Origin of the sequence: Microbacterium sp. Mcb102 (genome assembly GCF_024519805.1) — a bacterium.
GTDB lineage: Bacteria > Actinomycetota > Actinomycetes > Actinomycetales > Microbacteriaceae > Microbacterium.
Genome location: NZ_JALJRG010000009.1, coordinates 1 through 57178 on the forward strand (window position 1 = coordinate 1; position 57178 = coordinate 57178).

Genomic DNA, 57178 nt, shown 5'->3' on the forward strand with positions numbered 1-57178 from the left:
CGTCAGCGCGGGCGGCGGGGGCTGTCGGGGTTCATCAGCGAGTGGCGGCGGCCGTAGGCGAAGTAGACGACGAGTCCGATCACCAGCCAGACGCCGAAGCGCAGCCAGGTCTCCCAGTGCAGCTGCGAGATGAGGAACAGCGAGAAGGCGACGCCGACGATCGGCACCACCGGCATGAACGGCAGCCGGAACGTGCGCGGGGCATCCGGCTTCGTGTACCGGAACACGACGACGGCGATGCACACGACGACGAACGCCGCCAGGATGCCGATGTTCGTCAGGTCGGCCACGGCGCGGATGGGGAAGATGCCGGCGAAGAACGCGGAGCCGATGCCCGCGATCCACGTCACCCGCTGCGGCACACCGCGGCCGTCGACCTTCGAGAACCAGCCGGGGAGCAGGCCGTCGCGGCTCATCGAGAACCAGACGCGGGTGGCGCCGAGCAGGAACGTGAGCATGACCGTGAGGATCGACAGCACCGCGAACACGGAGATGATCGAGGCGATGACGGGCAGCCCGACGCTCGAGAACGCCGAGGCGAAGCCGGCCTTCGGGTCGATGTCCTGGTAGTTCTGCATCCCGGTGAGCACCAACGTCGCGGCGACGTAGAGCAGCATCGCGATGATGAGCGACAGGATGATCGCCTTCGGCATGTGCTTGCGCCCGTCCTTCGCCTCCTCTGCGGCGGTGCTCATCGCGTCGTAGCCGAACACTGCGAAGAACACCGTCGCGGCCCCGGTGAAGACCGGGCCGAAGCCGGACGGCATGAACGGGGTGTAGTTGTCGGTGTTGATGTAGAAGATGCCCAGGCCCACGATGAACAGGATCAGCAGGATCTTGATCCCGACCGCCACCAGCTCGAACCGGCCGAAGGTCTTGGTGCCGCGGCTGAGGAGGAAAGTCACGAGCAGGCAGATCAGGATCGCCGGGATGTTGACGACGCCGCCGGGCTGGTCGAACGTCTCGGTGACCGCGGTCGGCAGGTGGACGCCGAAGCCGGAGAGGAACGCATCGAGGTAGCCGGAGATCCCGATCGCGACGACGGCCACGATGGCCACGTACTCCAGGAGCAGATCCCAGCCGATGAACCATCCGGTGATCTCCCCGAGCGCGACGTAGCCGTAGCTGTACGCCGATCCGGCCCGGGGGATCATTCCCGCGAATTCTGCGTACGAGAGAGCGGCGGCAGCAGACGCCAGCCCGGCGATGAGGAACGAGATGACGACCGCGGGGCCGACGCCGGGGTTCGTGGCGTCGCCGTGCGCGACGAGACCGGCGAGCGAGAAGATCCCGACGCCGACGATGCCGCCGACGCCGATCGCGGTGAGCTGCCACAACCCGAGGGATTTGAAGAGACCACTGCTCTCCGCCTCTTCGTTCAGGTCGCCGACCGGCTTGCGCCGCCAGACGGAATACGCCGGATTCTTCGGATTCGTGCGGGGCATCCTTGCCTCCCTGAATGGCCGCCCGGGTGCGGGCGGCGAGCGATGGCTGAGCTTTTGACCGGTAACACGTTACGCCCGCCTTGTCCCCTCCTCAATCAGACTTCTGGCCAGGATCCGGCGCCCGGCGTGCGCCCACCTCTCGGCGCCCCTTTCCGCCACCGCCACCGCCACCGCCACCGCTGCCGCTGCCGCTGCCGCCGCCGCTGCCGCTGCCGAGTGCACGGGTTGCTCGCGAGTGCACGGGGTGTTCGCGAGAGGGAGCCGTGCACTCGGCGGGAAGCCGTGCGCTCGGCGAAAGGGGGGAGAGGGAGGGGGTCAGGGGGACGGGATGCCGACGAGTTCGGCGCTGCGTTGCCAGAGGGCCTCGGCGAGATCCGGGTCGTTCACCTGCGGGTTGACCTTCGTGGTGAGGGTGCGCTCGTCGTAGTACGCGCCGGAGAGCCAGGTGTCGCCGGGGGTGCCCTCGATGAACCAGCGGAGCGTGTCGCCGCCCTTGTCGGCGCCGATGAGCAGGAGGCGTTTGAGAGGTGTGCGGTAGACCAGCCGCATGATGCTCGACGAGTCGGACGCGAAGTTCGTCTGCACGGTGCCGGGGTGGAACGCCACGGTGCTGAGTCCGTCGGCGTGGAACTTCGTGTGCAGGCTCTTCGTGAACAGCACGTTGGCGAGCTTCGCGTCGCCGTAGGCCTTGTTCGGGCTGAAGCGGCGGGCGTTGTCGAGGTCGTCGACGTCGATGTGCCCGAAAAGGCGGTGCGCGATGCTCGACGTGTTGATGACCGCGCCGTCGGATGCCAACAGCTGCGGCAGCAGCAGGTTCGTGAGCAGGAACGGCGCCAGGTGATTGACCTGCATCGTCTTCTCGAAGCCGTCGACGGTCGGGGTCTGATCCCCGAAGATGCCGCCGGCGTTGTTCGCCAGGACGTGGATGCCGTCATCGCCGACGGCATCCGTGATCTTCTGGGCGAGCGCCCGCACATCGTCGAGGTGGGCGAAGTCGGCGGTGAACCACTCCGCACCGGTCTCCTCGCCGATGGCGCGGATCTTCTCGGGAGAGCGGCCGACCAGGATGAGCCGGTGCGGTGAATCCGCGAGTCGGCGGGCGGCCGCCGCGCCGATCCCGTCGGAAGCTCCGGTGAGGACGACCGTCTTCTGAGCCACGCGCCGTGTCACTCGGCCTCGGCCGATGGCGTGATGCGCCGCACCGCGCGGGTCACATGCTCGGCGATCACGGCCTGCGCCCGGTCGGGGTCGCCGCTCGCGATGGCATCCACGATCTGCTGGTGGCTGCGCACATGCTCCTCCTGCTCGGCAGGGTCGAGTGCGGCGTTGGCGGCGTGCAGGAAGCCGGTGATGCGTCCGCGCAGCTGACCGCTCACCTCGTCGAGGAAGCGATGCTCGGCGAGGTCGGCGAGGGTCTCGTGGAACAGGCGGTCCTGGCGCAGCACCTCGTCGATGTCGCCGGGTGCCGCATCCGACATCGCCTGAATGATGGCTCCGAGGCGGGCGGCGGATTCCTCGTTCCAGCGCTCCTGCACCCGGATGGCCATGAACTGCTCGAGCACGATCCGCAGGCTCGAGATCTCCTCCAGGTCCTGCGCGCTCAGCTGCGCGACGCGGGCGCCGCGGCGGGGCTCGCGGGTGATCAGGCGCTCCTCGGCCAGGCGGGTCAGGGCCTCGCGGACCGGGATGTGACTCACGCCGAGCCGGTCGGCGAGCTTGCGCTCGACCAGGCGCTCGCCGGGGGCGAGCTCTCCGGAGTGGATGGCCGCGCGCAGCTCATCCGCGACCTGTTCGGCGATGTTCTGATCCGAGACGCTGCGCACCGTGGCTCTCCTGTCTGTGCCGGAACCCGCGAGCCGTTCTCGGCCGAGTTCCTGCATCGACCGATGCTATGGCAAATTCACCGCCGTGGCGGGATACGGGTCCGGGTGGGCGTAACGAGAACGTAATCGCATTCGCTTGATTCGCACTAGACGCGGCCGGGCGTTTGCTACATGCTATAGCGAAACCCTTCCACCCGAACGCATCACCCGACACTTGGAGGCACCCATGTCGCGTCGTCGTGTATTGCTCGGCGGAGCAGCGTTGCTCACCGCCGCGCTCCTCATCGCTGGCTGCAGCAGCACCCCCTCGACTCCTGACGGCCAGACGCAGGACGGCGGCACCTTGACCGTCGCCGCCGCTCAAGGTATCCCGCAGCTGAACCCCGCCATCCGCACCTTCGCCTGGGAGGAGGTGCTGTTCCCCCTGCTCTGGAACGGTCTGACCAAGACCGATGAGTCGGGTGAGATCGTCGGCGACCTCGCCGAGAAGTGGGAGGCGTCGCCGGACCAGAAGACCTGGACCTTCACCCTCCGGGACGGCGTCACGTTCTCGAACGGCGACGCCTTCACAGCCGAGGACGCCGTCGCATCGTTCGACTACTACCTCGACCCGGAGACCGCGACCCAGGAGAAGAACAAGATCGACATGGTCACGGACGTCACGGCGCCCGACGAGAAGACCGTCGTCATCACCCTCTCCGAGCCCATCGCGACCTTCGCGGCCGGCATCGTCTGGGTCAAGATGCTCGACGTCGATGCGCTCGCCACGATCGACAAGGAGCCGATCGGCACCGGCCCGTACATCGTCGATGCGTTCACGCCCGACGACAGCCTGACCCTCGTGCCGAACCCCGAGTACTTCGGTGAGGAGCCGGTCCTCGACGAGATCACGATCGTCAAGGCCGCAGAGTCCACGGCCGCGGTCACGGGGCTGCGCTCGGGCGACATCGACGTGCTGTGGTCCGTACCGCAGGGCGATGTGGCCGGGCTCGAAGGCGGCGGCGACATCGCGCTCGTCAAGCCTGACAACCCCAGCCAGTGGCCGTCGTGGGAAGTCGACACCCAGTCCGCGCCGTTCAACGATGTGCGCGCACGCCAGGCTCTCGCCTACGCGACCGACCGCGAAGCGATCCTCGAGGCGGCGTACTACGGGCAGGGCACGGTCTCACCCACGAACAACGCCCTCGGCGAGGTCAACCCGTGGTTCGGCGGCGACCTGACCGACTACTCGTACGACCTCGACAAGGCGAAGGAGCTGTTCGCCGAAGCGGGCATCACCGAGGGCAGCACGCTCACCTGGTGGGGTATCGCGGGGCAGTACCCGGAGTGGAACACGAGCGGTGAGATCCTGCAGGCGAGCCTGAAGGAGATCGGCATCACGCTGAAGATCGACAACAACGACATCGGCACCTGGGTGGACTCGTTCTACCCGGCGGGCAAGAGCTTCCCCGGTTACATCGTGCCGAACTTCCAGTCGACGCCGCCGGAGCCGGCCTATTCGCTGAACTTCTATCTCGAAGGCCGTTGCGAGTGCAACTGGGTCGACCCCGACTTCCAGACCGCGTTCGCGGATGCCGTGGCCGAGCCGGACGAGGCCGCCCGAGCCGAGAAGTGGGGCACGGTGCAGACGATCGTCAACGAGCAGGTCCCGCTGATCGTGCCGCTGCAGTCGACGGTCGTCACGGCGACGAGCACGAAGGTCGACGGCGTGTGGGTCGAGGGCGGCGGACAGCTGCACCTCGAGAACGCCCAGCTCAAGGGCTGACGTGGCTCTGTCCATCCTTCGGCGGGTGGCGATCAGCATCGCGATGCTGATCGCCACCTCGCTTCTCGTGTTCGTCGTCCTGCGGCTGCTGCCGGGCGACCCCGTCATCACGCGCCTCGGCTCGACCCCGGGTGTGGATGCCGAGATGCTCCAGCGCCTGCGCGAGGAGGCCGGCCTCGACGCTCCGATCATCGAGCAGTACCTGCGCTGGATCGGCGGCGTCTTCACCGGCGACTTCGGTCAGTCGTACTTCAACCAGTACTCGGTGTCGGAGCTCATCGCGCAGCGACTCCCGGCCACGCTCGAGCTCACGCTGATCGGCATCGTGCTCGCTGTCATCATCGCGACTCCAGCCGCCGTGATCGCGTCGCTGCGCCCACTCGGCGTGGTCGACCGCGCCCTCACCGCCATCTCGACCGCCGGCATGGCGTTGCCGCAGTTCCTGATCGGCATCGTGCTGATCGTGGTCTTCGCCGTGCAGCTCAAGGTCCTCCCCGCACGCGGCTACACGCCGTTCGGGGAGGACCCCGCAGACAACCTCGTGCGGATGATCCTCCCCGCCTTCACGCTCGCTTTCGCCGCTGCGCCACTGCTCATGCGGTTCCTGCGAGCGTCGATGGTCGAGGTGCTCGACGCTCCCTACATCCGCACCGCTCGCGGCAAGGGGCAGTCGGCCAGTGGTGTCGTGATCGGGCACGCGCTGCGCAATGCGCTGATCCCCGGTCTCACGATGCTCGGTCTCATCGTCGGGTACACCCTCGGTGGCGTCGTGATCGTGGAGTACGTGTTCGGCGTGCCGGGGCTCGGCTCGCTCGCGATCGACGCGGTCTTCAAGCGCGACTACGCGGTGCTGCAGTCGGTCGTGCTTCTGATCTCCGCGATGTTCATCCTCACCACGCTCATCGTCGACCTCCTCTACGGTGTGCTCGACCCGCGTCTTCGTGCTAGGAGCAGCCGTGGCTGACACCCTCACCCTCGCTCTGCGCTCGGCCCGCCCGCGTCGCCGTCTCGCGGTCGCGTCGTGGATTCCGCTCGCCCTCCTCGGCGTGATCGTGCTGGCCTGCGTGCTCGCACCGGTGATCGCGCCCTACGATCCCTCGGCGCAATCGCCCGACCGGTTCGCCGGTCCGTCAGCCGGGCACCTGTTCGGCACCGACGAGCTCGGGCGCGACCTGTTCAGCCGCGTGCTGTACGGCGGACAGCTGACGATCTTCATCGCCGGTGGTGCGACCCTGGTCGCCATGGTGCTCGGCATCGCGTGGGGGATGGCGGCCGCGTTCGCCCGCGGTGTGTGGGACGAGATCCTGATGCGTCTGGCCGACACGGTCATGGCGATCCCGCAGATCCTGTTCGCGCTCGTCTTCATCTCGGCGTTCGGCGCCGATCCGGTCAAACTGGCCGTGATCATCGGCATCCTGCTCACCCCCACCACCGCGCGCCTGGTGCGCTCCTCGGTGCTCAGTGAGCTGCAGGAGGACTACTTCACGGCCGCCGTCGCCTTCGGCTCGAAGCGCAGCCGACTGCTGTTCGCCGAGGTGCTGCCGAATGCCCGCGGGCCGATCGTGGTGCAGGCGGCCATCAACGCCGCGAACGCGATCCTCCTCGAGGCGTCGATGAGCTTCGTCGGCCTCGGCATCGCGCCGCCCGAAGCCACCTGGGGGACCCTCGTGCAGCAGGGCTACCAGAAGATGTACCAGTCGATCGGGTACGTGCTGTTCCCTGCGCTGTTCATCTTCGTCACCATCTGGCTGCTCAACGTGCTCGCCGATCAGTTCGGCGGCGATCGGAAGGGGAAGGGACGATGACCGATGCCACGCCCGTCCTGCAGGTGCAGGACCTCACCGTCTCCTACGGCGACGCCATGCCGGTCAAGGGCATCTCGTTCGCGGTGCGCCCCGGCGAGCGGATCGGGCTGGTCGGCGAGTCCGGCTCGGGAAAGTCGCTCACGGCGCTCTCGATCATGCGCCTCAACGACGGCGCGACGCTCGGCGGTAGCATCCGACTGCGCGATCGCGAGTTGCTCACTCTGAGCAAGCGCGAGATGACGAGGGTGCGCGGCGGCGAGATCGCCATGGTCTACCAGGACCCGATGTCGTCGCTCAACCCCGTGCGCACGATCGGGCACCAGCTCGTCGAGGCGATCCGGCTGCACGATCGGGTGCCGAAGGATGCGGCGCGGGCCAGGGCCGTAGAGCTGCTGACCGAGGTCGGTGTGCCGCTCCCCGAGGAGCGTCTTGCCCAGTACCCGCATGAATTCTCCGGTGGCATGCGGCAGCGCGTGATGATCGCGATGGCCATGTCGTCTCGGCCGGCCGTCCTGATCGCCGACGAACCGACCACTGCGCTCGACGTCACGACTCAGTCGCGCATCATCGACCTGCTCGACCGCTTGGCCGATGAGCACGGCACCGCTGTGGTGCTCATCACGCACGACCTCGGCGTCGCCGCCGGCTTCTGCGAGCGCATCCACGTGATGCGGCACGGGCGGGTGATCGAGGAGGCTCCGGTCGACACTCTCTACGCCGAGCCGGAGCATCCGTACACGAAGGCGCTGCTCGGAGCCGTGGTCGACCTCACGATCGATGTGCACGAGCCGATCCGTACCGCCGCCGAGGTTCTCGAACGCGGCACCGAGCCGGTCGTCGAGGCGGGCTCGATCAGCGCGGTCGACCGCGCTCGGGAGTCGGGAGACGTGCTGGTCGATGTGCAAAGCGTCTCCAAGGTGTTCACCCTCGGCTCCGGTCGACGGGTGACCGCGGTCGACGACGTGTCGTTCCAGATCCGCCGCGGTGAGACCGTGGGGCTCGTGGGCGAGTCGGGCTCGGGCAAGTCGACCGTGTCGAAAGCCGTGCTCGCGCTCGGCGGAATCGATGCTGGAGCCGTGGTGTTCGACGGGCATCGTCCGCATGAGATGCGCGGTGAGGAGCTGCGGAACCTGCGGCGGCGGATGCAGATGGTGTTCCAGGATCCGTTCTCCGCGCTGAACCGGCGGCAGACCGTGGCCCAGATCATCGAGGCGCCACTGCTCGCACACGGCATCGGCAACCGCGTGACCCGCGCCGAGAAGGTGCGCGAGGCCATGCATCGGGTGCGGCTGGACGAGGAGTTCACCCACCGGCTGCCGCGCTCGATGTCGGGCGGCCAATGCCAGCGCGTGTCGATCGCGCGCTCGCTCGTGCTGGAGCCCGAATTCCTCGTGCTCGACGAGTCGGTGTCGGCGCTCGACGTGTCGATCCAGGCGCAGGTGCTCAATCTGCTGCGGGAACTCCAGGCCGAGCTGGGGCTGACGTACCTCTTCATCAGTCACGACCTCGCCGTTATCCGGTACATGTCGTCGACGGTGGCCGTGATGCAGCAGGGGCGGATCGTGGAGATCGGCGCGCGCGACGCCCTGTTCGCCGCTCCGCAGCACGAGTACACGCGCGGCCTCATGGCCGCGATTCCCGTGGCCGACCCGGTGCTCGAGCGTCGGCGACGTGCCGAGGCTGCAGTGCTCTGGCAGGCCCAGGGTGCCGTGACGGGCGCGGTTCCCGCCCGAACCACCCGATGACGAAGGAGTTGTCATGACCGACCGACTGACCACCGTGGCGGATTCCCCCGCACCCGCGACATCGCCCGTGACCCCCGCCACGCAAGACACCGTGCGTTCCACGGGGCGACGCGCCCTCATGGCCGGATTCGGTGCGGTCGCGCTCGGCGCTGCCGGCTCCCTCGCCGTCGCGACACCCGCGCAGGCGGCCCCCGTCGCCATGGGTGCGAAAGACATCACCAGGGCGGAGACCGTCGCCGACCTGTCCCGCCTGCGTGCGCGGGCCGGCGAGGTGGCCATCGTCGCCGGCTACCGGACACCGGGCGACGCCGGGCTGCTCGTGTACGTGGGGTCCGACGCGGCGAAGATCAAGCCCAACGGCGGCACGGTGGTCGCCGGCACGCGCGGCACCACCTGGCTGCTGCAGCATGACGGCACGCTCGACTTCCGGGTCTTCGGCATCACGGGGCCCGAGAAGGCGGCCGATGATGCGCTCGCCGCGATGGTGAACGATCCCCGCATCCGGCGGATCGAAGCGCACACGGATCTGCTGTTCCAGAAGCGGCATCGCTTCACGCGCTCCCATCTCGAGATCGACTTCGGCGGGCATGTCATCGCGACCGAGGGCATCGAGCCGAACACCCACGACAACCCGTTCGGCGCCGTGATGTTCTTCACCGGGGTGTCCCGAGACGTCGTCGTCGAGCATCAGCTGGCCGAGGCCTGGCCTGAGCTGACGGATGCGGTCGCCGTCCCCGATGCGGCGAAGTTCCCGGTCGACACCTGGTGGGCGGTGCAGTGCGACACGGTCGCCGGGGGCGGCGCCGATGAGCGCGAGCTCCAGCGGTTCGTCCAGGTGACGCAGCAGATCGACGGACAGCACATCCGGATCAACTATCTCAACGGCTGGCCGCTGGACAAGGGCCGCACGCTCACCTGGCGGCAGATGGCTCCCGTCGAAGGGGTGCGCATCTCGAACATGCGGTTCCTCGGCGCCGGGCCCTTCGACGGACCCACCGACGGCTCGTTCCCCGACGCCCGCGAGCTGACCGGCTCGCACCCGATCGCCTTCGAGTACGCGATCGGATGCGATGTCGCCGATGTGCACGCCAGTCGCACCTGGTGGCCCGTCGTGATGCGGCGGTGGAACACCCACTTCACGACCGAACGCTGCTCGGTCGAGAACCCGCCCACGGTGTTCTACGGCGGCGCGGGGTATCTCACACAGCAGATCTACTGCCTCCACGGGCGGGTGAGCGACTGCACGTCGTCGAACGCGCGGCACCTCAACGACCTGACCGCCAGTGCCTACTGCCTCGTCGAGAACTGCCATGGTGACGGCGACGATCAGGGCGGCAACCCGTTCACCACCCACGGTCAGTACGAGCACGACCTCACCTTCATCGGCAACTCGGGGCTCATGGACATCGCCAACTCCGGTGCGCAGTGGGGTACCTCCGCCAAGCGCATCACGGTGCGCGATCACGTCTGCTCATGGTTCGTCGCCGGCACGAAGATCAGCGACCTGACGCTGGAGAACGTGCGCGTGATCGGGCGGTCGACCTTCGACCCGCAGGCGACCATGACGATCAACGCCGACGGTGCCCAGGTTCGCGGCTGCACGGCCGGGCTGCTCGCCATCGGGCAGCGGTCGGCCCGATCGTCGCGGCCGACGACGATCGAGGACAGCACCTTCGCGCTCCCGAAAGACCAGGTGCTCATCCAGACCCCGGTCACGGTTCCCGTCAGCTTCGTGCGCTGCACGATCACCGGAATCGACGGGGCGAAGGCGCGCGGTTCCGGACCCGTCGAGTTCGTCGACTGCCGGTTGAGCGGCCCGGCGAAGGGCGCGCCCGCCGAGATCGGTGCGTCGAGGGTCACCATCCGGGGCGGCTCGGTGCGCGATGCCGTGCTCTCCGCGACCGCCGTGCGCGACCAGGCCATCGCGCTGGAGGGCGTCGAGCTCAGCACAGAGCGCGCGGAGGGCGCCATGCTGTCCCGAGCCGCCGGCTCGGGGGTCATCACCTGGCGTCTGAGCGGCCTGACCTCGGCAGCGCCGAAGGGCGTGGCACATGTCGACATCGGCGCGGGCGTCAACCACGCGCGCGTCACCGGCAGCCAGTTCGTCGGAGGGCGGATGCGGTTGGCCGACGGCTTCTCGGAGCCTTCCACGCTCCTCTACAGCGACAACGTCGAGCGTGGCGTCGAGGCGGATCTCCCCGAGGCCGGAGACCGCGTGCTGATCGCCGACGTGCTCACGAGCGCGTGAGCGGCGGCATCATGGACAGCATGGAGGACTTCTCTTGAACGACACGGCATCGCCCACGCATCTCGGCGACCGCATCCGTATCCCCCGCACCCGCGCGCGCATCGGCGTCGCTCGCCGCGACATCACGCCGCCCGTCGGCATCCGGGCGAAGAACTGGGGTCCCGCCGACTGGGAGCGCTCCGAGGGGGCGCACCGCCCGTTCGAGCTGACCGCGCTCGCCGTGATCGCGGGAGACGAGCGGCCGCGCCTGCTGCTCGCTGTCGACGGCACCTGGTGGCGCCGCGTGGCCGACGAACAGGGCGTCCGCGGGGCGATCCTGGCGGGACTCGGACTCGAGGCCGACCAGCTGATGCTGTCGCTCTCGCACACGCATGCCGGCGCGGTGCTCTGCGCGGCCGATGCGCACCTGCCCGGCGGAGAGCTGATCCCCGGGTACCTCGAGGCGCTCGCCGCCGCGGGCATCGCCGCCGGACGCGAGGCACTCGACGGGGCGGTCCCCGGACTCGTCGAGTGGACGACCGGCCGCTGCACACTGGCCGCCGATCGCGAGCTCGACGTCGACGGGCGTGCGCTCGTGGGCTTCAACCCCGCCGGCACCGCCGATGACACCGTCATGATCGGCCGCCTCAGCATCGACGGTGTCGTGCGCGGCACGCTCGTGAACTACGCCTGCCACCCGACCACGCTCGCCTGGCAGAGCCGTGAGGTGTCGCCGGACTACGTCGGCGCGATGCGCGAGATCGTCGAGGCCGCCACGGGTGCGCCGTGCCTGTTCGTGCAGGGCGCCTCGGGCGAGTTGGCTCCGCGTGAGCAGTACACCGGTGACGTCACGGTCGCCGACCGCCACGGACGCTCGCTCGGGCACGCGGTGCTCGCGGCCCTCGATTCGCTGCCGGCGCCGGGAGAGGAACTGACCCTCGAGGGCGTCGTGGAGTCGGGAGCGCCGCTGGCGATCTGGGCGGGAGAGGTGGCTCACGGCGGGGAGGGCGCGGCCGGTTCGGTGACGAGCGTCGAGCTGCCGCTGCGCGACCTGCCGACGCTGGAAGAGCTCGCCGAGGAGTGGAAGGACATCGATCCGCGCTCCCGCGAGGAACGCCTCGGCCGCGCGCGCAACCTGCGTGAAGGGTACATCGACGGGCCGACGGTGCAGCATCCGGTCTGGGCCTGGCGGCTCGGCGATGCGGTGATCGTGGGGCACCCGGGCGAGGCGTACTCGCGCTTGCAGACCGCGTTGCGGGCACGGTTCCCCGAGACGCCGATCGTCGTGATGAACCTCACGAACGGCCCCGGCTTCGTGTACCTGCCCACGCGCGACGCCTACGACCGCGGCGCGTACCAGGCGTGGCAGACGCCGCTCGCTCCGGGCGCGCTCGACCTGCTCGAGGAGCATGTCGCGGCGGTCGTCGCGGATCTGCTCGACCGCTGAGTCGCCCGGCCACTACACTTGCTATAGCAAATATCGAACCCCCTGAGGAGAGCAATGACCGCGCCCGTCGCCATCGTCACCGGAGGATCCGCCGGCATCGGCTGGGAGATCGGCCAGCGCCTCGCCGCCGACGGCTACAGGGTCGTCGCCGCGGACCGCGTGCCCGGACTCACCGCGGGAGAGAACCCCGCCGGCATCCTGTGGCGCGAGCTCGACGTGACCGACCACGCCGGCGTCGACCGGGTGTTCGGCGAGATCGAGGCCGAGCTCGGACCCATCGAGGTGCTCGTCAACAACGCCGGCATCCAGCGCCACCGCGGCATCGAAGACCTCAGCTGGGACGAATGGTCGGCCGTGGTCGACGTGAACCTGCACGGCGTCTTCTCGGCGTTGCAGGCCGCAGGGAAGCGGATGCTGGAGCGCGGCGACGGCCGCATCGTGAACATCTCGTCCATCTCGTCGCGGGGGTCGGCGGGGCGTGCGCCTTACGCCACGACCAAGGCGGCGGTGATCGGCCTCACCTCGACCGCCGGTGCCGAGTGGGCCTCGCGCGGCGTGCGGGTCAATGCAGTCGCGCCCGGCTACGTCGACACGGGCGTGTTCCGGCAGGGCGTCGAGGCGGGCACACTCAGCCTCGACACGATCCTGTCGCGCATCCCCGCGAAGCGCCTGGGCGACGCGAGCGAGATCGCCGCGGCTGTCAGCTTCCTCGTCTCCGACCAGTCCCGCTACATGAACGGACAGACCCTCTACGTCGACGGCGGCTTCATGGTCGACTACGGCGTACCCCTCGCGAAGAAGCCCGAATGAGCACGATCGCCCGTATCGACACGGCCACGGCCGTGCTGCCCCTTCCCGCGCCCCTGCAGCTGGGGGCGATGACGGTGACCCGCCGCGAGTACAGCGCGGTGCAGGCGACCGCCGACGACGGCACGACCGGCGTCGCGTACTGTCTGTCGCGCGAGGCGCCGATGGCCGAGATCGTCGACCGGCTCGTCGCGGAGCATGCGGTCGGTGCGGATGCCGACGACCCGACATCGACCTGGGATCGGATGCTGCGCGGTAGTGCCATCGTCGGAAGGGTGGGGCTCGTGCGGCGGGCCATCGGCCTCGTCGACATCGCGCTGTGGGACATCGCAGCCCAGCGTGCGGATGTGCCGCTGTGGAAGCTGCTCGGCACCGGAGATGCCCCTCGGGACTCGATCCTTGTCGCCGCATATCCCTCTCCGTCGCGCACTCCGCGCGAGGTCGCCGACGAGGTCCTCGCGCAGGCGGACGGCTGGACGCACGTGAAGATCTCCCGCATTCCCGATCCGGCATATATGCGCGAACTGCTCGCCCTGCTCAACGCCGAGCTGCCCTCCGCGACCGGTCTGATCGTCGACGTCGGCTTCGGCTGGCCGGATGCCGATGCCGCCCTGGCCGAGATCGCGCAGTGGGGAGACCCGCAGCTCGCCTGGCTCGAAGACCCGCTGCTGCCGGACGATGCCGCGGGTGTCGCGCGCATCCGTCGGGAATCGGGCCTCGCCGTCTCGGTCGGCGATGAGGTCACCGACCCCGCCGTGCTGAAGGCACTGGTCGAGGTCGGCGGGGTCGAAGCGCTGCGCCTCGACGTCGTCGCGATCGGCGGCGTGACACCGGCGCGCGAGCTGATCGCTTGGGCGACCGAGCGCGGTGTGCCCGTCTCGGGGCATGTCTATCCCGAGGTCACCGCGCACCTCGGCATCGGCGTCGAGACCTTCGCACGGGGCGTCAACCCCTACGACCCGGCGCCGTCGTTCGTGCTCGGCGGTCCGTCATTCGAGGGGCGGATCCGGCCGACGGATGCCGTGGGGCTCGGGTTCGCGCTCGATCCCGGCGTGTTCCGGTTCGGGGAGGACTGAGGCGGCGACTACCGGCAGTCGCGTCACGCGTTCTGAAGGAGAAGTCGCGGAATGAAGGACGCTTCGCGCTGTCGGCTCCGTCATTTCAAGAGTTCTCCTTCGCGGCGGGTGGCCGGGAGCGCGGCAACGTCTCACCTGAGGTACGCATCCACGAGCAGCGCACCGCGGATCGCCCGCAGCTCGTCGAGGATGCGCGCGATGCTCTTGGTGCTCACCGACGAGAGCGCGAGGTCGTGCGGGCCGAGAGGCTCGAGCTTCCCGGTCCGGATGCGGATGACCTCCCAGCGGCGGCACGGAGGGCGCGGTCCTTGCGCAGATCGGCATCCTGCCGCTTGCCGACGTGCTCCAGGCCGTGACGGCCGACCGTGTCGTACTCGAGCGCGACTCGCAGTTCCGGGAACACGATGTCGGGCCAGACCTCCGTGTGGCGGAAGAACGGGCGCGACACCTTCACCGCGTTCACCGCCGCGTCGAACTCGATCCGCGCTCCGAGCTCTGCCCGTAGGCGTCCTTCCACCGCGGATGCCGGGCGCGGGGCGCAGGCGCTCACGAACGCGGTCCCGGCGGGCAGGTCGGGCGTCTTGGTGCAGAGCGCGGGCGCGGGGCGACGGGGTTTGCGCGGGAGGGCGCGTGCCTCGCCGAGCACGACCGGTTGCGGACGGGCGAGCGCCGAGCACTCGGGACACCACGCGGAGCGGCGCCGCACCTGTCCGGGCCGCTCGCGCTGCTCGGTCGGGGTGGCGGCGAACCGATGCCCGACCGCGCACTCCCAACAGAGCAGCACATCGGCCGCGAGCGGGACCTGCGACAGCGCGATGCCGTGGTTGAGCTCGGGGTGGTACTGCCGGATCAGCTCCGGGTATGCCGCCCATCCGGCGCGGTATGTGCCCACGTCATACGGAACGGCGCGACCGCGGGAGAACTGCCGTCGCGCCCACCACTGCATCACCGGTTCCGGCACGCGCCGACGATAACCGCGAGCACGGACATCAGGCCGCCCTCGTTCGATCCCGAGCCGGATGTCCCCGGTCCGTGCGACGATCCGCACGTCGACGGGAGAACGGATGCGCGGGGAAGCCACGGTGCTGCACGCCGACCTCGATGCGTTCTACGCGTCGGTCGAGCAGCGCGACGCCCCGGAACTGCGGGGTCGACCGGTCATCGTGGGCGGCGGGGTCGTGTTGGCAGCGAGTTACGAGGCGAAGGCGCGCGGCGTCCGCACGGCCATGGGCGGCCGGCAAGCGCGCGAACTCTGCCCGGATGCCGTCGTCGTCCCGCCGCGAATGGACGCCTACTCCGCCGCGAGCAAAGATGTGTTCGCGATCTTCCGCGACACCACGCCGCTCGTCGATGGGCTCTCGATCGACGAGGCGTTCCTCGAGGTCGGGGGGTTGCGACGCATCGCCGGCACCCCGGAGCAGATCGCGGCACGGTTGCGGGAACGCGTGCGGACGGAGGCCGGCCTGGCGATCTCGGTCGGGGTCGCACGCACCAAGTTCCTCGCCAAGGTCGCCAGCGCCGTGAGCAAGCCCGACGGACTGCTGGTCGTGGAAACCGAGCGCGAGGAGGAGTTCCTGCTTCCCCTTCCGGTCGAACGGTTGTGGGGTGTGGGGGCCGTGACGGCCGAGAAGCTGCACCGGTACGGCATCCGCACCGTCGGTGAGCTCGCCGAGCTCGAGGCCGCGACGGCGGAGAGGATGCTGGGCAAGGCGACGGGTGCCCATGTGCACGCGCTGGCCCGGCTGCGGGATCCACGGCCGGTCGACACCACCCGGCGACGGGGCTCCGTCGGCTCGCAGCGTGCGCTCGGCAGCCGTCCGCGGTCCGCGGAGGAGCTCGACCTCATCCTCACCCAGATCGTCGACCGGCTCGGGCGGCGACTCCGGGACGGCGACCGCGTCTGCCGCACCGTCGTGCTGCGTCTGCGGTTCGGTGACTTCACGAAGGCCACGCGCTCCCGCTCGCTCCGCGCACCCACCGATCGCACCGCCATCGTGCTCACTGTGGCCCGCACCCTGCTCGCCGCGGCGCAGGCCGAGATCTCGGCGCGCGGCATCACCCTGATCGGCATCTCGCTGTCGCAGCTCGACCGCGCCGGGAACGTGCAGCCCGAGCTGCCGATCGACTGGGGCGATGAGGCGCGACTCGACTCCGTGCTCGACACGCTGCGTGATCGCTACGGCTCGACCTCGGTGGCGCGGGCGGCGCAGCTGGGGCGCGATCCTGGGTGGTCGTCGCCGACCCTGCCCGAGCACGAGTGACCCGGGCGCCCGCGTGTGCTGAAGCTGTGACCACGCGTGCTGCAGCTGCGCCCGCGCGTTCTGAAGCCGCGACCCCGCGCGTTCTGAAGGAGAAACCACGACATGAAGGAGCGTTCTCGCGGAAGGCTCCTTCATTCTGGGAGATCTCCTTCATGCCGAGAGGGCCGCCCCCGCAGCCCAGCCCCATCGTTGGGACAAGCGGGTTCTCGCGCGGAGGAGCAAGCTGTGGACAGAATATTGGCCTATGAACTGGCCTGACTTTAGGCTAGATTTATGGACGTGCAGACGATCTCGGTCAGCGAGGCGAAGGACAGGTTCTCGCAGTTGGTGGAAGCAGTGGACACCACGCACGAGGCGGTGACCATCACGCGCCACGGGCGACCCGCCGTCGTCATGTTGAGCGTCGATGATCTCGAAGCGCTGCAGGCCACTCTCGCGCTGCTGCAGGATCCGCAGCACGTCGAAGAGGTGGCGGAGGCAGATGCGGATATCGCTGCGGGTCGCACGTTGAGCCTCGCAGAAGTGCGAGAGCAGCTGGCTCGCCGGTGATGCCGGAGCCCTACGACATCCAGCTCACCGGCCCTGCTGTTCGCGCACTGCATCGTCTGGAACCCAAGCTCGCCGACGCGGTGCTCAGGTTCCTCGAAGGTCCGCTCGCCGAGAATCCGCTGCGCACGACCAAGGCGCTCGGCGCTGAGCTCGAAGGGCAGCGCAGCGGCTACATCGGTATCGCGTATCGTGTCGTCGTTCGCGTCGATGAGGACGCGCGTACCGTGTACGTGCTGCGCATCGCCCACCGCTCGGACGTCTACCGCCGAATGTGACGCCGCGTCCTGCGCGCTTCAGGCCTTGAGCATCGAGGCGCGGGAGATCAGTCCGTCGACCACGTCGAAGGTGGCGATGGTCTCGGTTGCGACGCCCGCGTTGATGACCTGCTCCTGCGCGACGACCCAGCGGGTGCCGAACAGCACGCTCGTCTCGATCACGCACGACAGCTCGGGGTTCTGCAGCCGCGGCTCGTAGAACGCGCGGATCGCGGCCGAGCCCGCCACCGGTTCGGGAGCGACGCCGGTGATCACGGCATCCGCGGCGTACGTCGCGACGAAGGCGTCGAGGTCGTGCGCGTTGAACGCGTCGAGCTGCGCCTGGACGGTATCAGCGGCGGAGCGGGATGCGGCGGAACGGTCGGCGGCAGCGTGGTCAGTCAATGCGAACACCTCCGTTGACGTCGTAGGTGGCGCCGGTGATGAAGCGGGCGCGCTCCGACGCGAGCGAGGTGATGATCCAGGCGACGTCCTCGGGCTGGCCGAACGCGCCGAGGGGGATGCCGGCTTCGAGCTTCTCGCGGCCCGCCCCCTGCAGCTGGTCGGTGATCGCGCTCTTGACCGGGCCCGGGGCGACCGCATTCACGCGGATGCCCTCCGCTGCGAGGTGTCGGGCGAAGCTGCGCGTGACCGCGAGGATCGCCCCCTTGCTGGCGGCGTAGTGGATGCCGGTCTGCAGCGCGCCGACCTGCCCGGCGATCGAGGCGATGTTGATCACGGAGCGATCTCCCTCGGCGGCCCGGAGCAGCGGAAGGGCGCCGCGGGTGAGGAAGAACGTGCCGCGGGCGTTGGTCTCGAGGACCATGTCCCACTCGTCGAAGTCGATGTCGTCGTAGGCGGTGTACGGGCAGACGCCGCCGTTGTTGATGAGCACATGCAGCGAGCCCCAGGCGTCCGTGAGCTCGCCGACCAGCGCGTCGATCGAATCGCGCTCGCGCAGGTCGAGGCGCGAGACGTGCACCTCGGGGGCGCCGGCCGCCCGGCACTCCTCAGCGACGCGGAGGGCTTCGGCTTCCCGTCCGGCGTACGTGATCCAGAGGGCGGTGCCCTCGCGGGCGAGGTCGAGGGCGGCGGCGGTTCCGATACCGGAACTGGCCCCCGTGATCAGAGCGCGGCGGGTAGTCATGCGTCCGATGCTATAGCAAATGATGGCCAACCGTAGTGCGGTGCAGACATCTGCTAGATGCTATAGCATCGCTCTCATGACTGAGCCCTTCATCCTCGTCAGCGACTGCGACCTGCCAGGAACCGTCATCGAGGACACCCTCCGGCAGGCCGGGCTGCGCGCCGAGCGCGCCGCATCCGGCAACCTCGACGACATCGCCGCCGCCGGCTCCGACGCCGAAGGGCTCGTCGTGCAGTGGGCGCAGATCACCGGCGAGGTGATGGACCGGATGCCGAACCTGCGCATCATCAGCCGCGTGGGCATCGGCTACGACATGGTCGACGTCGAGGCGGCCACCGCCCGCGGGATCGCCGTCGCGAACACCCCGAGCTACTGCATCGAAGAGGTCGCCGCGCACACCATCGCGATGATCATGACGCAGGCCCGCGGTCTTCCCGCCTACGACCGCGCCGTGCGCGCCGGCACCTGGAAGGCCGTCGACGCCTGCCCGCTCGCCGTGCGTCCCTCGGCCACCACCGTCTCGGTGCTCGGCTTCGGTCGCATCGGGTCGATGGTCGCCCGCGGATGCCGAGCGCTGGGCTTCCGCGTGCTCGTCGCCGACCCCTACGCCCCCGCCGACGCCGTGCGCGATGCCGGGTGCGAGCCTGTCGAGATCCCGGATGCCGTGGCCCAGGCCGACATCCTCACCCTCCATGTGCCGCTCACCGACGAGACCCGGCACCTGGTCGATGCCGCGGCCATCGCGACGATGAAGCCCGGCGCTGTCGTGGTGAACACGTGCCGCGGCCCGCTCATCGACGAGGATGCGCTCGCCGCCTCGCTGAGTGACGGGCATCTGGGCGCCGCCGCCCTCGACGTGTTCGCCGGGGAGCCCCTCGCCGCCGACTCGCCGCTGCGCGACCTCGAACAGGTGCTGCTGACCCCGCACGCCGCCTGGTTCTCGCCCGAGGCGCTGGCGGATCTGCCCGTGCACGCGGCCGAGAACATCATCCGGTATCTCGCCGGTGAGTCCGTGCCGATCGTCAACCCGACCTACGCCGCCGCGCGCTGACCGAAGGATCATCATGGAACTGCTGCGACTGGGCCCGGTCGGCCACGAACGCCCGTACGTCCGCGAGGGCGGCGTCGTCTACGACCTGGCACCCCTCACCGCCGACATCGACGGCGCCTTCCTCGCGTCCGACGGCATCGCCCGGGTGCGCGCGGCACTGAGCGGCGGCGAGCTGTCCACGGCCGACGTCGACGGACTGCGCATCGGCGCCCCGGTCGCGCGTCCGACCGCGGTGGTCTGCATCGGTCAGAACTACGCCGCGCACGCGGCCGAGTCGGGGTCGCTGCCGCCCGAGCATCCGGTGATCTTCTTCAAGCATCCGAACACCGTCGTCGGCCCGGACGACCTCGTGCTGCTGCCGCCGGGCGCAGAGAAGGTCGACTGGGAGGTCGAGCTGGCGATCGTGATCGGCAAGACCGCCCGCTACCTGTCATCTCCGGATGCCGCGCGCGAGGTGATCGCCGGGTACACGATCTCTAACGACGTCTCCGAGCGCGCGTACCAGCTCGACGTCTCGGGTGGGCAGTGGTCGAAGGGCAAGTGCTCCGAGACGTTCAACCCGCTCGGGCCCGCGCTCGTGCCCGCCGACGAGGTCGACCCGCAGGCGCTGCGGCTGCGCTCCTTCGTGAACGGCGAACCGCGTCAGGACTCCTCGACAGCCGACATGATCTTCCCCGTGCTGCAGATCGTGCACGAGTTGAGCCAGTACCTGGTGCTCGAGCCGGGCGACGTGATCAACACCGGAACTCCGCAGGGCGTCGCGCTCTCCGGACGCTTCCCGTACCTGCAGGACGGCGACGAGATGACGATCGAGATCGAAGGTCTCGGCCGACAGCACCAGCGCACCGAGCGGGTGCACCTGGGCTGACACACCCTCTCGCGCCCGGCGGCCTGTGTCCGGGGCACGGTTCCTTTTGCTGAGTGCACCGTGCCTCGGGCAGAGGCCGTCGGTCGTCTTGGCCCGCGCCCGTCTCAGCCGGCGAACAGCGTGACCGGCAGACCGCGTACGCCGGGCTGCACGGCGAACACCGAGCCCGCCTCGGTACCGTGGTCGTCGGGGAGGCCCTGCGCTGACGTCGTGATGTAGAGGGTGCCGAGGTCGTCGCCGCCGAACGTGCACGCCGACACCTGCGGCACGGGGAGCTCGATCGTCTGCACGAGCGCTCCGGTCGCGTCGTAGCCGTGCACGGCGCTGCCGCCCCAGAGGGCGACCCACACGCTGCCGTCTGCGGCGACCGTCAGTCCGTCCGGGGACCCCTGCTCCTCGGGGATCGAGACGAATGCCCGCCGTCCGCGCAGCTCGCCCTCGGCCACGTCGAACACGTCGATGCGGTGGGTGGCGGTGTCGACGTAGTAGGCGCGGCGGCCGTCGGGCGAGAAGCCGATGCCGTTCGAGATCGTCGCCCGAGGTAGCACGGTCGAGACCGCGTGCTCCGCGTCGAGCCGCAGCACGAACCCGCCGTCCGGTGCGGCGTCGTAGGCCATGGAACCTGCGAGCAGGCGGCCGCGCGGGTCGCAGCATCCGTCGTTCATGCGAACTCGCGGGTCTTCATGCAGAGTCGCCACGGCGCGCGTCTCGCCGTCGACGTCATCCGCGAGGTAGAGCGTGCGGGCGCCGACCGCCACCAGGCCGCCGTTGGTGCGCGGTCGCGCGAACGCCAGGTACTCGTCGTCGATGTGCTGCCGCGTCACGCCGTCGGCGCGCAGCGTCAGCAGATCGCCGGCCTCCCCGTCGACCCACCGCAGTCCACCCCAGCCCGGCCACCACACGGGACCTTCGGCGTGACGGGCGACGGGACCGGTGACGTTCTCCGGGGTCATACTTCTTCTCTCGGCTGGGTGCGCCCGGCGGCGTCGAGCGACACGGAGCCCGCTCCACGACTGCGCGCGACGTACACGGTGTTCGACGAGACCCCGTCGGTCACGGGATTGTCGAAATCGACGACGTGGGCGACGGCGTCATCGAACACGGCGTTCAGCTCGACCATGAACTCGTCGTCGGGCGGATCATCCGACCACAGGGCGAAGACCCCGCCCGCGGCGAGATGACGGTCGAGCGCACGCAGACCGGCGGCGTCGTAGAGGTCGGCGTGCGTCGGGTCGAGCTGGTGGCGCGGAGAGTGGTCGACGTCCAGGAGGATGGCCGAATACCCGCGGTGCCCCTCAGCGGGTGCCGACCGCATGACGGCGAAGAAGTCGTCCTCGACCAGACTCGTACGCGCATCCTCGACGAGTTCCGCCGACGCGGGCAGGAGCTTGCGCTCGTGCCAGCCGATCACGGCGCCCAGTCGATCGATCACCGTGAGCGATGCCACCCGCGCATCGCGCAGCGCCGCGACGGCGGTGTAGCCGAGCCCGAGCCCGCCGACCAGGACCGAGAGGTCGTCGCCGACCACCGCGGTGAGCCCCAGATTCGCGAGCTCTTCCTCTGCCACCGTGAACAGGCTCGACATCAGGTACTCGTCGCCGAGCTTGACCTCGTAGATCTCCTGCCCGACCGCCGGCTCCGTGCGCCGGCGCAGCATGAGGTCGCCGATCGGGGTCGTCTGCCAGTCGAGCTCTTCGAACCGAGTGATCACCGCGGCATGCCTCCGTCGTCGTCGCCCGGCAGGGGCAGGGTGCGGGCGGGGCCTGCGGGGGTGTTCGCGTCTCGGGGTTTCTCGTCGCGGAGGGGGAGCCTCATCCGCTCGGGCTCCTCGGCGGCCGCGGCGGGAGCGGAGATCTCCTTAGCCACCTGCTTCTCGAGCACCGTGACGGCGTCGTCGGAGAGCAGGATGAGGCCGTCGAGTTCTTCGCGCACGCGCTTGTACGCGACGTTGCGCTCGGCCTGCGTGGCCGACTCGTCGACCGCGACCTTGAGCAGTTGCTGAGCCCGTTCCAGGCGCTTGCGCTCCGGCGCGGTGAACGTCGAGTCGCGCAGACGCCGGGCATCCTTCTCGGCGATCTCGAATGCGACCGCGTAGTCGCCCACGGCCTGCAGGTACTCGGTGATCTGCTGCTCCGACACCTTCGCCTCGGCGGATGCCGGACGCAGCGCATCGGCCGTCTTCTTGGCGCGCAGGAACGCGGCGGTCAGCGGTTGACGGCCGTCGCTCATGGCGGGGAAGGCGATGAGCTTCGCGACGTCGAGCTCGTAGTCGAGCCAGCGCGCGGTGATCTCGTCGTGCTCGGCGAACAGGCGCGCGACCAGGTCGTTAGGGACGACGGATGCCGTGGTGTCGACCACCGAAGGGCCGCGGCGCTTGGCCTGCTGAGTGAGCGCGCGCGCCTCGATCTCGGCGGTCTTCAGCTGCGCCTTCATGCGAAGAGTCTCCAGGCGGCGCTCGTGCCGGCGCTTGGAACCCTGCTCCCACGCCTTCGCGGCACCGCCGGCCATCCCCATGATGGGGAAGATGAGCCACCAGTAGTTGCCCGCGAAGTTCCAGAAGCCCTGGATGAACTCGTCCATGATGCGTTCAGCCTACTGCGCGGGGTGGTCGCGCCCGGGGTCGCTCACGGGCGCGACCACCCACCGTTCACCAGTCGTGGACGGTGCCGTCGAGGAGGCGGTTGTAGGGGAGGTAGGCCTGCTCGTAGGGGTACTTGCCCGCTTCGTCGGTGTCGAGCTCGACGCCGAGTCCGGGCTTGTTCCCGGGGTGCAGGTATCCGTCGGTCCAGGTGAACGACTGCTGGAAGACCTGGTCGGTGCGGGCGCCGTGCTGCATGTACTCCTGGATGCCGAAGTTGTGGATCGACAGTCCCAGGTGCATCGCGGCGGCCATGCCGACCGGAGAGATGTCGGTCGGCCCGTGCATGCCCGACTTGATCTGGTACATCGCCGCGTAGTCGAGCGTCTTGCGCAGTGCGGTGATGCCGCCCATGTGGGTGACGGCTCCTCGCACGTAGTCGATGAGCTGGTCGCGGATGATGTCCTTGAAGTCCCACACCGTGTTGAAGATCTCCCCGATCGCCAACGGCGTCGTGGTGTGCTGGCGCACCAGGCGCAGCGCCTCCTGGTTCTCCGCCGGCGTGCAGTCCTCCAGCCAGAACAGGTCGTACGGCTCGAGGTCTTTGCCGAGCCGGGCGGCCTGGATGGGGGTCATCCGGTGGTGGCCGTCGTGCAGCAGCGGGATGTCGGGACCGAACTCGTTCCGCACGGCCTCGAACACTCCGGGCAGGTGGTTGAGGTAGGCGCGGGTGTCCCAGTCCTCCTCCACCGGCTTCGCCCCACGGCGGGCGGGCTCGTGGTCGTACCGGACCGACGCGTCGCCGACATCGGCCCCCTGTGCGGCGATCCCGTAGATCGCCTTCAACGTCGGCACCCCGGTCTGCACGCGGATGGCCCTGTATCCCTGTTCCTGGTGGGCGCGGATCGAGTCGAACAGCTCCGGCAGTTCCTTGCCCGACGCGTGCCCGTACGCCATCAGGCCGTTCCGCGACGCTCCCCCGAGCAGCTGGTAGACGGGGAGGCCGGCGACCTTGCCCTTGATGTCCCACAGTGCCATGTCCACTGCGGCGATCGCGGCCATCGTCACCGGGCCCCGCCGCCAATAGGCGCTGCGGTACAGGAACTGCCAGGTGTCCTCGATGCGCGACTCGTCGGCCCCGATCAACAACGGCACGACATGCTCGGTCAGATACGCGACGACGGCGAGCTCGCGGCCGTTCAACGTCGCATCGCCCAGCCCGGTTACCCCGCCGGCGGTCGTGATCTTCAGCGTCACGAAGTTGCGGTCCGGACTCGTGACGATCACGTCAGCCCTGTCGATGGTCATCGGTTTCCTCCTGCGGTCGTGCGGGCGTCGGCGGACTCGGTGGCGGGTTCGCCGGCGATCAGGACCTCGCGTGGCGTGATCGCGCGCTCGCCGGGCGCCCAGTCGAACAGCAGCACGTCGGCGCGGGCGCCGACCGTCCAGTGCGGGCCGTCGCCGAGGACGGCTGCGGGTGCGGAGGTCGCGAGCCGCAGCGCCGCCGACAGCGAACCGGTCAGGCGGGCGACGGTCGCGACACCGACGTCGAGGGTCTGCACAGAGCCCGCGAGGAACCCGGTCGACACGTGCCGCAGCGCTCCGTCGTCGGCGAGGTGCACGCCCCCGCCGACGGTCGAGACGCCGTCCTCCCGCAGGGCCGTGGGGGTGGCGACGGCATCGCTCACGAGGAAGACGCCGTGGTCGCGCTTCGCGGCGATCATGGTCGCGAGCGTGGCATCGGGCAGGTGGTGGCCGTCGGCGATGACACCGGCGGCGAGCCGGCGTTCGGCGAGCTGCGTCCACAGGTAGTTCGGATGCCGGGGGAGCACCGCGTGCGCGCCGTTGCCGAGGTGTGTGGAGAGCGTGGCGCCGGCGTCGACGACCGCGGCGATCTCGGCATCCGTCGCGTGGGTGTGTCCGACCGCGACCCGCACGCCGTGCGCGACGAGGAAGCGCGTGGCCTCCACCGACCCCGGATGGTGCGGAGACAGGGTCACGACCCGGAGCAGGCCGGGAGCGGCGTCGAGCCAGGTCTGCAGCTCGGCGATCGCCGGCGGGCGGATGTGCGCGAGCGGATGCACGCCGCGGGGGCCGTCCTGCTCCGACAGGCTGGGACCCTCGACGTGGATGCCGGCGACCGCGCGCGAGGTCGCGGTCGAGGTGCGCACGGCCTCGTCGATCGCACGGATGCGGGCGAGCATCTCGGCGGGCGAGGCGGTGATGACGGTCGGCAGGAATCGCGTGACGCCGTGGGCGGCGAGAGACCGCGCCATCGCCGAGATGTGGTCCGCCGAGGGCTCTGCCGCGTTGGCGTCGCCGTCGAGATGGCCGTTGACCTGCAGGTCGATGAGCCCGGGACCGATCCAGGGCGCGCCGTCGCCGGGGTCGGCGGTCGGGGTGAGCGCGCTGATCCGGCCGTGCTCGACGACGACCTCCAGCCCGCCCGCGCCGAGGGCGTCGCGGCCGTGGAGCGTGCGCGCGGTCATCGCGCCGCCGGGGCCGCCACGGCCGGTGCGGGATGCAGCAGTGATGCCGCGTCGCGGTCGACGTGCACCTCGCAGCGCGAGTGCCGCCGCAGCACGGTGCACGGCCAGTGCGAGCTGATCGGCTCCTCGACCAGGGCGCGCACGGCCTCGGCCTTGCGGGCATCGGGAACGGCGCACACGAGGTGGGCGCCTTTCATCAGCGCCGGGATGGTCAGCGTCAGTGCGTGGGTGGGCACGGCCTCGAGCGTAGCGAAGCAGTCGTCATCGACCTGCTGCACGCGGCTGGCGAGGTCGAGCTGCACCACGCGCACGGGGCACGGGTCGCCGAGATCGGCGTCGGGCGGATCGTTGAACGCGATGTGGCCGTTCACGCCGATGCCGAGGCACACCAGGTCGATGGGCCCTTCGGCGAGCAGGGCCGCGTACTCCTCGGTCGCCGCCTCCGCGCCGAGCTCGGTGCGCATGGGGTGGAACGCGGCGGGCTGCACCGCATCGACGAGGTGGGTGCGCAGCCAGTTGCCGAAGCGCTGGGGGGCCGCGGGGTCGAGATCGAGGTATTCGTCCATGTGCAGGATCGTGATGCGGTCCCACGGCAGGTCGGGCTCGGCGGTGAGGGCTCGGTACACGTCGAGCTGGCTGGGGGCGGCGGCGGCGATCATCCGAGCGGTGCCGCGAGCTGCCACGGCTTCGCGCAGCGTGCGCGCCGCCGATCGCGCGGCGGCAGCGCCCATCGCGGCGCGGTCGGGGTGGGCATGCAGGGCGAACGTCGTCGTGCTCATGATCCGCAAGATTAATGCAACCGCTTGCAAAGTCAAGCCCCCGCGTGCGATCCGTTCCGCGTTCTCGCCGCCCCCAGGAGGAGATTCCCGAGGGTTCGCACGCGCGCAGCCACGGTGCACGGGCTTAGTGTGTGTGACGTGACAGGCAACAGGAAGACGGCATCGACGTCGGTGACGATCGGCGACATCGCCCGCGTGGCCGGTGTCTCGCGGTCGACGGTTTCCCGTGCGTTCAGCCGCCCCGAGCTGCTGAACCCCGAGACGGTGCGACGCGTCAAGGCGGCGGCCGACGAGCTCGGCTACGTCATGAACCACGCCGCGCGCGCTCTCTCCACCGGTCGGTTCGGCAACGTCGCCGTGGTCGTCCCCGACATCGCCAACCCGTTCTTCCCGCCGCTCGTGCGGCGCGTGCAGACGCTGGCCGACGCCGCCGGCTACGCGGTGTTCCTCGGCGACTCCGACGAGATCGCCGACCGCGAGGCCAACCTCACCTCGCGCCTCAGCGCCCAGGTCGAGGGCTTCGTCCTGGCCTCCCCGCGCCTCGACGAGGACCGCATCCGCGAGCTCGACGCGTCGCGCCCCGTGGTGCTCGTGAACCGCGACATCGAGGGTCTGGCGCGGGTGCTGATCGATCCGAGCGGAGGGCTCGACGAGGCTGTCGCGCACCTCCACCGCCTCGGCCACACCCGCGTGGTGTACCTGTCGGGGCCGCGCGAGTCGTGGTCGGACCAGCAGCGCCGGGCCGCCCTCGCCCGGGCTGCCGAGCGCGCGGGACTCGAAGTCATCGTGCAGGAGCTGGGGCGCCCGAGCTCGGCCGGCGGACGCGACGCGGTCGGCGGCATCCTCGCCTCCGAGGCGACCGCCGTGATCGCGTTCGACGACGTGGTCGCCCAGGGTGTGATGGCGGGGCTCGCACTGCGCGGCATCGACGTTCCCCGCGACATCAGCGTGATCGGATGCGACGACACCCTCGCCTCCGGCACGCATCCGGCCCTCACCACGATCTCGGCGGCGTCCGCGGCGGCGGGCGATGCGGCAGCCGAGCTGCTGCTCGGCGTGCTCGCCAGCGGGGAGCGCTCGGATGCCCGCGTGACGATCGCGACGCACCTCGTCGTCCGGGCCACCACGGAGGCTGCGCACACGATCGGCGGTTGACCATGCAACCGGTCGCATGATTTACTGTCGCCCATGCCTCGGATCGCGATCATCGGTGCCGCCCATCCGCACGTGGACTACGTGCTCGACGAGCTGACCCGCGCCGACCGCGCCGCGTTCGAGCTCGTCGGTGTGCAGGACTCCGACCCTGCTGTCGCAGAGCACCACGCCGCCCGTTTCGGCGTGCCCGCCTTCGACCGCGCCGAGGATCTGCTCGCCGAGGGCGTCGACGTCGCCGTGATCGCCGGTGTCTACGGAGCGCGTGGCGCCGATGCCCTCGCCGCACTCCGTGCGGGTGCCCACGTGCTGGCCGACAAGCCGCTGTGCACCTCGCTCGCCGAGCTCGACGAGATCGAGGCCGTGGCCGCCGAGGTCGATCGCACCGTGAACCTGCTGCTCGAGAAGCGCGGTTACCCCGAGACCCTCGCCGCACTCGATGTCGTGCGCGCCGGAGAGCTGGGCGACATCGTCGGCGTCACCTCGTCAGGCCCGCACAAGCTCAACCGCGCCCAGTGGCCGGACTGGTTCTTCGACCCGGCGCAGTACGGCGGCATCCTGACCGACCTGTCCGTGCACGACCTCGACGCCGCGCTCCTGTTCGCGCCGGCCGACGAGGGCGTGATCCGGGGAGCCGTCTCGGCACCGCTCGACGGCGCCGAGGGATTCGCGCGCTACGGCTCGGCCACCCTCACGACACCGAACACCGTCGTCTCCGCCGAGGTGAACTGGCTCACCCCGCAGGCCTCCGACGTGCACGGCGACTATCGGCTGCGCCTGGTCGGCACCCGCGGGACCGCGGAGATCTTCTGGGCCCGCGGCCGGGTCGAGGTCACCACCCACGATCGGCCGACCCGCGCGCTCGATCTGCCGCCGGGACGACGTCCGGCCGAAGAGGCACTCGACGCCTTCGCCGACGGGCGCACCCCCGAGGTCGGAACCCGGGATTCGCTCGCCGCGACCCGACTCGCCCTCCTCGCCCAGACCTCCGCCGAACAGGGCGGCACCGCGATCGCCTGGTCGCGCCCGGCTGACTGAGTCCGCCGACGGAGCTCGCCGACTGCGCCGACACCTCCGGCATCCACCCCCACGACAGGAGACATCATGACCGAACCGCTGCGCATCGCGATCGTCGGCGCCGGGGTGATCGGTGCCGTCCACGCGCGCCTCGTCGCGGCTCTCGGCGACGCCGGCGTGCTCGCCGCGATCGTCGACCTCGACGAGGCGCGCGGGCGTGCGCTCGCCGAGCAGTACGGCGTGCCGTTCCACGCGTCGGCCGCCGAGGCCTATCGCGCCGAGAGCGTCGACCTCGCCGCGATCTGCCTGCCCAGTGCCTTCCACGCCGACGCGGTGGTCGCCGCCCTCGACGCGGGGGTGGATGTGATCGTCGAGAAGCCGATCGACGTCACCCTCGAATCCGCCGATCGGGTGCGGGCCGCCGAGCGCGCCTCCGGACGCACCGTCTCCGTCATCAGCCAGCGCCGCTTCCAGCCGGTGGCCTCGTTCATCCGCCGCTCGATCGACGAGGGCGCGCTCGGACGCGTGACATCGGGTGTCGTGGAGTCGGCGTTCTTCCGCCCGCAGGAGTACTACGAGTCCGGAGACTGGCGCGGCACCGCGGCCATCGACGGCGGCGGTGCACTCATGAACCAGGGCATCCACGCGCTCGACCTGCTGCTGTGGATGCTCGGCACTCCGGTGTCGGTGAGCGCGAAGACCGGCCGTCTCGCGCACGAGGGCATCGAGGTGGAGGACGTCGCGGGCGCCACGATCGAGTTCGAGAGCGGCGCCATCGGGCTGCTGCTCGCCAGCACCGCGGCGTACCCGGGGCTTCCGGTGCGCCTCGCCGTGCACGGCTCGCAGGGCACCGCGGTGATGGAGAACGACGGGCTCGCCTTCTTCGCCTCGGCCACCGCGCCGCAGCCCGATGCCGACTCGCTCGTCGAGCACGATGTGCCGGAGGGGTGGAGCGACGTCGACATGGCGCATCGCCGGCAGTACCTCGACGTCGTGCGGGCGATCCGCAGCGGCGGTCGCCCCGCCATCACCACCGACGACGGCCGCCGGGCGCTGCAGGTGGTGCTCGCCGTGTACGAGTCCGCCCGCACCGGTCGTCCCGTCGACCTGCACGAGTGAAAGAGGATGAGAGACATGGAAACGAAGAACGTCGCGATCGTCGGCATCGAGAACAGCCACGCCGAGGAGATCATCCGCTACCTCAACGTCGAGCGGCCGGATGACGTGCCGGTGCGTGTGGTGGCGCTCGTCGCGGGCGAGGACGACCGCACGCGCGAGCTCGCGGAACTCGGCGGCATCGAGCAGATCGTCGCCGAGTCGGGCGACCTGCTCGGCAGCATCGACGCGCTCATCGTCACCTCGCGCGACGGGGCGCTGCACCGGGCGCACGCCGTGCCGTTCCTCGAGGCGGGAACGCCGGTCTGGGTCGACAAGCCGCTCGCGGCGAGCATCGCCGATGCGCACGAGATCGTCGCGGCGGCCGAGCGTGGTGGCACGGTGCTCACCTCGTCATCGGCGCTGCGCTGGGTGGCCGACACCGACGCGATCGCCGAGGGCCTCGGATCGATCGGCGAGCTGCAGGCGGTCACCGTGACCGGACCCGCGGACGCGGCCAGTCCGTACAGCGGCATCTTCTTCTACGGCATCCACATCGCCGACGTGGCGCAGCGTCTCGTGCCGGGGGAGCCCGAGGACATCGACGTGCAGCGCCTGCCGGGAGGGGTCGTCGCCCGCTACCGGGTCGGCGGCGTGCTCGTCACGCTCGAGTTCATCCGCCCCGACGGCGACGGCCAGGTGCCGTTCCGCGCGACGGCCGTCGGCGGCCACGGGGTCATCAGCCGCGACATCGTACTGGGTGCCGACTACGTGCAGCCCGGCGTGGATGCGTTCGCCCGGATGCTCGCGACGGGGGAAGCCCCGATCCCCACGGCGCAGCTGCTCGCCCCGATCGCGGTGCTGGAGACCGTCGCCCGCGCCACGGCGGCCATCGCCGTCTGAGGCTGTGCAACGCGGTGCAGGGATCACGCCCCCGAAGGTCGTGTCCGCTGCGGCGCGCTCCCCGCAACCACTGACTTATCCCTGGTAATCAAACAGAAACACAACCGTTACACCCTCTTCAACGAAGAAGCTATTGTAATGCAACCGTTTGCACGTTAGCGTGAGAAACGGTTGAACCACCCGTTCATCGGGCGCCTTTCGGGCCCGTCGAGGAAGACCATGGAGGAACGAGAATGGCAAGACGCACTGTGATCGCGGCGGCCGCTTCACTGGCCGCGGTGCTGGCCGTCACCGGCTGCAGCTCAGGCACCGGGAACGACGGAGGCGACGCCGACAGCGGAGACCTCCGCGTGTGGCTCATGCAGGACTCCGTGTCCGAGGATGCGGTCGCGTGGCTCGAAGACGAGTTCGCCGCCCAGAACCCCGGCTCCACGCTGACGGTGGAGATGCAGCCCTGGGATGACATCGTCTCCCGGCTCCAGACCTCGCTCGCGAGCGAGTCCGAGACCCCCGACATCGTCGAGATCGGCAACACCAAGACCGCGACGTTCGCGAACGTCGGGGCGCTCGCCGACATCTCCGACCTGTACGACGAGGTCGACGGCGACGACCTGATCCCGAGCTTCGTCGATCAGGCGACCCTCGACGGCAAGACCTATGCCTACCCGCTGTACGCGGGCACCAGCGTCGTCTTCTACCGCACCGATCTGCTCGAGAAGGCGGGCATCGCCGCCCCCGAGACGCTCGACGACCTGGTCGCCGCAGCCGCGACGGTGCAGCAGGCGAATCCCGACGGTGTGGAGGGCTTCAAGGGCATCTACTTCCCCGTCGTCGACGTGCACGGGCTCGAGGGCTGGCTGTTCTCGCACGGCGCGAACTACGCCGAGGAGAAGGACGGCGCCTGGGTCAGCGGACTCGACACCCCCGAGGCCAAGGCCGCGCTCGAGCAGATGCAGACCATCTGGCAGGGCTCGGCCCTCGGCGCGCTCGACGCGAAGGAGACCGCGGGCAACCCGTGGGTGCCGTACAACAACGGCGAGGTCGCGATGTTCTCCTACCGCGTGTTCGCGCAGGACAGCATCTCTCCCGAGCTCGCCGACGTCACCGGTGTGATGGCGCTTCCCCCGGTCGAGGCCGGCGGCGAGAGCCACCAGTTCCTCGGAGGATCCAACGTCGGCATCGCCGCGAAGTCGTCGCAGCAGGAGCTCGCGAAGAAGGCCATGAAGCTGATCCTCAGCGAGGACTTCATGACCCAGCTCGCCGAGGACTCCGGCTGGGTCCCCGGCAACACCACCTTCGCGTCGGCCATCCCCGACGGCATCGTCGACGCCGAGCTGCAGCAGCAGATCGCCGAGACGAGCGCCCTCACCCCGGCGGCGCCGAACTGGGCGATCGTGGAGGGCAACAACATCCCGGTCGACCTGTACTCGGCGATCGCCAAGGGTGAGGACATCGACGAGGTGGTCACGCGCATCGGCGCGAAGATCGAAGCGACCCTCAACGGCGACTGATGATGACCACTCCCGTGATCGATGTCGAGGTCGCCCCCGAGGCGTCCCCGCAGCAGCCCGCTCCCCGCACGCGGCCGCGCCGCGCGCGGGGAGCGCTGCTCCCGTATCTCCTGATCGCGCCGCTCCTCGCGGCGGTGCTGATCGCCCTCGGCTGGCCGCTGCTGCAGCAGTTCGTGATGTCGCTGCAGAAGTTCGGGCTGGCGCAGCAGTTCGGCCAGGAGCCCGAATGGGTGGGCCTGGCGAACTACGGCAGGATCCTGACCGACCCCAACATGTGGGTCGTGTTCTTCCGCTCCGTGCTCTTCTGCGCCGTGTGCGCCTCGCTGTCGATGGTGATCGGCATGCTGATCGCGCTGCTGCTGACCAAGGTGAGCAGCTGGGCGCGCATCGCCCTGCAGGTGACACTGCTGCTCGTGTGGGCGACGCCGGCGCTGGTGACCATGGTCATCTGGCAGTGGCTGTTCGACGCCCGCTACGGCCTGGTGAACTGGATCCTCGCGCGCATCGGCTTCCCCGACATGGCCGGCTTCCCGTGGACTTCCACTCCGATGGGCGTGTTCACGATCGCCGCGATCACCGTGATCTGGGGCAGCCTGCCCCTGATCGTGTTCATGATCTACTCCGCCCTCACCCAGGTGCCCACCGAGGTGCTCGAGGCGGCGGAGCTCGATGGCGCGGGACCCTGGACGCGCTTCCGGCACGTCACGATGCCGCTCATCACCCCGGCGGTCATGATCGTCGGACTCCTGCAGATCGTGTGGGACCTGCGGGTGTTCACGCAGATCTACGTGCTGCAGCAGGCGGGCGTCTCGATCGAGGAGACCAACCTCCTCGGCACCTACATCTACCGGATCGGCATCGGCCAGGGCGAGTACGGCGACGCATCTGCTCTCGCGACGATCGTGCTCATCCTCACGCTGCTGCTCACCTGGAAGTACATCGCGAAGATGTTCGCCCAGCAGAAGGAGGTCTCGGAATGAGTGCCCCGACCATGACCAGGACCACCGACATCGCCGCCGTCGTGCCGCCGCGCTCGCGCCGGACCATCGGCAATCGCAACGACGCCCGCCGGCGCACCTGGAACGGCGTCGCCGTGGCCGCCGCGCTGCTCCTCGTCTTCCCGATCTACTGGATGGTGAACACCGCGCTCTCGGACAACGAGGAGCTGTTCTCGCGCACACCGCGGTTCTTCCCGTTCCCGCTGAGCTTCGACAGCTTCGCCGGCATCCTCGCCGACGGCGGTTTCTGGTCGGCGCTCGGCATGAGTGCCGGCGTGACGGCCATCGTGGTCGTGGTCGCCGTGCTATTCGGGTTCTTCGCCGCCATCGCGGTGAGCCGCTTCCGCTTCAAGGGCGGCGGGCTCATCATCCTGCTCGTGCTCATCGTGCAGATGATCCCGACCGAGGCCCTGTTCATCTCGCAGTTCCGCATGCTCGACGGCTGGCACCTGCTCAACACGGTCGGCGGCCTGTCGCTGCTCTACATCGGCACGGTCGTCCCGTTCACGGTGTGGCTGCTGCGCGGGTTCATCCACGGCATCCCGGCCGAGCTCGAAGAGGCGGCGATGGTCGACGGCTGCAGCCGGTTCGGGGCGTTCATGCGGGTCACGCTGCCGCTGCTCGGGCCGGGCATCGTCACGGCATCCGTCTTCGCGTTCCTGCAGGCGTGGAACGAGTACACCCTGGCCCTCGTCGTGATGACGAAGCCGGGCAACGCCACCCTGCCGCTGTGGCTGCAGACGTTCAGCAGCGAGCTGTCGGCCACCGACTGGGCCGGCATCATGGCGGGCGCCACGCTGATCTCGGTGCCCGTGGTCATCCTGTTCCTCTTCGTCCAGGGTCGCCTGGGCGCGGGCATGATGGCCGGTGCCGTGAAGGGCTGATGCCACAGACGTCGAAGAGCGCCGGTCCTTCGGGATCGGCGCTCTTCGTGTGTGAGGGGGAGAAGCGGGCGTGGATCAGCGGGCGTGGTCGGTGAGTATCCCGAGCACGGCGGGGTCCGCGGCGAGATCGGGTGCGAGCAGGTCGAGCAGGGCGCGATGCGGATCGGCATCTGTCGCGCGTGCGGCCAGCTCCTCCGCGGCGACGTCGTCGAGCGGACGCTCTGCCTGAACCTCGGCGATGACGAACCGGGCCCAGGCGGCGATCGCGGCGATGCCGGCCGCGCCCGTCTCGCCGTCGGCGCGGGCGCGGCGCACCGGCTCGACGATGCGGGCGCGCAGCTTGAGGCTGCCGTCCGCGGCGATCTGCCGCAGCCGGTGCACGATGGCGGGGTTCGCGAATCGCTCGAGCAGCGCCGTCCGGTAGGCGGGAAGGTCGAGTTCGACGCCGGCTCTGTCGGCGGAGGCATCGAGGCGCCGCTGGGCGAGATCCCACAGGTCGTGGACCAGCGCCGCGCATTCCGGGTCGGCGATGGCCTCGGCGACGGTCTCATGTCCGCGCAGGATGCCGTCGGAGGCGAGAAGGGAGTGTGCGCCGTTGAGCATCCAGAGCTTGCGCTGCTCGAACGGCTCGATGTCGGACACGAACGAGGCGCCGGCATCCTCCCAGCGCGGTCGGGCGGCGCGGACGCGTCCGCTCAGGATCCAGCTGTGGAACGGCTCGGTCACCACCAGGGCTTCGTCGCGGATGCCCTCGCGGGCGGCGACGGCGTCGATGTCGTCTGCCGTGGTGCGCGGGGTGATGCGGTCCACGGAGGTGCTGACCACGTCGACCTGCGCGTCGATCCAGGCGCCGAGGGGAGGGGAGGTGAGCGCGGCGAGGTCGCCGAGCACGGCCCGGAGCACGGAGCCGTTGTCATCGAGGTTGTCACACGGGATCAGCGTGATCGTGCCGTCGGGCAGGGCGTGGCGTCGAGCGTCGAGCGCCCAGAGCAGGCGGGCGGGCATCGTGCGCAGGACGCCGTTCGCGATGGTGTCCGGCGGGTTCTCCCGATCGGCGAAGGCTTCGCCCAGCGCACAGATGTCGGCGGTGATGTCGGGGTCGGCGACGTCGAGGCGGCCGTCCGATCCGCGTCGGTAGCCCTTCTCGGTCACCGTGAGCGTGACGACCGTGACTTCGGGGCGGGAGACGTAGTCGCGCAGCGCGTCGGTGTCGCCGCCGTCGTGCGCGGCCACGATGCTCTCGATGGTCTCGAAATAATCGCCCTCTGCGCCGCGCGTGAGGAGGGTGTACACGTCGTCCTGTCGATGGAGCGTCTCGGCGGCATCGGGCGAGCGGCCCGTGAATGCCGCGATGCCCCACTCGTGTTCGGGATCGGCGTGGGCGGTGTACCAGGCCTGGTGTGCGCGGTGGAAGGCGCCGAGTCCGAGGTGCACGATGCGCACGGGGGCGCGCGGTAAGGTGCGGCGCGAGCTGTGGGGCACGGGAATCCTCGGGTCGATCGTCGAACCCTGGGGCGGGCCTGACTTCAACCTATGACGCGCGGCGCGATCATGCAAGCGGTTGCAAGACGCGGGTGGATGCGACGGTAGTGGAGGCCCGCTCCCGAACGACCGGCTGCAGCAGCATCCGCACCGGGGTTCGGTCGCCCCCGCGCCCCAGCTGCCGCAACAGTGTGGCCGCCGCGAGGCGTCCGATCTCGCGCTTCGGCGGGGACACGGCGGTGAGCGGGAGCGACGCATCCGCCGCCTCTTCGTCGTCGAAGGCGACCAGCGCGAGGTCGTCGGGAAGCGAGAGCCCCACGCGCCTCAGGTGCGGAAGGAGCGCCGTCGCTTCGCGGTCGCCGAGGCAGACGACGCCGTCGAGTCCCACCGAGAGCGCTCGGTGCGCGTAGTCGGCGAGTGCGGCGTCGTCCCACGAGTCCCGACGCACCACCGCGCCCGGGAGGTCGACAAGGGTCAGATCGTCGATCGCGCGACGGTAGCCGCGCAGCGCGGCATCGGCGGTCGCGGTGTCACGACGCCCGAGGAATCCGATACGCCGACGGCCCTGCCGTGCCAGGTGCCGCACGGCCGCGTATCCGCCCGCGACGACATCGGTGCACACCGCCGAGAGCCCGTCGTCCGGCGGCGAATCCGTCGGCATCCGCTCCATCAGCACCACCGGGATCGGCAGTGCGCGCAGCAGGTCGAGTCGCGCCGTCGGGTCGGTGCGGTGCAGTGTCGGGGTGATCAACAGGCCGTCGCATCCGGCGGCCAGGAGCTCGCGGATGCGGCGGATCTCCAGGGCGTCGTCATACTCACTCGACACGATGCGCACGGTCGCGCCCGCGGCCCGGGCCACTTCCGTGATCCCGTCGACGACCGTGGGGAAGTAGTAGCTGCGCGACGGGACGATCACGCCGATCAGGGGCGTCGTCCCGGTCCAGCGCGCCGACACGTAGGTGCCGGATCCTTGGCGGCGGACCACCACTCCGTCGTCGACGAGCATCCCCACCGCCCGACGCACGGTGTTGATGCCGACCGCGTGCGTCGCCGCCAGAGTCGCCTCCGGTGGCAGGCGCTCGCCCCGTGACCACTCGCCGGCGGTGATGCGGTCGCGGAGCTGCTGCGCCAGGCTCACGAACAGCGGCTGGGTGTTCGGAAAAGCTCCCATGTCGCCCTCCTCGGCCCGTGGATGCCCGTGAGTCTTTGCTATGCAACCGTATTCATTCGGACTCGGTTCGGCAAGGTGTCGGGCACTCGCGGCGCGTGCTGCGGGGATTCGCGCTTCCCTCGGCCGCATCCGTGCGAAAGGGCCGACGCACGTGCGATCGGCCGAGCGAAGTGCAGGGCCGAAGCCGGCGAAGTCCCGATTCCTTCCTCCAGTCATTCCTCTTCGCTGACCTTCCGTTGACCGTCGGATGCCCGCGCGTCACGGTGGCAGTCACGACGACTCCGCGCCCGGCGGAGCGGAAGGAGACACCGATGAGACGCACACGCTGGCTGTCGGCGCTGGTCGCCGCGAGCCTTCTCGCCGGAGGGGTGGTCGCCACCGGCGGCGCCGCCTCTGCAGAGACCGTCACGACCGAGCTCGCGATCACCTCTCCCGTCGACGGCGGCACCGTCAGCGGATCGACGCTCACGGTGGAGGGGACGTTCGCGAACACCTCCGAGCTCGTGCTCGTCGTGGGGGCGCAGGAGGTGATCCCGATCCCGGTCACCGGCACGGCCGGCACGTGGACCATCGACCTCGACATCGCCGACCGCGACGGGCGACTCGACCTCGCGGTGCGCGCCCGTGACCTCACCACCCTCTACACGACCTGGTCGGAGTTCCTCGCCGTCGAGGTCGACAACCCGGCCGCATCCCGCCCGGTCGTCACGGTGGTCTCGCCGACCGAGGGCGCGTATGCGGGGTCCTCGCTCGACGTGGTCGTCGACGTGGCATCCGACCGCGCGCTGTCCGCCGTCGAGGTGCGGGTGAACGGCGGTGCCTGGCAGGCTGCCACGGCGCAGGGCGGATGCGAGTACGCGGCATCCTTCCCCGTCGCAGGTTCCGAGTTCGCGAGCATCGAGGCCCGTGCGACCGACGTGTCGGGGCACACCTCCGAGGCGCCGACCACCTACGTCGCGCTCGGCGGAGCCACCGCCGAGACCCCCGTGATCTACGACCAGGACCGGGCGATGTGGATCTGGGAGCGCGCCTCCTACGAGGCCGTGTTCGATGAAGACGCCCGCGACCGCCTCGGCGCCGTGATGGACGACACCACGACCTTCGGGTCCGACCCCATCCGCACGATCTACCTCGGCGTCGACAAGTACGGCACCACCGACATGCTGCGCGACTCGCGCGACGAGGTCGTGGCGTTCGTGGAGTGGGCGCGCGCCCGCGGCTACCACGTGCAGGCCACCGTCGCCGGCGGCACGCGTCCGCCGTACCTGGGCGCCCTGGAGCAGTTCGAGCACTTCGCGGTCGACGAGTTCGAGAAGGTCCTCGACTACAACCTCGCCGTGCCGGAGTCCGCGCGCTTCGACGGCATCAATGTCGACATCGAGCCGTACATCCTCAGCGACTGGAAGCTGCCCGGCAGCGGCGGGCTCCCGAACCGGTGGCTCGAGATCCTCGACACGCTCATCGAGCGTCGCGACGCCTCCGGGCTGCCGGTGCTGGTCGGGCCCGCGATCCCGCGCTGGCTGGATTCCTCGGCCTGCTGCACGTCGATCACCTGGAACGGCCAGACGAAGCCGCTCAGCGACCACATCCAGGACATGACCGACTACATCGCGATCATGGACTACCGCGACACGGCCGACGGCAGCGCGGGCATCATCGCCCAGGCGCAGCACGAGATCGACTACGCGAACCAGATCGGCAAGCCGAACTCGGTCGTGGTCGGCATCGAGACCAAGGACCTCTCCGGCACGGGTGACCCCGAGACCGTGACGTTCTGGGAGGAGGGACGCACCTACCTCGAGGGCGAGCTCGACAAGACGTACACGGCGTTCCAGGACGACGCCTCGTTCGGCGGCATCGCCATGCACCACTACGACGACCTGCTGATGCTGCCGTCGGCGTGGGACGACACTCCGCCCGTGTACTACCCCGTGCCGGGCGCGGGACCAGGGGGTCCGGCGCTGCCGTAGGTTCCTCTCGTGGCGGGGCAGTTCCTTCGGGGGGCTGTCCCGCTTCGGCTGTCCGGCTCGGTGTCGCGTGTTCGGCTGCCGCGCGTGGGGGTGCCCGCTTGAGCTGCCTCGCTGCGGCTGTCCCCCTTCAGGAGTCCGGCTTCAGGCATAAGCGTTCGGGCGGACTTCTCCCCCTCGGGCGGACGGCTCCACCGAGAATCTCCTCCCGAGGGGGAGTTCTCCGCCTGGGGCCGAGCGACCCCGTTCGGGTCCGGCGGTCTCGTCGCTGCCTGTCGCCCTTCTCCGCCGCACAGCTTCGGAGATCGCGCGCGTGACGCGCCGGGCGGATCGACCGAACGGCCGCGTGTCGCCGGGGAGCTCCGAAGTCGTGCACGGGGTGCCGAAGTCGTGCACGGGAAGTCTGGGGGACAGGCGTCAGCTCTTCGTGAGGTCCTGCGCGAACATCACGAGGATGCCGCTGGGGCCGCGGAGGTAGGTGAGCTTGTAGACGTCCTGGTAGTTCGCGACGCCGCGCAGCGGGTGATAGCCGTGGCGGGCCGCGATCGCGAGGGACTCGTCGATGTCGTCGACCGAGAAGGCGATCCGGTGCATGCCGATCTCGTTCGGCAGGGTCGGCTCCGTCTCGATCGCGTCCGGGTGGATGTACTCGAACAGCTCGATCTGGCCGCGCCCATCGGGGGTCTGCAGCACCGCGATCTTCGCGTGGTTGCCGTCGAGTCCGACCGCGGTCGCCGCCCACTCCCCACTGACCTCGTCGCGACCGAGCACCGTGAGGCCGAGGTCGGTGAAGAAGGAGATGGTGGCTTCTAGGTCGCGCACGGCGATCCCGACGTTCTCGAGTGTGATGGGCATGGGTGGGATGCTACTCGTGCTCGCCACCCGTGTCAGGGCTAGTGCCCGAGCTTCTCGGCGCAGGCGACGCAGTACTCGGCGAACGGTCGGGCCTGCAGTCGTGCCGCGGGGATCGGCCTGCCGCAGTTCGCGCAGACGCCGTAGGTGCCGGCATCCATTCGCGCCAGCGCATCGTCGACCTGTCGGAGTTCGGATGCTGCCGCCTCGGCGAGCCCGGTCAGCCGTGACCACTCCGACGAGAGCGTGACGCCCTCGGGGTCGTGTTCGTCGTCGTCGTTCGAGCTCTCGCGGTCGTGGGTGAGCTCGTCGAGGATTGCGGCCGTCGCCTGCACGCGGGCCTCGGCCTGGACGCGCAGCTCCTGGAGCAGCGCGCGGGGGTCAGAACTCATGCGCCCACTCTAGGCATCCCCGCCGACACCCCGGCCCCACCCGTCGCACTTTCGCATCGAGGTCGCAGGATCCAGCGGAACTCTGCGACCTCGACGCGAATCTGCGACGCCCGCCGCCTCAGGCGGAGTGCCCGCTTGTCGGCACCGAGTCGGTCGTCGTCGGAACGGCCACGGCCTTCATGCCGGGGTGATCGCGCTCGAGGGCCGCCCCCTCCATATCGACGTTCGGCAGGATGCGGTCGAGCCAGCGCGGCAGCCACCACGCCGAGCGGCCGAGCAGATGCATGAGCGCGGGCATCAGCAGCATCCGCACCACGAACGCGTCGAGCAGCACGCCGAACGCGAGGCCGAACCCGATCGAGCGGATGATCGTCGACTCCGAGAAGATGAATCCGCCGAACACCGACACCATGATGAGGGCGGCGGCGGTCACGACCGAGCGGCCGGCACGGAAGCCCTGGGCCACGGCATCGCGCGCCGAGGCTCCGTGCACATACGCCTCGCGCATGCCGGAGGCGAGGAACAGCTGATAGTCCATCGCGAGCCCGAACAGGATGCCGACGAGGATCACCGGCAGGAAGCTCAGGATCGGCCCGGTGCTGTGCAGCCCGATGATCTCGGCGCCCCAGCCGAACTGGAACACCGCGACGATCAGGCCGTACGTCGCGAACAGCGAGAGCACGAAGCCACCGGTCGCGATGAGCGGCACCAGCAGGGAACGGAACACCACGATCATGATGAGCAGCGAGAGGCCGACGACGACCACGAGGTACAGCGGCAGGACCCCGGCCAGCGCCTCGGAGATGTCGATGTTGATCGCGGCCTGACCCGCGACGCCGAGGGTGATCCCGTCGCCGATGGCCGGCATCGAGCGCAGGTCCTGCACGAGCCTCTCGGTGGAGGCGCTGTTCGGGCCCTCCTCCGGGACGACCTGGAATGCGAGGAGGGTGTTGTCGTCGGAGGTGGCGATCGGCGCGACCGCCGCGACGTCGTCCTGGTCGGCGATGGCCTGCGCGATCGTGACCTGCGTGGAGAGCAGATCATCGTCGGTGACCGCGTCGTCGAGGGTCGCGGTGACCAGCAACGGACCGTTCGCGCCCTCGCCGAACTGCTCGTCGACGGTCTGGAACGCGCGGTAGCTGGTCGAGTCGCTCGGTTCGCTCGACCCGTCGGGCAGACCGAGTCGCATCGACATCGCGGGGATCGCGATGATGAGCAGCGCGACCACGCTCACGAGCGTGGTGACGACGGCGCGCAGGGTCGACATCCGCTTCACGGGCTTGCCCGCGGCGTGCTCCTGCCCGACCGTCGCGCGCGCGCGGCGGCTGAGCAGACGGTCGCCGACGAGCCCGAGGATGGCGGGCGCGAGGGTGATCGCGACGAGCACGGCCACCGCGACGCACACCGCGCCGACCGTGCCCATGAGGCCGAGGAACGGGACGCCGGTCACGTTGAGCGCGAGGAGCGCGACGATGACGGTCGTGCCGGCGAACACCACGGCGGTGCCGGACGTGCCGGTGGCCAGGCCGATGGATTCGCGCACCGGAACGCCGGCGAGCAGCTGCTTGCGGTGCCTGTTCACGATGAAGAGCGAATAGTCGATGCCGACCGCGAGGCCGAGCATCACGCCCAGCACCGGTGTCACGGACGCCATGTCCACCACGCCGGAGAACGCGAGGGATGCCGTGACTCCGACACCGACGCCGACGATGGCGGTGACGATGGGGAGGGCTGCGGCGATGAGCGAGCCGAGCATCACGATGAGCACGATCGCGGCGAACACGAGACCGACCGCCTCGCCGACGCCGAAGATCTCGGGCACACCCTGCGCGATGTCGGTGCCGAAGTCGACCTCGGTGCCGTCGATCGGTGCGGAGGCGAAGTGGTCGATCGTGCCCTGCTTGACCTCTTCGGAGAGTTCGAGGCGCGGGTCGACGAACGAGACGTTGACGATCGCGGTGGACCCGTCTTCCGACACCACGCCGATGCCGTCGGCCAGGTCGAGGAGGGTCGAGCCCAACTCCGCCTGGTCGGCGTTCTCCTGCAGGGTGATGCGGGACTGATCGAGCTTCGCGTTCTGGGCCTCGAGCTCGGCTGCCTGCGCGTTCAACGCCGCCACCTGGGCGTCGATGGCGGCGAGCTGCTCGGGGCCGGCGCCGGCCCGCTCCGCCTGGGTGCGGGACGCCGTGAGCTGGGTGAGGCCGGCTTCGATCTGGGCCCTGCCCTCGTCGAGCTTCGTCTGCCCGGCGTCCAGCTGGGCGCGACCGTCGGTGATCTGCTTCTCGCCGTCGGCGAGCTCCTTCGCCTGGTCGGCCTGCTGCTGCTGCGCGTCGAACGGGTCGATCACGGACGCGACGCCGTCGAGATCCTCGGCACTCGCAGCGAGGTCGGAGATCTCCTCCTTCTGCTCGTCGGTGAACGCCGAACCGTCGGTGGTGCGATAGACGACCGTTCCGGTGCCGCCCGCGGAATCCGGGAGCTTGTCGGCGAGCTCGTCGGTCACCGCGCCCGACGCGGTGCCCGGGATGTCGAAGCTGTTGCTGAGCGTGCCGCCGAGGGTGAGGAAGGCGCCGACGCCGATGCCGAGGATCAGGACCCACGACACGATCACCGTCCACGCCTTGCGCGCAGCGAACGAACCCAGACGGTAGAGCAGTGATGCCACAGTGGTCTCCTTCAGACTCGAAGATCATACGGCACGTCTCGTCTAGCGATCTGTGGCTATCCTGAACGCATGGTCAACGAGCATCGGAGCGGGCCCGTGCGCAGTACTGCGGCGCGTGAAGCGATCCTCGATGCGACCTCGCGACTCTTCCACGCGCAGGGGTACGACCGGCTGACGATCGAGGGCATCGCGAAGGAAGCCGGAGTCGGCAAGCAGACCATCTACCGCTGGTGGCTCTCGCGCGGTGCGCTCATCGCGGACTGCCTGGTCGACGGGCGTCTCATCCCCGTGGACTTCGTCGTGCCCGACACGGGCGACCTGCTCGCCGACGTCGAGACCTGGCTGCGTTCGGTGCTGTCGATCCTGGAGGCTCCGCAGGGGGATGCACTGCTGCGTTCGCTCGTCGCGGCCGCCGCCGATGACGCCGACGTCGGCGTGCATCTCAGTGAGAGCCTCGGGGTGGAGCAGCACCTGTCGGAGCGCTTGCGCGGCGGAATCCGAGACGGGCAGCTGCCGGCCGATGCACCGGTCGCTCAGATCGGCAGGGCCCTCCTCGGCGCGATCATCGTGGAATCCCTCGGCCGTGAGGCTCGCGATCCCGACGGGGTCGTCGACTTGGTCCGGTATCTCCTCGCCCGCTGAGCGTCGAGGGCGCGTCGCGCCGAGCTACTCGAGCCACTCCGTGACGAAGCGGTCGTTCGCATGGATGTGCGTGGCCTCGTATGTGCCGCCGTCGAGCACCTCGAAGCGGTGGGAGACGAGGGCGGGCACGACGAGGATCTGCCCTCCGACGCCGACCACCTGATCGTCGCCGACCGTGAACAGCGCGCGGCCCCGGCGGATCACGAACGTCTCGGCGTACGGATGCCGATGCAGACGTGGTCCTCGACCGGGTGTCGTGATGAACTCGCGCATGATGCTCACGGGCGAGCCGAGCAGGTACCCCTCGATGTCTTCGTCGGTGGCGACGTCTCTGAGGTGGATGGTCATGGTTCCTCCGTTCCCGCCCGAGGGTACGCCTGGCGAGGCTCGCGTCGCACTCTCTCATCGAGGTCGCACGCAATCCTGGAATCCGTGCGACCTGGGTGCGGAACTGCGACCCGGGTGCGGAGGGGCCGGCCGCTCTCAGCCGAGGATGAGCGTGATCACGGTCGCGCCGCCACCGCCGAGGATGAGCGCGATGATGACGGTCCAGGCGACGATGCGGATGCGACGGTTGCGCTTCTCGCCGAGGTCGCCGTAGTCCTCTTCGTTCGGGTTCTGCCGGCTCACGTCGCTCATGCGCTGACCTCCGTGACCGTCGGGCCGAAGTACGAGGGGAGCGTGGCCTGCGAGCGCTCGCGCAGCTCGGCGATCGACACGGTGAAGACGTCCTGCACCTCGAGCTTCGCGCCCTCGGTGTCGGTCACGCCGATGCGCATCACCGGGTAGTCGCGTCCCTCGCAGAGTCCGCGGAACTTCACGTCGTCTTCACGCGGCACGGTCACGATCACGCGACCGGTCGACTCGGAGAACAGGGCGGATGCGGCATCCACGCCGTTGCTCTCGATGATCTCGTTCAGCCAGACACGGGCGCCGACACCGAAGCGCATGACGCCCTCGGCGAGTGCCTGTGCGAGGCCGCCTTCGGAGAGGTCGTGCGCCGAGGAGATGAGCCACTCATCGCGGGCGGCCGAGAGCAGACCCGCGAGGCGCTTCTCGCCGGCGAGGTCGACCTTCGGCGGCAGTCCGCCGAGGTGGTCGTGCACGACGTCCGCCCAGGCCGAACCCGAGAGCTCGGTCGAGGTGGTGCCGAGCAGGTAGATGTTCTGACCCTCGTCCTGCCATCCGGAGGGGATGCGGCGCGAGACGTCGTCGATGATGCCGAGCACGCCCACGAGCGGGGTCGGGTGGATCGGCACGTCGCCGGTCTGGTTGTAGAACGAGACGTTGCCGCCGGTGACCGGGGTTCCCAGCTCGTAGCATCCGTCGGCCAGGCCGTCGACCGTCTGACCGAACTGCCACATGACCTCGGGGTTCTCGGGAGAGCCGAAGTTCAGGCAGTCGGTGATGGCCGTGGGCACCGCGCCGGTGACGGCGACGTTGCGGTACGCCTCGGCGAGGGCCAGCTGGGCGCCCGCGTACGGGTCGAGCTGGCAGTAGCGGCCGTTGGCGTCGGTCGACACCGCGAAGCCGAGGCCCGACTCCTCGTCGACGCGGATCATGCCGGCGTCGTCGGGGAAGCTGAGGGCCGTGTTGCCGAGCACGTAGTAGTCGTACTGGTTGGTGATCCAGCTCGTGTCGGCCAGGTTCGGCGAGGCGACGAGGGCGAGGAACTGCTCGCGCAGCGTCTCGGGGTCGTTGGCACGGGGCAGGTTCTCGGCGGCATCCGCCTGGAGGGCGTCGATCCACGTCGGGTAGGCGACCGGACGGTCGTAGACGGGGCCGTCGACCGCGACGGTCGAGGGGTCGACGTCGACGATGCGCTCGCCCTGCCAGTCGATGATGAGGCGTCCGTCGCCGGTGACCTCGCCGAGCACGGAGGTCTCGACCTCCCACTTGTTCACGACCTCGAGGAACGCATCGAGCTTCTCGGGAGCGACGATCGCCATCATGCGCTCCTGCGACTCCGACATGAGGATCTCCTCGGCCGTGAGCGTGGGGTCGCGCAGCAGCACGTTGTCGAGCGAGACCTTCATGCCGCTGTTGCCGTTGGCCGCGAGCTCGCTGGTCGCGCACGAGATGCCGGCGGCGCCCAGGTCTTGGATCGCCTCGACGAGCTCGCCGCGGTACAGCTCGAGGCAGCACTCGATGAGCACCTTCTCGGCGAACGGGTCGCCCACCTGCACGGCGGGGCGCTTGGTCGGACCGGTGGAGTCGAACGAGTCGGAGGCCAGGATGCTCGCGCCGCCGATGCCGTCGCCACCCGTGCGGGCGCCGAACAGGACGACCTTGTTGCCGACGCCGGTCGCGTTCGCGAGCTTGAGGTCTTCGTGACGCAGCACGCCCACCGCGAGCGCGTTCACGAGCGGGTTGGCCTGGTAGACGGAGTCGAAGACCGTCTCGCCGCCGATGTTCGGCAGACCCAGGCAGTTGCCGTAGAAGCTGATGCCGCTGGTCACGCCGTGCACGACGCGGGCGGTGTCGGGGTGGTCGACCGCACCGAAGCGCAGGGCGTCCATGACCGCGACCGGGCGAGCGCCCATCGAGATGATGTCGCGGACGATGCCGCCGACGCCGGTCGCCGCACCCTGGAAGGGCTCGATGAACGAGGGGTGGTTGTGCGACTCGGCCTTGAAGGTGACGGCCCAGCCCTCGCCGACGTCGACGACGCCCGCGTTCTGGCCCATGCCCACCATGAGACGTTCCTTCATCTCTTCGGAGACCTTCTGGCCGAAGCGGCGCAGGTAGTTCTTCGACGACTTGTACGAGCAGTGCTCCGACCACATGACGGAGTACATCGCCAGCTCGCCCGAGGTGGGGCGACGGCCGAGGATCTCCTTGATGCGCTCGTACTCGTCGGGCTTGAGTCCGAGGGCCGCGTACGGCTGCTCCTTCTCGGGCGTCGCGATCGCGTTCTCGACGGAGTCGGGGACGTGCTGGGGGGAAGGTGCAGGGGCGGTGGTCACGCGCACTCCAAAGGAAGGGGCCGGCGGGGCATGCTCAGTCTACCGGCGCGGGTGAGGCGGCTCTCCCGCGAGAGCGGGAGGTCAGATGCGGTCGGCGCGGATGGCGTCGAGGATCTGTGCGGATGTCTCGTCCTGTCGCTGCGGTGGGTGCGACAGGGCGCCCTTCTTCGTGGGGAGGGTGACCCTTCCGGTGCGCACGAGTCGCGACCACGCGGTGTCACGATCGCTCTCGGTGAGGGCGGCAGCGATGTCTCTCCTCGTGTGAAGCACGCGATGGACTCGCACGGCGTCCGGATCATCTGTGTAGATGACGAGGTACGGATGGTTTCGAAGAGGGAAGGCGCGGATGTCGGGAATCTCGGTCACCAGCTCGAAGCGCGCCGATCCCAGCGAGGGATACGCAGTGAGCCGGCTCAGCGCATGCTGGAGGTCGTCGATGAACGCGATCGCGACCGGCGGCCCTGCTTCGCCGAGGTAGCGCGTGACCGCGCCGTCGATGTCCTCATCCGCCCGCCTGGTGGTGACGACTCGCCCCGCAGTCACGCGTCGGCGGCGTCTGCGTGGACGCGGTCTCGGAGGCGATCGAAGTACGCCTGGTCCACTTCGGAACCCGGCCCCGACGTCATCCCGTCGACAACCAGGGATCGCAGCTGCTCGCGGGCCTGCTCATGGCGGATCAACTCACGCATGAACTCGCTGCTGTTGCTGTAGCCGCGCTCGGCCACCTGCGTTTCGACGAAGTCCTTCAGCGCGTCCGGAAGAGAGATGTTCATCGTGGCCATACCTCCACGCTAATACCGATGGCAAAGTTTGTCATCGCACTAGGGAACGTCATCGACTGCAGTGATTCCGTCCCGTGGCGACGCAGCTGCAGAGAATGGGAGAAGTTCGTAAAAACTCCTGGATCAGGAGGAAGAGTCCGCCGCCGCAAACCGCGCCGCGAGAACCCCCGCGACCTTCCGCAACGCCACTGGGCCGACCACCGTGAACGGCGCATCGAACCGGGCGACCGCGGCGAGCACCCCGACCCACGACCAGGAGCCGACCGTGATGCGGCATGTGCCGTCGGCGAGCTCCTCCAGCTCGCCATCGTCGACCCAGGGTGCGACCTCGCGGGCAGGGAGTGCGATCACGACCTCGCCCACGCACGGCCAGCGATCCTCGGCCGCCGACCCCTTCGCCCGAGCCGCGAGATACGTCGCAGCATCCGCCGCCGGCAGCGGACGCGGGCTGAACGTGGGTCCGGTAGGGGTGCGCGGCTGCATCCGGTCCAGCCGGAAGGTACGCCAATCCGCAACCTCCAGATCCCACGCGAGCAGATACCAGCGGCCCTCGCGGGCGACCACCGCGTGCGGCTCGGTGCGACGGGCAGGTCGGTCGCGGTCGGAGCCGTAGTCGAAGCGCAGCACCTGGCGGTCGCGCACGGCCGCGCTCGCCGCTTCGAGCACCGCCGGATCGACGCGCACATCGGCAGTGGCACCCGTGAAGCGGATGCCGTCGACACGGTGCCGCAGTCGTGAGGGCATCACCTGCCGCACGGTCGCGAGCGCCCGCGCCGCGCCCTCCTCGATGTCGATGCCGCTGGAGGGGACGGTCTGCAGCGCCACCGCGATAGCGACGGCCTGGTCATCGTCGAACAGCAGCGGCGGCAGCTCGGATCCGGCTTCGAGGCGGTAGCCGCCGTACGGACCCTTGACCGCAGCGATCCGGTAGCCGAGCTCTCGCAGGCGATCGACATCGCGACGCACCGTTCGCGGGCTGACCTCCAGTCGCTCGGCGAGCACGTGGCCGGGCCAGTCGCGTGGTGTCTGCAGCAGCGACAGCAGCGCGAGCATTCGTGACGAGCTTGAGGCCATGCGATTCAGTCTGCCCGCAGTAGAGGACAGAAACCGACCGCTACCCCTGTGATCGTTCTCTCAGGCGGTTCCTAACGGCGGGCCGCACAAGAAGGAGAGACCGATGACCATCAACACCACGACCCACCTGAACTTCCGCGGCACGGCTCGACAGGCGCTCGATTTCTACCGGTCCGTGTTCGGCGGCGAGGTCACCGCCGCGACATACGGCCAGTTCGGCATGCCGGAGGGAGTGCCCGGGTTCGACAAGATCGTGTTCGGGCAGCTCGAGACCGCGGAGGGGATGCGGCTGATGGCGTACGACATCCCCGGGCAGGACGACCCGGACCCGACGGCGACCGCCGGCACCACGCACCGGGAGAACGGCGCGACCATCACCGATCGGACGTTCTTCCAGTCGCTACGGGCGGATTCGCTCGACGAGCTCCGGGGGTACTGGGACGGCCTGGCCGAGGGCGCGACGGTCATCGAGCCGCTCGCAGCGTCAGCCTGGTCGGCGGGCTTCGGCATGCTGACCGACCGTTTCGGCGTGACCTGGGTGCTCGACGTTCAGGCCGGCTGACCCGCGACGTATCCTTTCCCGGGACGGATGCAGGGAGTTCGGACGGATGCAGGAGGGTTCGCGGCGTTTCGCTCCTGCATCCGTCCGAACTCCCGACAGGTGTACCGCCCCACCCGGCACGCCGCCCCGCGCGAACCCGGCACGCCGCCCGTCACACGGGAGGCCACTGCGGATGCCGCGCCACCGCCACCCGCGCCGCGAGCTCCGCGAGCACGAGCGACCCGGCGTCGCCGATCCCGACCACCTCGGCCCACCCGAGCGCGAGCAGGGCATGCCCCGCCGCGCTCGGGTGGAACGCGTCGTCGAGCAGTCCCCACGGCACGCCCTCATTACCCGGGCCGGTCCCCACCGAGAAGTCCGCGAACGCGGCGTACTGATCCACCAGAACCACGCCTTCCCGCGCAGCCACATCTCGGATCGCCTGCGCGAACTCGCCGATGCGGGCACGGTCGGGCGCGTGCAGGAGGTCGACGGTCGGCGGCGTCTGCAGCACCGGCACCGCACCGAGCGCCCGCACCCGCCGCACGAACTCGGCGATCGACGCCGCGAACGCCGACACCTCGATCACGGGGTCGAGCCACTCGGTGGTGCAGTCGTTCGTGCCGATCATGAGCGTCACCACGTCGGGCCGCCAGTGCGCCACGCGACGGTCGAAGTCGCCCAGGATCAGGTCGGCCCGCCACCCCGTGATCGCCGTGTTGATCACGGCATCCTGCACCCGTCCGGCATCGCCGCGGATCAGCTCGTGCAGGTGGTCGACGTGGTTGCGGGCACCGCGGGTGTGGATGAGTCCGTGCGTGATCGAGTCGCCCGTGAACACCCAGGTGACCGGCGCTCCGGAGGCGAGGAGCCCCCGGAGCGCCGCGCAGTCATCCGTCATCCGGTGACCTTGAGCTGCACGTCGATGAACCGCGGGCGGTAGATCGAGGCGTCGTCGTACACGTCACCCACGTTGTCGAAGGTGTTCACGTTGTAGGACACGAGGATGCGGTTGCCCTGACGCAGATTCGGATGCTCGTGCGCGTTGTAGGTGAACACGTCGGGGTCTCCGTAGCTGCCGAGCGCCCCGGTCTCGGGTGTGCGGTACAGCTCGACCGGGTCGGTGAACGGACCGGTCGGCGAGCACGAGGTGCGCGCGACGATGCGGGTGCTGAACAGCTCCGACGTGTCCTGCGTCACGAGCAGGTAGCCGTCGCGGAAGGGGGCGACGCTGAACTCGTTGGCCACGTAGGGCACCACGGGTACGGCATCCGCTTCGTTCGCCACCCAGGTCGTGCCGTTCCAATACGTCCACGTGCCCTTGAGGCCGTCCTTGCCCTGCACCTTGGCGACGTAGGCCGAGCGCACTCCGCCGGGGTCGGCGATGCCGTAGATGTAGGTCGTGCCGCGTTCTTCGAGGGTCCACGAGCCCCAGTTGATGCCGGTCGCCGAGGGGAGGTCCACGATGCCCTCGAGCTGCAGCGTCTGACCGTCGAGCGTGGCGAGCCGGTTCGCGGTCCACGCGAAGTCCCACTGCCCCGTGCCGGTTCGGGCGAACTGCAGCAGCGGCACCTGCACCGTGCCGTGACGGCCGGGCGTCGGGTCGCCGATCCAGTACCACTTGCCGTCGGGCTCGGGCGGGATGATGCCGGCCGGGTCGTCGGGGGTGCCGCCGGTGATGGTCGTGAGGTCGCCACGGCGGTCCTGCACCACGACCGAGTTGTTCACGAACGGAGAGTCGGTCGGGCGTGAGCCGTCGGGGTTCACGGTGCCGAGGAAGGTGTCCGAGAAGAACCAGCCGGTCTTCCCCTTACCGAGCGGCAGCGAGTAGGTGCTGTCGCCCCCGGTCCACTCGCCGCCGGTGTTCCCGTAGGTCGTGAAGGTCTCGGTCAGATCCTGGTTCACGCTCGATGTCGCCGTGAGCGTCTTGTCGACCAGTGAGCACTGGCCGGGTCCGTGTCCGCCTCCGTGTCCGCCGCCGGCCGGAACCGCCGCGCTCGCCGGGGCGGCGAACAGCGCTCCGGCGCACAGGGATGCGGCGGCGAGTCCCGCCGCGATCATGCGTCTTCTCATCTCGATCACTCCTTCGTGTTCGTGTTGCAGGGTCGTGCGTGGGGCGTTTCGTCTCGCGGAGACCTGCACTGAGCGAGCGCCAGCGAGTCGAAGTGTCGCTCAACGCACGAGACTGCGGGGACGGTTCAGAGCCCTGGGGTCTCGGTGATCCCTCCGGAGGCGTCGATGTCGTAGGTCTTCTCGCCCACACGCAGGCCGCGCAGCACCGCGTGCGGGTCGAGTGCGGCGACGCAGCCGGACGCGCGCACCGTGCCGTCGGCCGCGACCGAGACGCCGAACAGGGCCTCGATCACGAGCTCGACCCAGGCGCCCGACGACGAGCACGACCAGTCGATGATGTACGGCAGCTGGGGTGGGGCTTTGCGCGCGCCGCCGTTGATGCCGGGCACGGCCTCCTCCACGAAGTGCGCCTGTCCCATCGGGCCCTGGTTCGCGGTGCGCGACAGCCCTTCGACCCACGAGGCGAGCACCTCGGGAGCGCCGAGAGCGGCCAGAGCGCGTCCGGCATCCGCGGGCCAGGCGGGGTAGGCGCCGTTCCACTGGTGGTCGGGCCGCGGGCTGTAGCTGGCGTCGGGGTCCCACGGCGAGAGCGCGCGCATCCAGTTGTCGGTCTGCAGTTCGCGCTGGAAGAACGAGACCATCTCGTCGCGGATGCTCGGGGCGAGGTCGTCGGCGATCGTCGTGCCGACCACGCTGAAGTCGTAGCAGTGCCGCACCGGCAGTTGCGTGCCGTCGGGCTGTCCCGCGGTGAAGATGCCCTCACCGGGAAGGTAGCGCTCGATCACGGCCGGGAGCAGGGCGTCGGCCTCGGCGCGCAGTTCCGCACCGCCGGACAGGTCTCCCCGCAGCTCGGCGAGCGCGGCGGCCGTCCGCATGCTCCAGACGTTCGCGGCGTTGAGGCTCGCGACCTCGTGCGTGTACGAGCTGACGCACTCCAGCAGGTTGTCGATCTCGCCGTAATCGGCGAGGGCCGTGCCTCGGCGTAACTTCTTCCACGCCATCGCCCATTGCCGCACCGACTCGGCGACCGTCTCGTCGCCGACGATCTCGTCGAGGAACGCGGTGTCACCGGTGAAGCGCACGTAGTCGTGCACGAGCCGGGTCATGGCGTAGTCGTTCACGGAGTACCAGCGGCCGACCGGCCCGCCGGTGAGCGAAGAGGTACCGAAGTGCGAGTGGATGTCGAGCGAGATCCAGTGCCGCACCTGGTTCCGCATCTCGGCGGGGTCGAGCAGCGCGTGGCTGACCGAGCTCAGGCTGTAGTCCCAGATGAACGTGGTGGTGCCCCAGTAGTTCGGCATGAGGGTGTCGTACGAGCGGCCGAGCACGTTCCCGGCGAAGTCGCGGCGGAACCAGATCACGCCGAGCACCGCCCACCAATACAGGCGGCGCAGCGGCACGGATGCCGTCTCGAGCACGGGCAGCGCCCCGGAGAACTCCCCGTCGTCGGGGTCGAAGGCGGCGTGCAGCTGCCGGTTCCAGAACTCCTCGGCGGCGGCGACCGCACCGGGCACGTCGGCCGTCACGGCGTCATAGGTGCGCGCGGCATCGTCGCGGGAGATCCCGACCGCCTGCACGTAGGCCGTGCGCGCGACGCCCCCGGCCGGCACGGCGAGGGCCACCGACAGCTCGCCGCCGCGGCCGTTCCCGCCGATGCCGGTGTCGAACGCCTCGGGAAGCGAGGCCACCCCGCTCAGCGCCGCCGACCCGCCCGCCAGGCCCTGTGCACTCCAGGCCGCCGCATCCGCCGACGAGAACAGCAGGCGCTCGCCGTCGACGGCCGCGGTGTCGCGTTCGGACGGCGACTCGGCGTCGAGCCAGGCCTCCTGCGATCGGGTGACCCGGGCGGCTGCCGAGAGCCCGATCCGCACCTCCCGATCCTGCGATCCGGTGTTGCGTACGGCGATGTCGATCGCCACCGCCGTCTTCCCCGGCACGCACACCGTGGTCGTCTCGATCTCGAGTTCACCGACGGTCGCCCGCCGCACCACCCGGTCCGCCCGCCACTCGTGCGTGACGGGCACGCCGTACGACGCGAACAGCCGGCCGTCGACGAACAGCACCGCGGTCTGGGTGAGCCCCTGCGACACGGGCGGGAACTGCACCGCGCTGATCGCGGTCAGGTCGTGGTCGACGCGCACGGTGCCGAACATGTTCGTGAGGCCGGTCGGCGCGATCATGTCGTCGTAATGGTGGGTGACCGCAACGGCGGCGAGGTCCTCGACGGTGGGGATGAGCGGATGCATGATGCCTTTCGAGGGGCGGGGCGAGGGGCGGGAGAGGGGTCAGTACTGGCCGAGCGCGAGGCCCTTGGCGAAGAACCGCTGCGTGCAGAGGAACAGGATCACGGTCGGGAGCGAGACGAGCACGGCCGCGGCGAGCACGACCGACATCTGTGCGCCGCCATAGGTGCTCTGCATGCCGGACAGGGTCGTGATGATCGGGCGGATGTCGTCGGACTGGCTGAGTGTGAGGCCGAGCAGCAGGTCGTTCCACACGAACGTGGCCTGCAGGATGAAGATCGCGACCAGCGCGCTCGACGCCATCGGCAGGTACAGCCGCACGAAGATGCGCCAGGTGGTGGCGCCGTCGAGCACCGCGGCCTCGAACACGTTGTGCGCGACGCCGGTGAAGAAGTTGCGCATCACGAAGGCCGAGAACGGGATCGAGATCACCGTGTAGATGATCACCATGCCCACGCGGGTGTCGAAGAGTCCGATGCGCGAGTAGGCGTCGAACAGCGGCAGCAGCACCATCTGCAGCGGGAACACCGTGCCGCCGAAGATCACGACGAACCACAGGAAGCCGCGCTTGAGCCGCAGGGCCACGATCGCGTACCCGGCCGCCGCGCCCACGAGCACGGCGATGGTCGGCGAGACGATCGAGTAGATGAGGGTGCTGAGGATGCTGTCGCCGAGGCCCGAGAGCTCGAACGCGTCGGCGAAGTTCTCGAACAGGTGGAACTCGGTGGGGATCCACGACTCCTTCGAGGTGAAGGTCATCGGATCCTTCATCGCGTTCACGACGAGGAGGTACGCGGGCAGCAGCCACACGATCCCGAGGATGACGAGGACGGCGGTGCGGATGATCTTCGACATCACATCTCCTTCTTCGGGGAGAGCTGCTGACGCAGGTACAGCACCGACGCGACCAGGGTGATGACGGTGAGGAACACCGCGATCGCCGAGCCGAGTCCGTAGTCGCTGTTCACGAACGTCTCCTTGTACATCGTCAGCGCGAGGGTCTCCGAGACGGTGCCCGGTCCGCCCTTCGTCATGCCCCAGACGATGTCGAAGGTCTTCAGGCTCGCGACGATCGAGAGCCCGACGACCACCGCCGTGAGCGGGCGGAGCATCGGCCAGAGGATGCTGGTGAACAGGCGCACGCCGCCGGCGCCGTCGATGCGGGCGGCCTCAAGCGGCTCCTTCGGGATGGCCTGCAGGCCGATGGTGAACAGCAGCGCGTTCACGCCGACGCCCTGCCACGACGAGGCGATGATCATGACGATCGTGTTGAGCGGAGCATCCAACAGCCACCGCGGCGGGTCGGTCACGCCGAAGGCGGCCAGGGCCTGGTCGAGCGCTCCGCCGGAGGAGAGGATGAACGACCACACCACGCCGACGCCGATGCCGGAGAGGGCGTAGGGGATGAGGAAGGGGAGGCGCAGCCAGATGCCGCCGCCGAGGTTCCAGGTGAGCAGGGCGATCGCCAGGCCGATGCCGACCGGGATGATCAGGGTGCCGATCACCCAGAGCACGGTGTTCATGGCGGAGCCCACGAAGTCGCCGTCGGTGAACATCTCGACGTAGTTGTCGAGCCCGATCCAGTCGGGGCTGCCGAGGCCGTTGTACTTCGTGAAGCTGAGGAACACCGTCCACAGCAGGGGGAGGTAGAGCAGGACCGCGACCAGGATCACGCCCGGGGCGATGAAGCCCCGGGCGGACCACTGGTACGGCGACTTCTGATGCGCCATCCGACGCTTACTCCTGCTCTGCCCAGTACTTGTCAGCCGTGGCCTGGATCTTCTCCAGGAACGGCATCGGGTCGCCGGGGTTGGCGTTGAAGGCGCCGAACTGCTCGATCGCGGTGGTCACGATCTCGGTCGGCATCGCCTCGAAGAACCGGTCGTACAGCATGTAGTCGTCGCCGGCGATGGTGGTACCCAGCTCGGCGAGAGCGGGGTCTGCGACCTTCGCCTTCGGGTTGAACGCCACGTCTCCGTGGGCGTCGTTCCAGGCGGTCTGCGCGTCGGGTGACATCCACCACTCGGCGTAGGCGAGACCGAGGTCGCGCTGCTTGGAGTTCTCGGCGGTGCAGATCGGGCCCGATTCCACGGCGACCGGGGTGGCGTCGAGGTCGTCGTTGACGGCCGGGATCGCGAACATCCCGTAGTCGTCGGTGGTCATGCCCGCGCCCTCGAGGTTGCCCGCGAAGAACGTGCCGAAGTTGATCATGGCGTAGTCGCCCTGCTTGAGGCCGACCGCGGGGTCGGTCGTGCTGCCCGCGTCGCTGAACCAGCCCGCCTTCTGCTCGTCGAGCCAGACGTTCATGACGTCGACGATCTCGGGGTCGGTGTACTTCACGTCGCCCGTGGTGAGCCCGGCGTACAGGTCGGGGTCGGTCGAGGCCACCAGGTGCTGGAACCACTGGAACGTGAAGAGCACGCTGGTCTGGTAGTACGGGGTGACCCCGGCGTCCTTCAGCGTCTCGGCGGCGTCGTTCAGCTCGTCCCAGCTGGTGGGAACCTCGATGCCGTTGTCGGCGAAGGCGGCCTTGTTGTAGAACATGATCCAGTAGGCGATGTTCATCGGCACGCAGTACTGCTTGTCGTCGTAGGTGTAGCTGTCGCGCAGGTCTTCGCTCACCCAGCCCTCGTCGACCGCTTTGGTCCAGATGTCGGTGGTCTCGGCGACCAGACCCTCGTCGACCAGCTGCTTGAGCGAGTCGCCGGTGTGCCAGGTGAACAGGCCTGGCGACTTCTCGGTGCGGAACGACTGCTTGATGAAGGCGTCGTACTGGTTCGCATCCGAGTAGCCGGTGGTCTTGAGGGTGATGTCGACGGCCTCGCCGCTGACCTCGTTGAGCGACTCGAAGTCGGGCTTCCACGCCGCCTTGTCGGTGTAGAAGTTGAGCGTGCCGGTCACCTCTCCGGCGTCTCCGGATCCGGAATCGCCGGAGCACCCGGCGAGGGCCAGGGTGCCGAGGAGGAGACCGGCCGCGGCAGCGGCGATCGTGCGTCGCGAAATCATTCAGAACTCCCTTGTTCGTTTGGTATCGTTACCATAAATCTGGGTTCACGGTACCAAGGTGATGAGTGCGGTGCAAGGGATTCCCGCGGGAATCCGTCGCGATGGGTGCTGCATTCGGGTTGCTGTGTGCGGTTTCCGTGTTCAGTTGTCGCTCGTGCGCGAGCCGCGCACGTACGCCTTGACGGTCGCGAAGCGGGCGCTGCGCGAGTTTTCGGTGCGCTCGATCCGGTACGCCCCCACGGCGGCCGGGACGATGAACGTCTCGGCGTAGTGGATGACGAAGGGCTCGAAGGCGCCGGTCGGGCTGACGACCTGCACCTCATCCCCCTCGACCAGGTTGAGCACGTTGACCGTGCCCTCGGTGTCGTGGTCGGCGCCGCCGGTGAACCAGTGCCGGCGCACCTCGATGAACTCGAGCTCGTGCAGGCCCGTGCTCTCTTCGATCACGTCGCCGTCGGTGCGGATCGTCTGCACCTGGTCGATCAGGTTGTCGCCGACCCAGGTGGTGTCGCGGTCCCACTGGATGTTGCGGGCGCCGTGGTCGAGGTGCACGGGGCGGGGGATGCCGTCGAGGCCGACGCGGCCCCAGTCCCAGAGCTTGAAGGTGAAGATGAACGGCGTCGCCGAGATCTCCAGCACCATCGAGTTCGCGCCTGAGCAGTGCACGGTGCCGGCCGGGATGGCGAAGTGGTCGTGCTTGCGGGCCGGGAACGAGTTGACGTACTTGTCGGCGGGGAACGGATGCTCGCCGTCCTGCGCCGTCGCCAGATCCTGCAGCATCTCGGTGCGGTCGATGCCCTCCTTGGTGCCCAGGTACACCACCGCATCGTCGCCGACATCGAGCATGTAGTAGCTCTCGTCCTGCGTGTAGTGCATGCCGAACGTGTTCTGGATGTAGTCGGTCAGCGGGTGCACCTGCAGGCTGAGGTTGCCGCCGTCCATCGTGTCGAGGAAGTCGAAGCGGATCGGGAACTCGGCGCCGAAGCGCGAGAACGTCTTCGCGCCGAGCAGGTCGACCGGGCGGCGGAAGACCAGGTCGAGGGCGGGGATCTCGATCACGCCGCCCTCTCCCTCCAGCAGCAAGGAGTTCTCCTCGGGCACGCAGTCGAAGCACCACGCGTAGTTGTCCTTCGAGGGGTCGAGGCCGATGAGGTTCTTCATCCACTGTCCGCCCCAGACTCCGGGGTCGAAGAACGGCACGACGCGGAACGGCCGGTGCGCCGCATCCTTCAGGGCCTGTCGGAACGCGTTTCCGGTGATCATGCCGGCTTCGGGCGAGTCCGGATGCTGTTCGGCCGGCGCGATCGCGTTGCCGTCGAGCACGAAGTCGACCGTGTCGAACAGGCTGCGCTTGTGCCGGTCGGCGACGCGCCACTCGACGAAGAAGCCGCGCTTGTACTTGCGCAGGTTGTCTTCCGAGGCGTTGTCGGCGCGCCAGTTCGTGGCGCCCTTGCGCTGGCGCAGCTGGATCTCCCAGCGGGCCATGTCGACGAGCACGGTCGCTGCGGCGCCGTCGAGGCGCGGGGCGAGGAGCGCGGAACCCCAGCCGATCACGACGGTGGGGCTCTGCGTGATGCTGCCGGCGAGGGCGTCGAGCTTCGCGGCGTCGTAGAAGTCGGTCAGCGTGAAGTGGCTCATCACGCCGA

Annotated in this window: 52 protein-coding genes and 1 pseudogene (1 of these 53 cut by a window edge); 23 read left to right on the plus strand and 30 right to left on the minus strand. The window is 69.5% G+C overall.

Going from position 1 to position 57178, the window contains the following annotated elements; translation table 11 throughout:
* Positions 1–2: 2 nt before the first annotated feature.
* The 3 genes from OC372_RS18505 to OC372_RS18515 all read right to left on the minus strand — a co-directional run bounded on the left by OC372_RS18505 (position 3) and on the right by OC372_RS18515 (position 3325).
* Positions 3–1445, minus strand: a complete 1443-nt coding sequence (locus tag OC372_RS18505) for an APC family permease (protein ID WP_262003609.1) — start codon at positions 1443–1445, stop codon at positions 3–5.
* A gap of 315 nt (positions 1446–1760) precedes the next feature.
* A complete protein-coding gene (locus OC372_RS18510; protein ID WP_262003612.1) occupies positions 1761–2603 on the minus strand; it encodes an SDR family NAD(P)-dependent oxidoreductase in 843 nt (280 codons plus the stop codon).
* Between the two features lie 8 nt (positions 2604–2611).
* Entirely contained in the window at positions 2612–3325 is a 714-nt protein-coding gene (locus OC372_RS18515) for a GntR family transcriptional regulator (protein ID WP_262003614.1), read from the minus strand.
* 169 nt (positions 3326–3494) lie between these two features.
* On the opposite strand from OC372_RS18515, the gene OC372_RS18520 reads away from it, so the two are divergent.
* The 8 genes from OC372_RS18520 to OC372_RS18555 are packed head-to-tail and all read left to right on the plus strand — an operon-like array spanning position 3495 to position 14140.
* Positions 3495–5033: an ABC transporter substrate-binding protein gene (locus OC372_RS18520; RefSeq protein WP_262003618.1), complete on the plus strand. Its 1539-nt coding sequence runs from the start codon at positions 3495–3497 to the stop codon at positions 5031–5033.
* A 1-nt stretch (position 5034) separates the two neighbouring features.
* Positions 5035–5997, plus strand: a complete 963-nt coding sequence (locus OC372_RS18525; RefSeq protein WP_262003622.1) for an ABC transporter permease — start codon at positions 5035–5037, stop codon at positions 5995–5997.
* Entirely contained in the window at positions 5990–6838 is an 849-nt protein-coding gene (locus OC372_RS18530) for an ABC transporter permease (protein ID WP_262003624.1), read from the plus strand. The genes OC372_RS18525 and OC372_RS18530 overlap by 8 nt, the downstream gene beginning before the upstream one ends.
* On the plus strand, positions 6835–8583 hold the full coding sequence (locus tag OC372_RS18535; RefSeq protein ID WP_262003627.1) for an ABC transporter ATP-binding protein: 1749 nt from the start codon (positions 6835–6837) through the stop codon (positions 8581–8583). Before OC372_RS18530 ends, OC372_RS18535 begins: the two co-directional genes overlap by 4 nt.
* A gap of 13 nt (positions 8584–8596) precedes the next feature.
* Positions 8597–10831: a DUF4148 domain-containing protein gene (locus OC372_RS18540; RefSeq protein WP_262003630.1), complete on the plus strand. Its 2235-nt coding sequence runs from the start codon at positions 8597–8599 to the stop codon at positions 10829–10831.
* 34 nt (positions 10832–10865) lie between these two features.
* The gene (locus tag OC372_RS18545; protein WP_262003632.1) at positions 10866–12257 is read left to right on the plus strand and encodes a hypothetical protein; all 1392 of its coding nucleotides are present in this window, start codon (positions 10866–10868) and stop codon (positions 12255–12257) included.
* Positions 12258–12311: 54 nt separating this feature from the next.
* Complete coding sequence (locus OC372_RS18550) at positions 12312–13067, plus strand: SDR family NAD(P)-dependent oxidoreductase (RefSeq protein WP_262003634.1); 756 nt, start codon at positions 12312–12314, stop codon at positions 13065–13067.
* The gene (locus tag OC372_RS18555) at positions 13064–14140 is read left to right on the plus strand and encodes an enolase C-terminal domain-like protein (RefSeq protein ID WP_262003636.1); all 1077 of its coding nucleotides are present in this window, start codon (positions 13064–13066) and stop codon (positions 14138–14140) included. The genes OC372_RS18550 and OC372_RS18555 overlap by 4 nt, the downstream gene beginning before the upstream one ends.
* A gap of 131 nt (positions 14141–14271) precedes the next feature.
* Here OC372_RS18555 and OC372_RS18560 read toward each other — a convergent pair.
* A pseudogene (locus tag OC372_RS18560) lies at positions 14272–15086 on the minus strand (zinc-ribbon domain-containing protein).
* 118 nt (positions 15087–15204) lie between these two features.
* On the opposite strand from OC372_RS18560, the gene dinB reads away from it, so the two are divergent.
* From dinB to OC372_RS18575, 3 genes are all read left to right on the plus strand, one after another.
* Complete coding sequence (gene dinB / locus OC372_RS18565; RefSeq protein ID WP_262003638.1) at positions 15205–16401, plus strand: DNA polymerase IV; 1197 nt, start codon at positions 15205–15207, stop codon at positions 16399–16401.
* Between the two features lie 273 nt (positions 16402–16674).
* Positions 16675–16950, plus strand: a complete 276-nt coding sequence (locus tag OC372_RS18570) for a type II toxin-antitoxin system Phd/YefM family antitoxin (RefSeq protein WP_181156387.1) — start codon at positions 16675–16677, stop codon at positions 16948–16950.
* Complete coding sequence (locus OC372_RS18575) at positions 16950–17225, plus strand: type II toxin-antitoxin system RelE family toxin (protein WP_262003640.1); 276 nt, start codon at positions 16950–16952, stop codon at positions 17223–17225. The genes OC372_RS18570 and OC372_RS18575 overlap by 1 nt, the downstream gene beginning before the upstream one ends.
* Before the next feature lie 18 nt (positions 17226–17243).
* Here OC372_RS18575 and OC372_RS18580 read toward each other — a convergent pair whose 3' ends face one another.
* Both OC372_RS18580 and OC372_RS18585 read right to left on the minus strand, forming a co-directional pair.
* Positions 17244–17609 (minus strand): nuclear transport factor 2 family protein, encoded by a 366-nt coding sequence (locus OC372_RS18580; RefSeq protein WP_262003642.1) that lies wholly within the window; start codon positions 17607–17609, stop codon positions 17244–17246.
* The gene (locus OC372_RS18585; protein ID WP_262003644.1) at positions 17602–18351 is read right to left on the minus strand and encodes an SDR family NAD(P)-dependent oxidoreductase; all 750 of its coding nucleotides are present in this window, start codon (positions 18349–18351) and stop codon (positions 17602–17604) included. The genes OC372_RS18580 and OC372_RS18585 overlap by 8 nt, the downstream gene beginning before the upstream one ends.
* Before the next feature lie 76 nt (positions 18352–18427).
* Here OC372_RS18585 and OC372_RS18590 point away from each other — a divergent pair, with 76 nt between their 5' ends.
* Together OC372_RS18590 and OC372_RS18595 are read left to right on the plus strand one after the other, a co-directional pair.
* Positions 18428–19402 (plus strand): C-terminal binding protein, encoded by a 975-nt coding sequence (locus OC372_RS18590; RefSeq protein ID WP_262003646.1) that lies wholly within the window; start codon positions 18428–18430, stop codon positions 19400–19402.
* A gap of 13 nt (positions 19403–19415) precedes the next feature.
* Complete coding sequence (locus OC372_RS18595; RefSeq protein WP_262003648.1) at positions 19416–20270, plus strand: fumarylacetoacetate hydrolase family protein; 855 nt, start codon at positions 19416–19418, stop codon at positions 20268–20270.
* A 104-nt stretch (positions 20271–20374) separates the two neighbouring features.
* Here the strand turns inward: OC372_RS18595 and OC372_RS18600 are convergent, their stop codons facing one another.
* From OC372_RS18600 to OC372_RS18625, 6 genes are all read right to left on the minus strand, one after another.
* On the minus strand, positions 20375–21223 hold the full coding sequence (locus tag OC372_RS18600) for an SMP-30/gluconolactonase/LRE family protein (RefSeq protein WP_262003650.1): 849 nt from the start codon (positions 21221–21223) through the stop codon (positions 20375–20377).
* A complete protein-coding gene (locus tag OC372_RS18605) occupies positions 21220–21981 on the minus strand; it encodes a spermidine synthase (RefSeq protein WP_262003651.1) in 762 nt (253 codons plus the stop codon). Before OC372_RS18605 ends, OC372_RS18600 begins: the two co-directional genes overlap by 4 nt.
* Positions 21978–22850 (minus strand): hypothetical protein, encoded by an 873-nt coding sequence (locus tag OC372_RS18610; protein WP_262003653.1) that lies wholly within the window; start codon positions 22848–22850, stop codon positions 21978–21980. The genes OC372_RS18605 and OC372_RS18610 overlap by 4 nt, the downstream gene beginning before the upstream one ends.
* 67 nt (positions 22851–22917) lie before the next feature.
* On the minus strand, positions 22918–24156 hold the full coding sequence (manD, locus tag OC372_RS18615; RefSeq protein ID WP_262003655.1) for a D-mannonate dehydratase ManD: 1239 nt from the start codon (positions 24154–24156) through the stop codon (positions 22918–22920).
* Positions 24153–25337 (minus strand): N-acetylglucosamine-6-phosphate deacetylase, encoded by a 1185-nt coding sequence (locus tag OC372_RS18620; RefSeq protein WP_262003658.1) that lies wholly within the window; start codon positions 25335–25337, stop codon positions 24153–24155. Before OC372_RS18620 ends, manD begins: the two co-directional genes overlap by 4 nt.
* A complete protein-coding gene (locus OC372_RS18625) occupies positions 25334–26116 on the minus strand; it encodes a 6-phosphogluconolactonase (protein ID WP_262003660.1) in 783 nt (260 codons plus the stop codon). Before OC372_RS18625 ends, OC372_RS18620 begins: the two co-directional genes overlap by 4 nt.
* 138 nt (positions 26117–26254) lie before the next feature.
* Here OC372_RS18625 and OC372_RS18630 point away from each other — a divergent pair, with 138 nt between their 5' ends.
* The 7 genes from OC372_RS18630 (at position 26255) to OC372_RS18660 (ending at position 33676) form a co-directional block, all read left to right on the plus strand.
* On the plus strand, positions 26255–27271 hold the full coding sequence (locus tag OC372_RS18630) for a LacI family DNA-binding transcriptional regulator (protein WP_262003662.1): 1017 nt from the start codon (positions 26255–26257) through the stop codon (positions 27269–27271).
* Positions 27272–27304: 33 nt separating this feature from the next.
* Positions 27305–28306, plus strand: coding sequence for a Gfo/Idh/MocA family protein (locus OC372_RS18635; protein ID WP_262003664.1), 1002 nt, complete (start codon positions 27305–27307; stop codon positions 28304–28306).
* 66 nt (positions 28307–28372) lie between these two features.
* Positions 28373–29404 (plus strand): Gfo/Idh/MocA family protein, encoded by a 1032-nt coding sequence (locus tag OC372_RS18640; RefSeq protein WP_262003666.1) that lies wholly within the window; start codon positions 28373–28375, stop codon positions 29402–29404.
* A 15-nt stretch (positions 29405–29419) separates the two neighbouring features.
* On the plus strand, positions 29420–30283 hold the full coding sequence (locus tag OC372_RS18645) for a Gfo/Idh/MocA family protein (RefSeq protein WP_262003668.1): 864 nt from the start codon (positions 29420–29422) through the stop codon (positions 30281–30283).
* Between the two features lie 233 nt (positions 30284–30516).
* Positions 30517–31794: an extracellular solute-binding protein gene (locus OC372_RS18650; RefSeq protein ID WP_105711753.1), complete on the plus strand. Its 1278-nt coding sequence runs from the start codon at positions 30517–30519 to the stop codon at positions 31792–31794.
* Positions 31794–32774, plus strand: a complete 981-nt coding sequence (locus OC372_RS18655; protein ID WP_258134236.1) for a carbohydrate ABC transporter permease — start codon at positions 31794–31796, stop codon at positions 32772–32774. Before OC372_RS18650 ends, OC372_RS18655 begins: the two co-directional genes overlap by 1 nt.
* Positions 32771–33676 (plus strand): carbohydrate ABC transporter permease, encoded by a 906-nt coding sequence (locus OC372_RS18660; protein ID WP_262003671.1) that lies wholly within the window; start codon positions 32771–32773, stop codon positions 33674–33676. Before OC372_RS18655 ends, OC372_RS18660 begins: the two co-directional genes overlap by 4 nt.
* Before the next feature lie 75 nt (positions 33677–33751).
* Here OC372_RS18660 and OC372_RS18665 read toward each other — a convergent pair whose 3' ends face one another.
* On the minus strand, positions 33752–35158 hold the full coding sequence (locus OC372_RS18665) for a mannitol dehydrogenase family protein (protein WP_262003673.1): 1407 nt from the start codon (positions 35156–35158) through the stop codon (positions 33752–33754).
* 67 nt (positions 35159–35225) lie between these two features.
* Positions 35226–36329 carry a GntR family transcriptional regulator gene (locus tag OC372_RS18670; RefSeq protein WP_167633635.1) on the minus strand — a complete coding sequence of 368 codons (1104 nt, stop codon included), beginning with the start codon at positions 36327–36329 and terminating at the stop codon, positions 35226–35228.
* Positions 36330–36640: 311 nt separating this feature from the next.
* Between OC372_RS18670 and OC372_RS18675 the strand changes: the two genes are divergently transcribed.
* Positions 36641–38299: a hypothetical protein gene (locus OC372_RS18675; RefSeq protein ID WP_105711756.1), complete on the plus strand. Its 1659-nt coding sequence runs from the start codon at positions 36641–36643 to the stop codon at positions 38297–38299.
* Positions 38300–38713: 414 nt separating this feature from the next.
* Here the strand turns inward: OC372_RS18675 and OC372_RS18680 are convergent, their stop codons facing one another.
* The 3 genes from OC372_RS18680 to OC372_RS18690 all read right to left on the minus strand — a co-directional run bounded on the left by OC372_RS18680 (position 38714) and on the right by OC372_RS18690 (position 42205).
* Positions 38714–39151: a VOC family protein gene (locus OC372_RS18680; RefSeq protein ID WP_029263104.1), complete on the minus strand. Its 438-nt coding sequence runs from the start codon at positions 39149–39151 to the stop codon at positions 38714–38716.
* Positions 39152–39189: 38 nt separating this feature from the next.
* The gene (locus OC372_RS18685) at positions 39190–39540 is read right to left on the minus strand and encodes a TraR/DksA family transcriptional regulator (protein WP_262003678.1); all 351 of its coding nucleotides are present in this window, start codon (positions 39538–39540) and stop codon (positions 39190–39192) included.
* Positions 39541–39658: 118 nt separating this feature from the next.
* Positions 39659–42205 (minus strand): MMPL family transporter, encoded by a 2547-nt coding sequence (locus OC372_RS18690; RefSeq protein WP_262003680.1) that lies wholly within the window; start codon positions 42203–42205, stop codon positions 39659–39661.
* A 69-nt stretch (positions 42206–42274) separates the two neighbouring features.
* On the opposite strand from OC372_RS18690, the gene OC372_RS18695 reads away from it, so the two are divergent.
* Positions 42275–42847, plus strand: a complete 573-nt coding sequence (locus OC372_RS18695; protein WP_262003682.1) for a TetR/AcrR family transcriptional regulator — start codon at positions 42275–42277, stop codon at positions 42845–42847.
* A gap of 24 nt (positions 42848–42871) precedes the next feature.
* Here the strand turns inward: OC372_RS18695 and OC372_RS18700 are convergent, their stop codons facing one another.
* From OC372_RS18700 to OC372_RS18725, 6 genes are all read right to left on the minus strand, one after another.
* On the minus strand, positions 42872–43195 hold the full coding sequence (locus OC372_RS18700) for a cupin domain-containing protein (RefSeq protein ID WP_105711765.1): 324 nt from the start codon (positions 43193–43195) through the stop codon (positions 42872–42874).
* A 135-nt stretch (positions 43196–43330) separates the two neighbouring features.
* A complete protein-coding gene (locus OC372_RS18705; protein WP_167381597.1) occupies positions 43331–43486 on the minus strand; it encodes a hypothetical protein in 156 nt (51 codons plus the stop codon).
* Positions 43483–45813, minus strand: coding sequence for a phosphoribosylformylglycinamidine synthase subunit PurL (purL, locus tag OC372_RS18710; protein WP_262003685.1), 2331 nt, complete (start codon positions 45811–45813; stop codon positions 43483–43485). Before purL ends, OC372_RS18705 begins: the two co-directional genes overlap by 4 nt.
* Before the next feature lie 81 nt (positions 45814–45894).
* Complete coding sequence (locus OC372_RS18715) at positions 45895–46356, minus strand: type II toxin-antitoxin system RelE/ParE family toxin (RefSeq protein ID WP_081859997.1); 462 nt, start codon at positions 46354–46356, stop codon at positions 45895–45897.
* A complete protein-coding gene (locus tag OC372_RS18720) occupies positions 46353–46595 on the minus strand; it encodes a type II toxin-antitoxin system ParD family antitoxin (protein ID WP_029263097.1) in 243 nt (80 codons plus the stop codon). Before OC372_RS18720 ends, OC372_RS18715 begins: the two co-directional genes overlap by 4 nt.
* Positions 46596–46718: 123 nt before the next feature.
* On the minus strand, positions 46719–47669 hold the full coding sequence (locus OC372_RS18725; protein WP_105711767.1) for a helix-turn-helix transcriptional regulator: 951 nt from the start codon (positions 47667–47669) through the stop codon (positions 46719–46721).
* 103 nt (positions 47670–47772) lie between these two features.
* Here OC372_RS18725 and OC372_RS18730 point away from each other — a divergent pair, with 103 nt between their 5' ends.
* Positions 47773–48231: a VOC family protein gene (locus OC372_RS18730; RefSeq protein WP_262003689.1), complete on the plus strand. Its 459-nt coding sequence runs from the start codon at positions 47773–47775 to the stop codon at positions 48229–48231.
* A gap of 151 nt (positions 48232–48382) precedes the next feature.
* Here OC372_RS18730 and OC372_RS18735 read toward each other — a convergent pair whose 3' ends face one another.
* From OC372_RS18735 to OC372_RS18765, 7 genes are all read right to left on the minus strand, one after another.
* Positions 48383–49111 (minus strand): SGNH/GDSL hydrolase family protein, encoded by a 729-nt coding sequence (locus tag OC372_RS18735; protein ID WP_262003691.1) that lies wholly within the window; start codon positions 49109–49111, stop codon positions 48383–48385.
* On the minus strand, positions 49108–50283 hold the full coding sequence (locus OC372_RS18740; protein ID WP_262003711.1) for a DUF4185 domain-containing protein: 1176 nt from the start codon (positions 50281–50283) through the stop codon (positions 49108–49110). The genes OC372_RS18735 and OC372_RS18740 overlap by 4 nt, the downstream gene beginning before the upstream one ends.
* 125 nt (positions 50284–50408) lie before the next feature.
* Positions 50409–52529: a hypothetical protein gene (locus OC372_RS18745; RefSeq protein WP_262003714.1), complete on the minus strand. Its 2121-nt coding sequence runs from the start codon at positions 52527–52529 to the stop codon at positions 50409–50411.
* Between the two features lie 39 nt (positions 52530–52568).
* Positions 52569–53381, minus strand: coding sequence for a carbohydrate ABC transporter permease (locus OC372_RS18750; RefSeq protein ID WP_167633656.1), 813 nt, complete (start codon positions 53379–53381; stop codon positions 52569–52571).
* Positions 53381–54256 (minus strand): carbohydrate ABC transporter permease, encoded by an 876-nt coding sequence (locus tag OC372_RS18755; protein WP_105711773.1) that lies wholly within the window; start codon positions 54254–54256, stop codon positions 53381–53383. The genes OC372_RS18750 and OC372_RS18755 overlap by 1 nt, the downstream gene beginning before the upstream one ends.
* Before the next feature lie 7 nt (positions 54257–54263).
* A complete protein-coding gene (locus tag OC372_RS18760; protein ID WP_262003719.1) occupies positions 54264–55532 on the minus strand; it encodes an ABC transporter substrate-binding protein in 1269 nt (422 codons plus the stop codon).
* Between the two features lie 141 nt (positions 55533–55673).
* On the minus strand, positions 55674–57178 hold the 3' portion of the coding sequence (locus OC372_RS18765; RefSeq protein WP_262003722.1) for a class I mannose-6-phosphate isomerase. 334 nt of this gene lie beyond the right edge of the window; only the last 1505 of its 1839 coding nucleotides appear in the window; the start codon falls outside the window, past its right edge; the stop codon is at positions 55674–55676.

Bases quoted from the DNA above. Each gene is read 5' to 3' on its own strand.
- OC372_RS18670 (WP_167633635.1), bottom strand. From the start codon at position 36,329: ATGGGAGCTTTTCCGAACACCCAGCCGCTGTTCGTGAGCCTGGCGCAG.
- OC372_RS18590 (WP_262003646.1), top strand. From the start codon at position 18,428: ATGACTGAGCCCTTCATCCTCGTCAGCGACTGCGACCTGCCAGGAACC.
- OC372_RS18520 (WP_262003618.1), top strand. From the start codon at position 3,495: ATGTCGCGTCGTCGTGTATTGCTCGGCGGAGCAGCGTTGCTCACCGCC.
- OC372_RS18635 (WP_262003664.1), top strand. From the start codon at position 27,305: ATGCCTCGGATCGCGATCATCGGTGCCGCCCATCCGCACGTGGACTAC.
- OC372_RS18585 (WP_262003644.1), bottom strand. From the start codon at position 18,351: ATGACTACCCGCCGCGCTCTGATCACGGGGGCCAGTTCCGGTATCGGA.
- manD (WP_262003655.1), bottom strand. From the start codon at position 24,156: ATGACCATCGACAGGGCTGACGTGATCGTCACGAGTCCGGACCGCAAC.
- OC372_RS18535 (WP_262003627.1), top strand. From the start codon at position 6,835: ATGACCGATGCCACGCCCGTCCTGCAGGTGCAGGACCTCACCGTCTCC.
- OC372_RS18750 (WP_167633656.1), bottom strand. From the start codon at position 53,381: ATGTCGAAGATCATCCGCACCGCCGTCCTCGTCATCCTCGGGATCGTG.
- OC372_RS18725 (WP_105711767.1), bottom strand. From the start codon at position 47,669: ATGGCCTCAAGCTCGTCACGAATGCTCGCGCTGCTGTCGCTGCTGCAG.
- OC372_RS18675 (WP_105711756.1), top strand. From the start codon at position 36,641: ATGAGACGCACACGCTGGCTGTCGGCGCTGGTCGCCGCGAGCCTTCTC.
- OC372_RS18540 (WP_262003630.1), top strand. From the start codon at position 8,597: ATGACCGACCGACTGACCACCGTGGCGGATTCCCCCGCACCCGCGACA.
- dinB (WP_262003638.1), top strand. From the start codon at position 15,205: ATGCGCGGGGAAGCCACGGTGCTGCACGCCGACCTCGATGCGTTCTAC.
- OC372_RS18755 (WP_105711773.1), bottom strand. From the start codon at position 54,256: ATGGCGCATCAGAAGTCGCCGTACCAGTGGTCCGCCCGGGGCTTCATC.
- OC372_RS18760 (WP_262003719.1), bottom strand. From the start codon at position 55,532: ATGATTTCGCGACGCACGATCGCCGCTGCCGCGGCCGGTCTCCTCCTC.
- OC372_RS18740 (WP_262003711.1), bottom strand. From the start codon at position 50,283: ATGAGAAGACGCATGATCGCGGCGGGACTCGCCGCCGCATCCCTGTGC.
- OC372_RS18745 (WP_262003714.1), bottom strand. From the start codon at position 52,529: ATGCATCCGCTCATCCCCACCGTCGAGGACCTCGCCGCCGTTGCGGTC.
- OC372_RS18735 (WP_262003691.1), bottom strand. From the start codon at position 49,111: ATGACGGATGACTGCGCGGCGCTCCGGGGGCTCCTCGCCTCCGGAGCG.
- OC372_RS18700 (WP_105711765.1), bottom strand. From the start codon at position 43,195: ATGACCATCCACCTCAGAGACGTCGCCACCGACGAAGACATCGAGGGG.
- OC372_RS18650 (WP_105711753.1), top strand. From the start codon at position 30,517: ATGGCAAGACGCACTGTGATCGCGGCGGCCGCTTCACTGGCCGCGGTG.
- OC372_RS18680 (WP_029263104.1), bottom strand. From the start codon at position 39,151: ATGCCCATCACACTCGAGAACGTCGGGATCGCCGTGCGCGACCTAGAA.
- OC372_RS18720 (WP_029263097.1), bottom strand. From the start codon at position 46,595: ATGGCCACGATGAACATCTCTCTTCCGGACGCGCTGAAGGACTTCGTC.
- OC372_RS18625 (WP_262003660.1), bottom strand. From the start codon at position 26,116: ATGAGCACGACGACGTTCGCCCTGCATGCCCACCCCGACCGCGCCGCG.
- OC372_RS18570 (WP_181156387.1), top strand. From the start codon at position 16,675: ATGGACGTGCAGACGATCTCGGTCAGCGAGGCGAAGGACAGGTTCTCG.
- OC372_RS18550 (WP_262003634.1), top strand. From the start codon at position 12,312: ATGACCGCGCCCGTCGCCATCGTCACCGGAGGATCCGCCGGCATCGGC.
- OC372_RS18705 (WP_167381597.1), bottom strand. From the start codon at position 43,486: ATGAGCGACGTGAGCCGGCAGAACCCGAACGAAGAGGACTACGGCGAC.
- OC372_RS18555 (WP_262003636.1), top strand. From the start codon at position 13,064: ATGAGCACGATCGCCCGTATCGACACGGCCACGGCCGTGCTGCCCCTT.
- OC372_RS18620 (WP_262003658.1), bottom strand. From the start codon at position 25,337: ATGACCGCGCGCACGCTCCACGGCCGCGACGCCCTCGGCGCGGGCGGG.
- OC372_RS18645 (WP_262003668.1), top strand. From the start codon at position 29,420: ATGGAAACGAAGAACGTCGCGATCGTCGGCATCGAGAACAGCCACGCC.
- OC372_RS18595 (WP_262003648.1), top strand. From the start codon at position 19,416: ATGGAACTGCTGCGACTGGGCCCGGTCGGCCACGAACGCCCGTACGTC.
- OC372_RS18610 (WP_262003653.1), bottom strand. From the start codon at position 22,850: ATGGACGAGTTCATCCAGGGCTTCTGGAACTTCGCGGGCAACTACTGG.
- OC372_RS18685 (WP_262003678.1), bottom strand. From the start codon at position 39,540: ATGAGTTCTGACCCCCGCGCGCTGCTCCAGGAGCTGCGCGTCCAGGCC.
- OC372_RS18660 (WP_262003671.1), top strand. From the start codon at position 32,771: ATGAGTGCCCCGACCATGACCAGGACCACCGACATCGCCGCCGTCGTG.
- OC372_RS18655 (WP_258134236.1), top strand. From the start codon at position 31,794: ATGATGACCACTCCCGTGATCGATGTCGAGGTCGCCCCCGAGGCGTCC.
- OC372_RS18505 (WP_262003609.1), bottom strand. From the start codon at position 1,445: ATGCCCCGCACGAATCCGAAGAATCCGGCGTATTCCGTCTGGCGGCGC.
- OC372_RS18695 (WP_262003682.1), top strand. From the start codon at position 42,275: ATGGTCAACGAGCATCGGAGCGGGCCCGTGCGCAGTACTGCGGCGCGT.
- OC372_RS18600 (WP_262003650.1), bottom strand. From the start codon at position 21,223: ATGACCCCGGAGAACGTCACCGGTCCCGTCGCCCGTCACGCCGAAGGT.
- OC372_RS18640 (WP_262003666.1), top strand. From the start codon at position 28,373: ATGACCGAACCGCTGCGCATCGCGATCGTCGGCGCCGGGGTGATCGGT.
- OC372_RS18730 (WP_262003689.1), top strand. From the start codon at position 47,773: ATGACCATCAACACCACGACCCACCTGAACTTCCGCGGCACGGCTCGA.
- OC372_RS18515 (WP_262003614.1), bottom strand. From the start codon at position 3,325: ATGCAGGAACTCGGCCGAGAACGGCTCGCGGGTTCCGGCACAGACAGG.
- OC372_RS18575 (WP_262003640.1), top strand. From the start codon at position 16,950: ATGCCGGAGCCCTACGACATCCAGCTCACCGGCCCTGCTGTTCGCGCA.